This window comes from Pantoea sp. (genome assembly GCF_028283705.1).
Lineage (GTDB): Bacteria > Pseudomonadota > Gammaproteobacteria > Enterobacterales > Enterobacteriaceae > Pantoea.
In genome coordinates this window covers 172,867-230,340 of the sequence record NZ_JAPWKD010000015.1, presented here as the reverse complement: position 1 = coordinate 230,340, position 57,474 = coordinate 172,867, and the positions used below count along the sequence as shown (strand labels likewise).

Genomic DNA, 57,474 nt, shown 5'->3' with positions numbered 1-57,474 from the left:
CTGATCCAGCAGGCACCGGCTCCGAGTCGCACCATATGATGTGGGGTAAACCATAAACGACGGAAGGCTTTCCCCTCCCCATCTTCTGCTTCCCAGTCGATGGTCATTTCACCCTGTAAATGCAGCGCGGTGCCTTGCTGCCAGTCGGGAATCAGCAGCGCACAGCGCGCATCCAGCAACAGATTGCCCAGCGTGTTCATATAACGGTTGCCGGGAAAATCATCAAATGACAACTGCCCGCTCGCGTGCCAGCGCAAAAAGCCTGCCGGACCACCACGATGGGAAATGTCCATACTGCCGCCCGGTTCGCCGCTGGCGATAAAAAAGGTCTGGCTGCGTGCCAGCACACGCTGATCTTCCCCACTCAATTGGGTTATCGGCGTCACCGCAATCTTCCCCGCCATAGGCACTTGCCAGGGATACTGATGGATATATTGCGGGCAGTTACCAAAGCTCTCGAGCACCCGCATCACCAGATGATCCGGACCCAGTGCCGCCACCTCGCCATTCGCGCGATTACGACGACGGGTGGCAAAATCGATGCCAAGGATCGCCAGCGCCTCGCCCTCCTCCGGTAATGACAGCAGCGGCGCATGTTGCAGTGCACTGCGCTGGATTGCCAGGTGGTTTTCATCCAGCGGCTGGACAAAACCCGGTGCCGCCATCAGCAAATGGGCCAGCGGCCAGCCGTGCTGGTCACGCTGCGCCAGCAACAGATAAGGCAACTGAGCATAAAACAGCTGATGCTGCTGCGGCATCTGATCATAGATGGCAGCACGTACCTGGTGAAAACCTGCCAGCTGCTGTGCCTGTTGTTCACCGGGATGAAACATGATCTTCGTCCGCAGGGAGTGGCAGTGACGGCAACGCCTCAAAGCCGGGTAAAGCTTCGACCTGAGCCAGCCACTGGCGAATCGCGGGCCAGGGTTGCAGGGAGATGCCTCCCTCGGGCGCACAGGCGATGTAAGCGTAGCAGGAAAGATCAGCAATCGTCGGCTGATCACCCACCAGCCAGCGCCCATGGCTCAGATGTTGTTCCATTTGCGGCAGAAAACGCGCGGCGACACTGCGGGCCGAGGCGTAATCTTCCGGAGTCTGAAATTGTTTAATCAGCCGCGCCGAACCCACACCGTAACGAATTTCCCCTGCGGCTTTACCTAACCACAACTGCACCTGTGCAGCCGCCAGCGGCTCCTCGGGCAACCAGTGGCTGCCCGGGGCATAACGTCGCACCAGGTACACCAGAATGGCGTTGCTGTCATAGACAACCGCGTCACCATCGATCAGAACCGGGATTTGCTGCCACGGATTGAGCAGGCGAAATTCGTCCTGCTGACGCTGCGCGGCAGCGGCTTCGATGCATTGATAGTCCAGTTGTAACATGTTGAGCAACAGACGGACACGATGGGCATGGCCGGATAACGGGGTGCTGTAAAGTTTCATGGTGGTCTCCTGTTTTGCTTAGCTTACTCTTGTGATTTAAGTAAGGAAGATCGTGTTATAACAAGAGACTGTTACCGAAACAGGAAGAATGATGGACAGATTTGACGAGCTTGAAGTGTTCGTAACCGTCATCCAGCAAGGCAGCCTGGCCGCCGCCGCACGGCGTTTACAGCGTTCCCCGCCGGTGATTACCCGCACGCTGGCGGCGCTGGAGCAACGCTTTGGCACCACGCTGATTGAGCGCACTACGCGCCAGCTGGCCCCTACTGAAGCGGGCTGGCAGTTGTTTGAGCAGGCACGCCAGCTACTGGATAACTATCAGGCAGCGATGGACAGTGCGCACCACAGTGGCTTGCAGGGATTGCTGCGCGTCACCGCGCCGGTTCAATTTGGCCGCCGTCATGTGATGCCGCTGGTGAACGCTTTTCTCGATCAGCATCCGGAAATTCAGCTGGAGCTGGTGTTAAGCGACAGCTATCAGGATTTGATTGATAACTCGCTGGATATCGCCCTGCGTATCGGTGAGTTGCAGGATTCCTCGATGGTGGCGCGCCGTGTCGGTGAGGTGCAGAGTATGCTGATTGCCAGCCCGGAATACCTGCAACGCGCTGGCACGCCGCTGCACCCTTCTGCATTGAACGAACACACCCTGATCGCCGGGATGCGACAGACGAAGGAATGGCGCTTTGCCCGCGATGTGCGCGTGCGCATTACACCGCGTCTGCGGGTGAATGAAGTCGAAAGCCAGCTGCTGGCGTTGCGTAACGGTCAGGGCATTGGTCGTTTGCTCTCCTACCAGGTGCTGGACGATGTGCGCCATGGCACACTGGTCCATTTATTACCCGAGTGGGAACCCGCTGCCTTGCCGGTGCAACTGGTGACGCAACGGGTGAAAAACATGACGCCTAAAGTGCGCCAGTTCTGGGATTTCGCGCTGGCGCAACTGCCGACACTCGCCTGTTTCAATGCAGATAATTATCGCCGCAGCGATGAATCCTGATCGGTATCACTGGCAAAACTTTTATGCCGATTTATGCTGTTACGATCACAACAAAACCTGGAGAAGCCATGATGAAACTCTATTGTAAGCCCGGTGCCTGTTCGCTTTCGCCACACATTGTGATGCGCGAATGCGGGCTGGACTTCACGCAGGTCAATGTCGACCTGCAACAGAAACGTACCGAGCGAGGAGAAGATTACTGGCAGATAAACCCGAAAGGACAAGTTCCCGCCTTGCTGTTTGATGATGGCACGCTGCTGACTGAGGGCACGGCGATTGTGCAATACCTGGCCGAACAAAAACCCGATCGCCATCTGCTGGCCCCGACGGGCAGCCTGACGCGTTATCACACTCTGGAGTGGTTAAGTTTTATCGGCACCGAACTGCATAAAGGCTTCAGCCCGCTGTTCAGAAAAGATACTCCTGCCGAATACAAAACGCTGGTGCGTGAGCAACTGAAGAAAAAATTCGAAATCGTCGATCACGCCTTGCAGGATAAACAATGGCTGATGGGACTGCGTTTTACCGTCGCCGATGCCTATCTGTTCGTGGTGACGCGTTGGGCGCAGGCGGTACAACTGGATTTGAGCGATCTGCCCGCGCTGAACAGCTGGTTTGCACGCGTCGCAGAGCGTCCGGCAGTGCAGGCCGCATTGAAAGCGGAAGGTCTGGTTTGATGTGTAGCGGCGCGATAAATCGCGCCGCTACGAGTTGATCCGTGTGTTTTAGATTTTAACGGCGTCAAAGTGCTGTGTCGGTTGTGCAATCGCATCCTGCGCGGCAACCAGTTGTAACTCGTACTCGCCCATTTCATGGGTTTTCAGCATCACTTCATACACCGCTGCGGTAACGTGTTCCAGCGCATCACGCAGTGACTTGCCATGCAGCAGATCCACCAGCAACAGGCCGCTGGTCAAATCGCCGACGCCGACCGGCTGACGCACACCAAAATCCACCAGCGGACGGTCGATATGCCAGCACTCATCAGCGGTCACCAGCAGCATCTCGAAACGATCGCTGCGGCGTCCGGCGCGTGCCAGATGCTTAACCAGCACTACTCTCGGCCCCTGGGCAATCAAGGCACGGGCAGCAACCACCGCCTGTTCGACATTGGCAATGCTCTGACCACTGAGCATTTCCAGCTCCAGCAGATTGGGCGCGACAATATCACTGGCCGGTAGCGCCATTTTGCAATGAAACTCCGCCACACCGGGCGCAACAATACAGCCTTTCTCCGGATGACCCATCACCGGATCGCAAAAATACCAGGCGTTCGGATTAGCCGCTTTCACCTGGCGCACAATCTCCAGGATCTGCTCACCCTGCTCGGCGGAACCCAGATAACCACTCAGCACCGCATCACAGGTCTTCAAACGGTCAATCGCCGCAATGCCCTGCACAATATCGGTCAGATGGGTGGCAGGCATCACGGTACCGGTCCAGTGCCCATACTGGGTGTGGTTGGAGAATTGCACGGTATTCAGCGGCCAGACATTGGCCCCCATCCGACGCATGGGAAACTCGGCCGCACTGTTTCCGGCGTGGCCATAAACAACATGTGACTGGATTGCGAGAATATTTTTCATTGTTGCCCTGTACTGCCTTGCCATAAAAAAGGGCCGGAGACCGGCCCTGAAGTGCTTACTGCCAGTTAATCAGGCAGTAGTGTTTTTTGCCGCGACGCAACAGCGTGAAGCGCCCGAACAGTTTGTCACTGTCGCTGAAACGATACTCAGCGTCTGATTGTTTTTCACCGTTCAGTGATACCGCGTTCGAACCGATCATGGTGCGTGCCTGGCCGCGTGACGGTACCAGCTCGGCTTTCACCAACGCCTGTTGCAGATCGTCTTCCGTGTTCAGGCTGATGGTCGGCATACCATCCTGCGCCAGCTGTTCAAAATCGGCCTCAGTCATCTCGCTCAAGCTGCCAGAAAACAGGCTTTCGGTGATACGTTTTGCCGCCGCCAGACCGGTTTCACCGTGCACCAGACGGGTCACCTGCTCGGCCAGCACATATTGTGCGCGTGGCGCGGTGCCGCTGTTTTTATCTTCTTCTTCCAGTGCATTGATCTCTTCAATGCTCATAAAGGTGAAGAATTTCAGGAAACGATAGACATCCGCATCGGCGGTGTTGATCCAGAACTGGTAGAACTTATACGGGCTGGTTTTTTTCTCGTCGAGCCATACCGCGCCACCTTCAGTTTTACCGAATTTGGTGCCGTCAGATTTGGTGATCAACGGCACGGTCAGACCCCAGGTCTGCTGCTGATGCAGGCGACGGGTCAGGTCGATACCGGAGGTGATGTTGCCCCACTGATCGGAACCGCCAATCTGCAACACCACGCCGTAGCGTTTGTTCAGCTCGGCAAAGTCATAACCTTGCAACAGGTTGTAAGAGAACTCGGTGTAGGAGATGCCCTGATCTTCACGGTTCAGACGCTGTTTGACCGCTTCTTTGTTGATCATCTGGTTAACAGAGAAATGTTTACCGATATCACGCAGGAAGGTCAGCACGTTCATGCCACCAAACCAGTCATAGTTGTTGGCGGCAATGGCGCTGTTATCACCACAATCGAAACTCAGGAAAGGCGCAACCTGTTTGCGGATTTTCTCCACCCACTCGCCCACGGTTTCGCTGGTGTTCAGTTTACGTTCTGCTGCTTTAAAGCTGGGATCGCCAATCAGACCGGTGGCACCACCCACCAGCGCGACCGGCTTGTGTCCGGCGTCCTGAAAACGTTTCAGGCAGAGCAGCGGCACCAGATGGCCCAAGTGCAAGCTATCAGCGGTGGGATCAAAGCCGCAATAGAGTGCAATTGGCCCCTGCGCCAGTCGCTCTGCTAACGCTTCCTCGTCCGTTACCTGGGCAATCAAGCCCCTCTCTTGCAATTGTTGTATCAGGTTACTGCTGGTCATCACTGACTCCAAATTGATCAGACTGCACCCAGGCTGGTACATAGCTTTCCGCTGATTTGCGGAAGTGAAAAAAATGAGGGCTATAGCATAAAGCGCTGACGCCAAGTGCGCCAGCGTTGAAAGGGGCTAAAACGCAGTTTTACGGGGCAAGACGGTCGATTGACCAGCCATTGTCCTGACGCTGATACAGGAAGCGATCGTGCAGACGATGTTCGCCCCCCTGCCAGAACTCCATGGTGTGAAATTTCACCCGGAATCCGCCCCAGAAACTCGGCAACGGCACCTCGCCCTGCTGGAATTTCTGCTTCAGTTCAAGGAATTTACCTTCCAGCACCCCACGCGCCGAAATCCGGCTCGACTGCTTCGATACCCAGGCACCAATCTGACTGTCACGCGGGCGGCTATGGAAATATTTCAGCACTTCCAGCGCCGAGAGTTTTTCCACTTCCCCCAGCACCATCACCTGACGTTCCAGGTAATGCCACGGGAAATGCAACGAGATACGCGGATTCTCCGCCAGCTGTAACGCTTTGCGGCTGCCAAGGTTGGTGTAAAACACCATCCCTTTCTCATCGTAGTGCTTGAGCAGCACGATACGCTGGTAAGGCTGACCGCTGCTGTCCACCGTCGCCACCGTCATAGCCGTCGGATCGGGCAACTGCGCGGTGCAGGCCTGTTGCAGCCACTGTTCAAACAACGCCAGAGGGTTATCTGGCAAATCTTTACGTCGTAAGCCACCGCGAGTGTATTCACGACGCAGGTGGGCAATAGTTTGCAAACTGTCACTGTCGCTCATGCTATGTACTCTTTCTCAACCGTTCACTGGGCGGAACTGCCCGCATTCTGCAATTCGCAGTCATTAATCACAATCTTATCGTTACGCTCGACAAAAGCACCATTACCTTTCGACCAGAAGACATAAGTCCCGTCACTGTAACGCGTGCCGGAGGCAGAAACTGTCTGTGTCAGCGTCAGGGGTTTGCCATCCAGAATAAAGCTGACCTGCTGCCGCGGGTTATCCAGCGTGACGGTCAATGGCAAGGTTCCGCACTGGTAATGCAGGGTTTGCGGTTGCTCGGCCTGTTTGGGCATTAAACCACAACCACTCAGCAGCAGGACGCCACCGATGATAATCGCTTTTTTCATCCTCACTCCTTAACGTGTCTGCCGGGGATTGGCCGGATAGACGGCACCCAGCACGCTCATCGCGCGCGCGCCAGTCACGGCCGGTAAATTGCCCGGTAATCCCGACAGGGTGCGGAAGGCCAGCCAGGCAAAGGCCAGCGCTTCCATATCATCGCCGCTGATACCGGCCTGATCGGTGGTGTTCACTTCCGTACCCGGCAACAGTGCGGCCAGGCGTGCCATCAGCAGCGGATTGCGACTGCCGCCACCGCATACCAGCAGGCGATCACAGCCATCATTCAGTTGTACCTGTTGCGCAATGGTCTGTGCCGTCAGCTCCGTCAGGGTGGCCTGCACATCCTGCGCTGCCAGCGCCGGGAAACGCTGCAATTGTTGTTCAATCCAGCTCAGGTTGAAATATTCACGCCCGGTGCTTTTCGGTGGCGGTAAGGCAAACCAGGGATCGGCCAGCATTTGATCCAGCAACGCAGGCACTAACTGTCCACTGCGCGCCCAGGCGGCATCTTTGTCGTAACCCTGACCTTTGTTACGCCAGATCCACGCATCAATCAGCATATTGCCTGGTCCGGTGTCAAAACCGCGCACCGGCTGGCCAGGGAGCAGCAGCGAGAGGTTGGCGATGCCACCAATATTCAACACCATGCGCCGTTCTACGCTGTCCATCAATAATGCCTGATGGAAGGCGGGCACCAGCGGCGCGCCCTGCCCCCCGAGTGCCATATCACGGCGGCGAAAATCGCCCACCACCGTGACGCCGGTCGCCGCGACAATCTGGTTATTATCACCAATCTGTAAGGTGTTAGGCGCATCGCTTAAGGGTTCATGCCACACCGTTTGCCCGTGGCAGCCAATCGCCATGATATCGCTGGCCTCCAGCGACTGCTGGCGCATCAGCGTTAATACCGCCTCGGCAAACAACTTGCCAAGACGAGTATCCAGCTGTCCCAGCTGCGAGAGCGTCAGTGATTGCCCCTGACAAATCGCCAGCACCTGCTGACGCAAATCCTGGGGGATCGGATGGCAGTAGCTCGCCTGCTGCGCCACCATATGTTCATCAATCGCCGCCAGTACCACATCGACACCGTCAAGACTGGTACCGGACATCACACCAATATAGCGCCCTGATTTCATATACTTTCCTTACTCGCACGCGGGCAAATGATTCATCTCAGAGTAGCCTGGCAAATTACGGTGGCTAATTCTATGATTAAATTCCGCTTTTTAAGCACAAAGCGATGCGTAATCCAGGGTAAAATATTTTCGTTGTCCAATTGAATTTTTGTTGAGATGCAATGGTCTATGCTTCGCCTCCAACCGCGTATAATTCGGACTAAAGTCAATTGCCTGGTTTGTGTCTTATACTCTGTGCAGGACAGAATGAGATCATGGCGCATTTTTGCAATAAGGAGCTTTCTGATGATTAAGCGTTTCCTGGTCGTCTCACTGACTGGCTTAACGCTGGCAGGTTGTGTCAGCAATGACACCCTCTCCGGCGATGTTTACAGTGCCAATGAAGCCAAACAGGTACAAAGCGTTTCCTACGGCACCCTGGTGTCGGTCCGTCCGGTTAAAATTCAGGGCGGTGATGAGAACAACGTGATTGGCGCCATTGGCGGTGCCGTATTAGGTGGGTTCCTGGGTAATACCATCGGTGGCGGCAGCGGCCGTTCACTGGCAACCGCAGGCGGTGCCGTGCTGGGTGGCGTTGCGGGCCAGGGCGTACAGAGTACTCTGAACAAGAGTGACGGTGTAGAGCTGGAAATCCGTAAGGATGACGGTAACACCATCATGGTAGTGCAGAAGCAGGCAGCAACCCGCTTCTCTGTCGGCCAGCGTGTCGTCATGGCGTCGAACGGCAGCCAGGTTACCGTATCGCCGCGCTAAGCGACCAGAAACAAAAAACCGACGCCTGCGCGTCGGTTTTTTTATTTCTCGCGATTTTGTAATTCGAGAATATTTCTCTCCAGCCGGGCAATCAGCGTCACCATCTGATTCACCTCCTCCAGGCTGATACCGTTGAGAATATCGTCGCGGGTGGCATCAATCACACTTTCGACCTGCTCGATAATTGGCTCGGCCTGCCGGGTCAGTTTGATGCGCTTGGCACGGCGATCGTTCGCGCAGGTCGAGCGGGTAATTAACCCCTTCTCTTCCAGCTGATCGAGCGTGCGCACCAGCGAGGGCTGCTCAATACCAATGGCTTTCGCCAGCTGAATCTGAGACTGCTCTGGCGGGAGTTGATGAATATTGTGTAACGTCACCCAATGCGTTTGCGTTAACTCAAGCGGCTTAAGACGCTGGTCAATCAAGGCACGCCAGATGCGCACCAGGCGAGATAAATCCGTTCCGAGTGTCGTATCCATTTCATCTCCTTATAATTAGCTTGCTAGCTATCAAGCCAGATTTTACACTATTCTGCGAGTTTACAGGACAAAATACAAATCCCAGGCCAGCTGACACACGCACTCATCTACGCTTCATTGAGAATGATTCTGGGTTAACTAAGGAAGATGATACGTGTCTGTTTTCCTCTTTACCGCTAACGCCCCGCTTACCGACCTGGTATTTGGTGCCTCCTTGTTCTTCCCACCGCTGTTTAAAGCGGTGCTGCTGGGTTTCTTTTTCTGGCTACTTATCCATCCGTTGCTGCGGGGCTGGATGTACTCCGGTGATATCTGGCATCCCACATTAATGGATCTTTCCCTGTTTGTGCTGTGCGTCACCGCCGCACTTTGGTTATTGAGCCTCGGATAAATCGCCATGAAATTCAATCCCTTTAAATACTTTTCTACTTTGGTCGTGTTTACCCTGGCACTACTGGCGGGCTGGTGGATGTGGAACTACTACATGCAATCACCGTGGACGCGGGATGGCAAAGTGCGTGCCGAACTGGTGGATATCACCCCGCAGGTCTCTGGCCGCATCATTACGCTGGTGGTACGCGACAATCAGTTTGTGCATAAAGGACAAACCCTGCTGACGATCGATCCGGTGCCGTGGCAAATCGCGCTGGAGAATGCCGAAGCCCAGCTGGCGAAAGCACAGTCGGACCAGGAAAAGGCCCAGCATGAGCTAGCCCGTCGCAGCAACCTGCCGCGTAACGTTATTTCCGCAGAAGATCTCGACGCCGCCCGTCTGACGGCCAACGCCGCCACCGCCACCACCAAAGCCGCCCAGGCTACGCTGGATCAGGCGCGCTGGAATTTGCAGCAAACCGAAATCAGCGCACCGACTGATGGCTGGGTCAGCAATCTCACGCTACGCCCCGGTAACTATGCCACCGCCGGAACACCGTTGTTTGCGCTGGTCGATAGCCACTCTTTTTACGTGATGGGCTATTTCGAAGAAACCAAACTACGCCATATCCAGCCAGGTGCCACCGCGAATATCGTGCTGTACAGCAACGGCCAGCGCTTGCAAGGCAAAGTTGAAAGCATTGGCCGTGCCATTTATGACCAGAGTGTCGATAGCGACAGCGGTCTGGTGCCGGATATCAAACCGAACGTCCCCTGGGTGCGGCTGGCACAGCGTGTTCCGGTGCGTATCCAGCTGGATGCTATCCCGGATAATGTCCCGCTGGTGGCGGGCACCACCTGTACCATTTCGATTGTGCGCTGAGGCTGCGGATGAATTTTCAGTGGCTGGCGTGGCAAAATCTGCCGTGGATTAAAGCCTCAGGCGGCCAATGGCGCTATGCCTTGCGCAACGCCATCGCGATGTGCCTGGCGCTCTCCGTCGCCTATGCACTGCAACTGGACCAACCCTACTGGGCGATGACCTCGGCGGCAGTGGTCAGCTTTCCCACTGTGGGTGGGGCGATCAGCAAAAGCCTGGGCCGCATCGTCGGCAGTTTGCTCGGTGCCACCGCTGCACTGCTGATTGCCGGACATACGCTGAATGAACCCTGGTTATTTGCCTTTTTTATGGCGGGCTGGCTGGCGCTATGCACCTGGATTGCCAATCACTTTCAAAATAATGTGGCTTATGCCTTCTCGCTGGCCGGTTATACAGCCGCGATCATCGCGTTTAGCAGCGTCAATATTACTGATATCAGCGAGTTATGGACCATTACCCAGGCTCGCGTCTGCGAAGTCATTTCCGGGATTTTGTGTGCCGGGCTGATGATGATGGTGCTGCCCAGCACCTCTGATGGTCACGCGTTAATGGGATCGCTGCGGCAAATGCATGCCCGGTTGCTGGACCATGCAGTGCTGCTGTTACAACAAGGCAGTACCGATAATGTCCGCACTGCCCATGAAAATGTCATCAGCCAGATTCTGACCATGAACCTGCTGCGTATTCAGGCATTCTGGAGCCACTATCGTTTTCGTCGGCAAAATAACGTGCTCAACTACGTGCTACATCAGCAGTTGCGTTTAACCAGCGTGCTTTCCAGTCTGCGCCGGATGCTGCTGAACTGGCCAGACGCGCCACCACTATTATTCGACGCCATGCAAAAATTGCTGCACGAACTGGCCCAACCGGAATGTGATAAATACCGGCTGGCGCTGATTCTGCGCAGCATCACCCCCGCCGCTGAGGGCGATTATCGCCAACGTGCCTTTGTACAGCGTCTGCGCTACTTTGCCTGGGTTTACCTTAACGTGCAGCGCTGGATCAGGCTGATTGAACGTGCCGATGCCGATACGCGCTTTCAACCACCGCGTGTTCCCTCACTGGCGCGGGAAAGCGACAACGCGGAAGCGGGCTGGAGTGCGTTACGCACTTTCAGCGTGATTATGCTGGGTTGTGCGTACTGGATCGCGACCCAATGGGATTCCGGCGCAGCAGCGCTAACCCTCACCGCCATCGCCTGCGTGCTGTATTCTTCAGCTCCCTCACCCACCGGCAGCATCTCTCTGTTGCTGAAAACCCTGCTGTGGTTGTCCGTGTTCAGTTTTGTGTTGCAGTTTGGCTTGATGGTGCAGATCAGCGCGCTGTGGCAGTTTTTGCTGGTGCTGTTCCCGCTGTTGCTGACATTGCAGATGTTCAAATTGCAGCAGAAAGCGCGCGCCGGGATGTGGGGGCAATTTATTGTCTTCATGGGGTCGTTTATTGCCGTCAGTAACCCGCCGGATTGGGATTACCAGAGTTTCCTCAACGATAACCTGGCAAAAGTTTGTGGTGTGATGCTGGCCTGGCTGGCGTTTCAGGTGCTGCGCCCCAGCTCGGATGCGCGTCGCAGTCGGCGTCATATTCGCGCGTTGCGCCATGCCTTCCTCGATCAATTGCGTCGCCACCCTCGTTTAAGCGAGAGTCGCTTCGAATCACAGATTTATCATCATATCAGCCAGTTAAGTAATAGCCGCGATGAACAGGCGCGAGTATGGCTGTTGCGCTGGGGCGTGGTACTGCTCAATTGTTCGCATATTGTCTGGCAGTTACGCGAATGGCAGCCCAGCTCTCCCATCCTGGTCCAGATGCGTGACAGCAGTTTGCAGGATTTACAGCGGATTATGAGCCTGCGTGGTGTGCGCCACACCTCTTTGCAGGCAACGCTGGATGAACTGGAGGAAATGATTGCCCATCTCCCGGTCACACAAGACAGCGAAGCCAATACCCTTGCCGGCATTCTCTGGCGTTTACGATGTTCGCTGGCGCAACTGAAACAGGCCGTGCCTACTGACAATATTGTTGCTGCTGCCGGTTAAAATCATCCTGCAACTGTTGCAGGGTTTTTCGCCCCTCAAAGCGGGTTTTATCCTGCTCAGACATCGGTTCCAGCACCAGAGCTTTCTCCTCCGGGGAATAGATAAAACGACGCGGCAGATCGGTGCCGGTAAAACTTTTCCCATCGATAGCACCACACACCACCGTCATGGTGTGACGATAAACTTCGGCATGGATGAAATTGGTCTCAGTCGCACTGCGCAGCACATTCTGACAGCCTTTCGCTTCCAGCTTTTCCAGCGTTCGCTGTGTCAGCCATTCGCGCCCACGGGCAATCTCCTCGCAGCTGGCGCGTAGCGGATTAACATCGATCGTTCTTTGCAGTTGCCGACTGGCGTCCAGTCGTAATTGCGTATCATTCGGTTGATCACATCCTACCAGCAACGCACATAACAACATGATCCCACACGTTTTCATTCCTGCCCCTGAGCGGTTTTGTTCCCTGCCACGTATCATAGGCGGGAAAGATCAGCGGGAACAGTGCAAAAATATCTGAGAAATGTCTGGTTACGCAAATCGGGGCGGCGGCAGGTCGCCGACCCCGGTTAAATCACACCACAGGCAAAGCGGGCACCACCGCCGCCCAGCGGTTGCGGGTGATCAGAATGATTGTCACCGCCCACATGCACCATCAGGGCTTTCCCTTTGATTTCGTTCAGGGATTTGATACGCGGGGCCAGCACCGGGTAATTCGCTTTACCGTCATCGCCGACATATAACGCAGGCAGGTCACCCAGGTGGCCTTCAGCATAGGGTCCCAGATGTTTTCCGGTTTTTCCGGGATCAAAATGCCCCCCTGCCGCACCCGCCGCCACCATTTTCCCGGCCGATTCGCCGGGTTCACAGCTGCCGTTGGCATGGACATGGAAGCCATGGATGCCCGCAGGCAAACCACTCAGCGCGGGGGTAAATTGCAGCCCGTAAGGGGTTTCGGTGATGGTCACCTTGCCAATCGCCGCGCCAATACCTTGTTCCGTCACTTTGTGCAGCTCGACTTCTTCTGAAGCAGCCTGGGCAACGCCGCTACAGAGCAGCGCCAGAACAGCAATCAGGGTTCTGTTCATAACATCTCCTTATGGTGAGTTCCCTGTAAGCCTGGCTGCTTTTTCCCAGTGCTGCTGCATTTTGACGCATTTTTACGCTTCAGGGCACATCGTAGCCCAGTGCAGCCTTACGAATGCGGAACCACTGCTGGCGATCCAGCGTCAACTGACAGGCCGCCACCGCGTCACTGACTCGCGCTGTTTTACCGGAACCGATGATCGGCAAGGGGCGGCTGGGCAGTTTCATCACCCAGGCATACACCACCTGCTCAATATTGCTGGCACCGATTTCCTGTTTCACCTGATGCAGTTCATCACGCAGCGGCTGGTAATGCGGGTCGTTAAATAAACGCCCACCGCCGAGGCAGGACCAGGCCATCGGGCGCATACGCAATTGCTGGCACTGATCCAGCGAGCCATCCAGTAATGTCGATTGTTCCAGCGGAGAAATTTCCAGCTGGTTGGTCGCCAGGGTAAAAGGCAGACGTGATTGCAGCAGGGTGAACTGGGTCGGGGTGAAATTGGAGACACCGAAATGACGTACTTTTCCACTCTGATGCAATGAGAGGAATGCTTCGGCAACTTCATCCGCATCCATCAGTGGATCGGGGCGATGAATCAACAGCAGGTCGAGATAATCGGTAGCAAAATGGCGCAGCGAATTTTCTGCACTCTGCAAAATATGGCGGGTATCGGTGATGTAATGACCGATCTGGTGTTCCGGTTTAGCGCGCGTCGCGATGCCGCATTTGGTGACGATTTGCAGCTTTTCACGCAAACCCGGCGCCAGTTTCAGCGCTGCACCGAATGCGGCCTCACATTGGTAATCACCATAAATATCCGCGTGGTCAACCGTGGTGATGCCCAGCGCAAGATGATGCTCGATAAACTGCACGCACTGCTGTGGCGTCATGCCCCATTCCATCAAACGCCAGTAACCCATGATCAGCGGTGAAAATAGCGGTCCCTGCGGGGCAATTTTTTGCGGCTGTAACATCATAGCTCTCCGTTAAACGCAAATCCGAATGGATGAATCGGCAGTATAACGGAAAGTGACCCACAGCAACGGTCAGAACAGTGAGGGTTGTTGCGGTTCGTCAGGTTCTTCGGGTTTCTGACTGCGTTGCAGGCGTAACCAGCGCTGACGGCATAAACGCAGCACATGGCGTTTTTGCGCATCACTGTATTTCATCCAGTCAAAACGCTCCTCGCGACTGCGCAGGCAGCCACGGCAATAGCCACGAGCATCGCTCTGGCAAATCCCCCGACAGGGGCTAGGGACAGGAAAAAACTCAAGTTGCTCGGCCACATCCACTCCGGTACAGGCAAATTGCAGCATATTGATAACAGCTTAGTGACATTGTGCGCAGAGTAAACGCCAATTGCACGTATTCTGCACAATCAATTTTCCGCCAGCCAGCGGGTTACCGTTACTTACTAATCTGTCCCTGTGAACCCTGGGGGCGTTTAAGTTTGGTTAAGGTTTTCCTCATATTTTGTCTCTACTCTGGCGCGATTCTGTTCCATTGATGAGTTTTCATGAAATTCCCGAATAAGTTACAGTGTCACTCTGGCTGGTTTAATTTCAGCGCCGCGTTTTTCTTTGGTGTTGTGCTAAATGGCCTGTTTTTGCTGCGCGCATGGCAAATTATTCCCTATACACGGCTGCATGATTATCTGTTCGCCGCCAGTATTCCCGTGGTCCTGATCGCCGCGTTCTACTTTATTTTTACCCTGCTCGCCTGGCCGTTTATCCGTAAACCGCTATTGATCCTGCTGGTGCTGACCAGCGCCGCCGCTAACTACTTTATGCACAGCTTCGGTACGGTTATCGATACCAACATGATTGAAAACGTGTTTGAGTCGAATGCCCAGGAAGCCGGTGCGCTGATCAGCCGCACATGGGTCATCTGGATGCTGCTGATGGGGATTCTGCCTGCGGCGTTTATCACCAGCGTCCGTATCCGCTCAGGACAACGCTGGTGGTGGAGCCTGTTGCAGCGCCTGGCCGGTGCCCTCGGGGCATTGTTGATAATCCTGCTGATGGCGGTGCTGTTTTATAAAGATTACGCCTCGCTGATCCGCAACAACAAAGGGCTGGTAAAAATGATCACCCCGGCCAATATCGTCAGCGGTACCGGCCATTATGTCGATCAGCGTTGGTTACAGGGCAGTCAGCAACTGGTGAAGATCGGCGAAGATGCCCATAAAGGCCCATTCATCTCCGCCGAACAGAAAAAAACGCTGGTGGTGTTGGTGGTGGGCGAAACCGGTCGCGCTGAAGACTTTTCCCTCGGCGGCTATGCGCGTGAAACCAATCCGCAGCTGAAACAGCAGCAGGTGATCTATTATCCGCAAACCAGCTCCTGCGGCACCGAAACCGCCGTTTCCGTGCCCTGCATGTTCTCGAATATGCCACGTGAGCAGTACGATGCCAATCTGGCCCACCATCAGGAGGGTCTGCTCGATGTGCTGGCCCATGCCGGGGTGAGCGTACTGTGGCGCGAGAATGACGGTGGCTGCAAAGGTGCCTGCGATCGTGTCCCGCATACTGATATGACCCTGTGGAACCTGCCGCAATATTGTCATGACGGTTTTTGTCTTGATGATGTCCTGTTGCACAATCTGGACAACTACATTGGCAGCCTGCATAACGACGGCATTATCGTGCTGCATCAGATGGGTAGCCACGGCCCGGCTTATTATCAGCGCTATCCGGCTGAATTCCGTCGTTTTACCCCAACCTGTGACAGCAATCAGATCCAGGATTGTGACCACCAGGCGCTGGTGAATACCTATGACAATTCGCTGCTGTACACCGACGATATGCTGAGCCGTACCATTGATAAACTCAAAGGTTTGAGCGATCGCTTCAATGTGGCGATGGTTTATCTTTCTGACCACGGTGAATCGCTGGGTGAACATGGCATGTATCTGCACGGTGCTCCCTATATGTTTGCCCCCTCACAGCAAACTCATATCCCGTTGCTGATGTGGATGTCGCCGGGCTACGCCGCCACATACCATATTAATCAGGGGTGTTTACGTCAGCAGGCCGCCGATCAGCCGGTGTCACAGGACAATCTGTTTCATACTCTGCTCGGTATGTTCAACATCCAGACCCGCGAATATCAGCCGCAACTGGATATGATCAGATCGTGCCAGGCAGCCAGCTAAAGATTGCATTAGACCGATCGGTCTACTACTCTGCTGTCCATGAACAAGACTCTGCAACGCAACGAAACCCGTGAACATCTGCTCGCTACCGGCGAGCAGTTGTGTTTGCAACGCGGTTTTACCGGGATGGGCCTCAGCGAAATGCTGATGCTGGCGGAAGTGCCGAAAGGCTCGTTTTATCACTACTTCCGCTCGAAAGAAGCCTTCGGTGTGGCCCTGCTGGAGCGCTATTTTGTCCATCATTTGCAGATGATTGAGCAGCAACTCAATCAGCCTGGTGCCACAGCACGTGAGCGTTTCCTGCAACACTTTCGTTCGGCGGAACGTTTATTTATCGAACAAGGCCATATCATGGGTTGTCTCGGGGTGAAGCTGTCCGCCGAGGTGTGCGACCTGTCAGAACCGATGCGGGATGCGTTGCAACATGGCGCAACGGCGGTGATTAATGCCTATGCCCGCTGTCTCAATGACGTGGCAACTGAACAGGCGTTGTTGTATGGGCAAACCCCGCAACAGCTGGCACAACGTTGCTATCTTTTGTGGCTGGGCGCGAGCCTGCAAAGCAAGATCTCACGGGAGCCAGGCCCGATTCGTCTGGCGCTCGAAACCATTGAACAGTGGCTGACCAGCCACTGATTTTAAAAACCGCAGTTTCTAGACGACCGGTCTAATACAGGAGTCATCATGGCGAGTAAACAGCTGTTCTCCCCCCTGAAAGTGGGTGCGATTACCGTGCCTAACCGTGTTTTCATGGCCCCTCTGACGCGTCTGCGCAGCATTGAGCCAGGCGATATTCCCACCCCACTGATGGCCGAGTATTATCAGCAACGTGCCAGCGCCGGGTTGATCATCACGGAAGCGACCCAGATTTCTTTCCAGGCGAAAGGTTATGCCGGTGCGCCGGGGCTGCACACCCAGCAGCAAATCGCCGCGTGGAAAGTCATCAACGAGGCCATTCACGGCGCGGGCGGTCACAGCGCGGTGCAACTGTGGCATACCGGGCGTATCTCCCATAATAGCGTGCAGCCGGATGGCCTGCCGCCGGTCGCCCCTTCTGCTTTGGCTGCCGGTACCCGTACCTCACTGCGTCACACCGATGGCACCGTGTACCGTGAAGATACCTCCGTACCGCGTGAACTCAGCGTGGCAGAAATTCAGCAGATCGTGGCGGATTTTGGCCAGGCTGCTGCCAACGCACGCGAAGCAGACTTTGATTTGCTGGAACTGCATTCGGCGCACGGTTATCTGATGCATCAGTTCCTCGCCCCTGACTCCAACCAGCGTACAGACGAGTACGGCGGTTCGATTGCCAAACGTGGTCGTTTCGCGCTCGAAGTGGTGGATGCGGCGATTGCTAACTGGTCTGCCGATCGCATCGGTATCCGCATTTCACCGATTGGTGCTTTCCAGAATCTGGAAAATGGCGCGGATGAAGAAGCCGCCGCACTGTGGTACATCTCGGAATTAGGCAAACGTAAACTGGCTTATCTGCACCTGTCAGAGCCAGACTGGGCGGGTGGTCAGCCTTATAGCGACGCTTTCCGTGAGAAAGTACGCGCGTTGTTCCCTGGGGTGATCATCGGTGCGGGAGCCTACACCGTTGAAAAAGCAGATGACCTGATTCAGCGTGGCCTGATTGATGCCGTGGCGTTTGGTCGTGATTTTATCGCCAACCCGGATCTGGTGGCTCGCCTGCAACAGGATGCGCCGCTGAATCCGCAGCGTCCGGAAACCTTCTACGGTGGTGGTGCCGAAGGTTATACCGATTACCCGACGTTATAAGAAAGTTTGATTGCCGCACCGGATGTGCGGCAATGCTGTTTCTTCAGAGCGTTAACTCGCTATACTTAGCCTTTGTGCTTGTTAAAAGAGGATGTTATGCGTTTACTTCACACCATGTTACGCGTTGGCGATTTGCAGCGTTCCATCGATTTTTACACACGTGTGCTGGGCATGCGCCTGCTGCGTCAGAGCGAAAACACCGAATATAAGTACACCCTGGCTTTTGTTGGCTATACCGAAGAAAGCGAAGGTGCCGTGATTGAGCTGACCTATAACTGGGGCGTCGAGAGCTATGATCTCGGCAACGCCTACGGACACATTGCACTGGGCGTCGATGATGTTGCGGCCACCTGTGACCGCATCCGCAATGTCGGTGGTAAAGTGACCCGTGAAGCTGGCCCGGTTAAAGGCGGCACCACGGTGATTGCGTTTGTCGAAGATCCGGATGGCTACAAAATCGAACTGATCGAAAACAAACACGCCGGACACGGCATCGGCAACTAAGCCTGCCTGCCAGCCTGGGTATTTACGGGCTGGCGCTCCTCTCTCCTGCTGCACCCTCCCGCAATTTTTGCCATAATGCGCGCTGCCCCATTTATTGCTATGAGATCCTGATGTCTGAATCGAACGACTTAAACGCTCTCCATCAACGCTTTCGCGGTTTTTATCCCGTGGTGATCGACGTCGAAACGGCCGGTTTTAATGCCAAAACCGATGCCCTGCTGGAAATTGCCGCCACCACACTCAAAATGGATGAAGACGGCTGGTTGCATCGCGACGAAACGCTGCATTTTCACGTTGAACCCTTTGAAGGTGCGATTCTTAACCCGGATGCACTGGCGTTTACCGGGATTGATCCCAGCAACCCGCTCCGTGGCGCGGTGAGCGAATATGAAGCGCTGCATGCAATTTTTAAGATGGTGCGTAAAGGCACAAAGGACAGTCACTGCAATCGCGCGATTATCGTGGCGCATAACGCAACCTTTGATCATGGCTTTCTTATGGCGGCAGCCGAACGTGCCGGTCTGAAGCGCAACCCATTCCATCCCTTTGCCACTTTTGATACCGCTGCGTTAAGCGGCCTGGTGCTGGGTCAGACGGTGCTGGCAAAAGCCTGTAAAGCGGCAGGTATGGATTTCGATAGTACCCAGGCGCATTCTGCCTTGTATGACACTGAACAAACCGCGACGCTGTTTTGCGAACTGGTCAATCGCTGGAAGCGCCTTGGCGGCTGGCCGGTCGCATTCAGTGACGATGTGTCGGAAGACGACGCAGAATGACCAAAAGAAAGGCCGACGATGCGTCGGCCTTTGCAATTATTCTGCTTCTTTATACTTCTCAGCAGTTTCTTTAATCAGCGGTTGCAGCTCACCACGCTGGAACATCTCAACGATGATGTCGCAACCACCGACCAGCTCGCCATCGACCCACAGCTGCGGGAACGTTGGCCAGTTGGCATATTTCGGCAATTCAGCACGGATATCCGGGTTTTGCAGGATATCAACATACGCGAAGCGCTCACCACAGGCAGACAGAGCCTGCACCGCCTGCGCAGAGAAACCGCAGCTTGGCAGTTTCGGCGAACCTTTCATATACAGCAGGATCGGGTTTTCTGCGATCTGGCGCTGAATTTTTTCAACAGTACTCATTTTTGCCTTCCTTAATTCCTCACTTCGTGTTTGTTTATTGTAGCGACTTCACCCCCGCACTGAAAACGGGATTTTGCTTCTCAGCGACCTTAATCGCCATGTTTGTTAAGTTCCAGCGCCACAAATAACATTTTCATATCATTAGCAAGCATGAACCGATTAATAATTGGCAATAATTATGCTGCGTTAACCGGCTGAAATCGTTCATTTTTGCCACAGATACCATCTGGTAACAGATTAATCGAAAAATGCCTTACCTTTTGGAAAAAAAGTGGATTAGAATCAATTCCGGCGCTGATCATTGATCAGATTTTTCTAACTTGCCGCAGGCTGTTTTATCGCAGACTGCTTAACCTGTAACCGGACTATGCGTTTACTTATTACGCTTTTTATGCTGGCTTTCGCCCAACTGTTTTTTAATGTGGCTTCTGCGTCACCGCATGCGCCCATCAATGCCAGTTTGCATAATGCAGAGAAAAAAAGTGCACGCGAAGATGAGCGCCGTAAACGACGCCCGGTCAAGACCAGCACCAAAAAATCACGCCTTACCAGCAGTGTTCATAAGTTAAGACTGAAGAAATCCACCAAAACCGAAACTGCGCTGCACAAAACCACCCGCAGAAAAACCCTGCAGAAGTCGCCGACCAAAAAATATGGTCATCAGCGCGTGGCGAAAGTCATATCTGAGCAGGATGACGCCAGCGACCTCACCACCATCAGGATGAGCAAATCACACCGTCAGCGCTATCAAAAGGCGCGTGAAACGGCGATGAACAAATTAATGGGTCAGATCGGTAAACCCTACCAGTGGGGCGGTACTTCACCGCATACCGGTTTCGATTGCAGTGGTCTGGTGTGGTATGCCTATAAAGACCTGGTGAAATACAAATTCCCACGCACCGCTAACGAAATGTATCACCTGCGTGATGCGGCGCCGATTAAACGCGATATGCTGGAGAAAGGAGATTTGGTGTTCTTCCGCATTAACCATCGCGGTACCGCTGACCATGTGGGTGTTTACCTTGGCAACGGCAAGTTTATTCAGTCACCGCGTACCGGTAAAGATATTCAGATTAGCGCATTAGGTGAAGATTACTGGCAGAAGCATTATGTCGGTGCACGTCGCATGATGACGCCGAAAACCATTCGCTAAGCGGTCACCGCGCAATAAAAAAGCCGGACACTGAAATTTCAGGTCCGGCTTTTTTATTAATGAAGGATCGCGGTGAAGCTGAACACGATGATCATTAACAGCGCGCCAACGGTAGTACCCAGCGCCAGTTTCAGGTCTGTACTCATCACAACTCCTTAGTCACATTAATTGAAGGGTTAATGTAATTTTCGCACAGCCCCCGGCAAAAATCTCGTGTTATCCGCGTCAGCTTGCTAGAATCGCCGCCTTTCGTTGCGCAACAGATTTTGTGCACGCTGTGTTTGTGGCCTGTTAAAGTGATTTAGGCTCAGCGTTAACGCCTTTTTCTTCGCCATTTGCCCCAAAAATTGGGGCGCAAAACCATTAGCAGACGCAAACGTTTAACAATATACTTATCAGTAAGTTGCGATAAGCCCGGGAGTACCATTTTCATGGCAACAATTAAAGATGTGGCGAAACGCGCCGGTGTCTCCACCACCACGGTTTCGCATGTCATCAACAAGACGCGTTTTGTCGCGGAAGAGACGCGTAACGCCGTATGGGAAGCGATCAAAGAACTGCACTACTCGCCCAGCGCCGTGGCGCGTAGCCTGAAGGTCAACCACACCAAAACACTGGGATTGCTCGCCACCTCCAGCGAAGCCCCCTATTTCGCGGAAATCATCGAAGCGGTGGAAAACCACTGTTTCGACCGCGGCTACACGCTGATTCTCGGCAATGCGCATAACGATCTGCAAAAGCAGCGTGCTTATCTCTCGATGATGGCGCAAAAGCGCGTCGACGGTTTATTGGTGATGTGTTCCGAATATCCCGACGACCTGCTCACCATGCTGGAAGAGAACCGCAATATCCCGATGGTGGTGATGGACTGGGGCGAGTCTCGCGGTGATTTCACCGATACCGTGCAGGATAACGCCTTCCAGGGCGGCTATCTTGCGGGACGTTACCTGATCGAACGTGGACATCGCGACATTGGCGCCATCCCCGGCCAGATGGAGCGCAACACTGGCGGCGGTCGTCATGCTGGTTTTATGCAGGCACTGCATGAAGCCGGTATTACCGTTCGTCCGGAATGGATTGTGCAGGGCGACTTCGAACCAGAATCCGGTTATCAGGCGATGCAGCAGATCCTCAACCAGAAACAACGTCCGACGGCGGTGTTTTGTGGCGGCGATATCATGGCGATGGGCGCGATTTGTGCCGCCGATGAAATGGGGTTGCGTGTGCCACAGGATATTTCGGTGATTGGCTATGACAACGTGCGCAACGCCCGGTATTTCACCCCAGCGCTGACGACCGTTCATCAGCCGAAAGCGCAGCTGGGAGAAAAAGCACTGGAAATGCTGCTCGATCGCATCACCAGTAAACGCGAAGAGCCGCAGACCATCGAAGTGCAGCCAACATTGATTGAACGCCGCTCAGTCGCTGACGGCCCGTTCCGCGATTATCGTCGCTAAGCCATTGTTTCGCTCAACCACTCATGGTTGAGCGTTTCAGCATCGCCCAGATAATCCAGCAACCAGCTTAATGCCGGTGAAGCGCGTTGTTCCGACCAGCTGACGCAGCAGGGACTCTCCGGGAAAGGCGCAGGCAACGTCAGTTCGGTTAACTCGCCACTATCCAGCAGTGGCCGGGCTAAATGGCCCGGCACCATGCCCACGCACAAACCTGCCCGCAGGCAATCCATCCCGGTTTCCCATTCCGGTACCACCAGACGCCGCTGGTTATCCAGCGTCCAGGTCATACGCCGCGGCAGCGCCCGCGACGTATCCTCCAGCACCAGCGAAGGCCACGCCCGTAAGGTCTCTTCATCCAACTGGGTACTTTTTGTCAGGGGATGCCCGGGACTGACCACGCAACGCCAGTTCAGCGCGCCCATATCCTGGAAGGCGAAACGCCCACCGACCGGAATGGCCTGGGTGGCCCCAATCGCCACATCGACCCGTCCATCAGCCAGCGCATCCCAGACCCCGTTGAACACTTCATAGCTGATAATCAACTCCATATCCGGGAAGTGACGGTAGAAATCCTTTACCAGTTGCCGGGTACGCTGCGGTTTAACGATACAGTCAACCGCGATGCTCAACTGACCACGCCAGCCGTTAGCCAGTTGCTGGCACTGGCGTCGGGTTGCCAGCATTTTTTTGATAACACTCCGGCCTTCACGCACGAAATGCTCACCCGCAGCCGTCAATACCACCTCCCGGTGCTGCCTTTCAAACAAAGGCACGGCCAGCCAGGTTTCCAGCTGGCGTACCGTATAGCTGATGGCAGAAGGCACGCGATGTAACTCCTGCGCCGCTGCGCTAAAACTGCCGCTGCGAGCCACCGCATCCACCACTTCAAGCGCGTATTCAGACCACATGATTTTGCCTGCAAAATTTTTGATAGCACCTCGCAAATATTAGCGTTTCACAAAGACTGCCGCACCCTTTTACACTCCCCGGCGTTCAATTTGTCTAATGAGAATCACCATGTTGTCATCAAAAGGATTTTTGCCTTATCTTGCTTTGCTAAGCATGCTGGGCTTTCTTGCTACGGATATGTACCTGCCGGCCTTCGGTGCCATGCAGCAGGATTTTGCCACTGCCCCTGGCACCATCAGCGCTAGCCTGAGCCTGTTCCTCGGTGGTTTTGCCTGTGCGCAGGTCTTCTGGGGTCCGTTGTCTGACCGCTTTGGTCGCAAACCCATTCTGCTGGCCGGATTAGTGATCTTCGCGCTGGGCTGTCTCGGCATGTTGTGGGTAACCGATGTGCGACTGATGCTGGCACTGCGTTTTGTCCAGGCGCTGGGTGTATGCGCGGCGGCTGTCAGCTGGCAGGCGCTGGTGGTTGATCGCTATCCACAGGCGCAGGCGAACAAAGTTTTCGCCACCATTATGCCGCTGGTGGCGTTGTCACCGGCGCTGGCCCCGTTGCTGGGAGCCTGGCTGATGGGTCATTTCCACTGGCGTAGCATTTTCCTGCTGCTGACGCTGGTCACGCTGGTGTTGCTGGTCGGTACCCTGCAACTGGCGAACCCTACCCGCTCTCAGGCGGCACGCGCGCCACAGCCCGGATGGTTGACGTTACTGGCTTCAAAGGTCTACAGCGGCAATGTGCTGATTTATTCTGCCTGCTCCGCCAGCTTTTTCGCCTGGCTGACCGGCTCGCCTTTTATCCTTGCTGATGCAGGACTTTCACCCGCCGATATTGGTCTGAGTTATGTACCGCAGACCATCGCCTTCCTCGTAGGTGGCTTTGGTTGCCGTGCCCTGTTGAATCGGTTCCAGGGCAAACAACTGCTGCCATGGTTGCTGGTGATTTACAGCCTGAGCATCGTCGGCCTGTTTGCTGTTGCCCAGCTTGCAACACCTGCGCTCTGGGCGCTGCTGCTGCCGTTCTGCGGCATGGCACTGGCCAATGGTGCGATCTATCCGATCGTGGTCGCCAGCGCACTGCTGCCCTTCCCTCAGGCCACCGGTAAAGCGGCATCCTTACAAAATCTGCTGCAGCTGGGATTGTGCTTTATCGCCAGCCTGTTGGTTTCCGCTGGCTTACAACAGGCATTGCACAGTACCAGCCTGGTCATGCTCGCTACTGTGGCGCTTGCCTGGGCTGGTTTCGGCTGGCAGCGTGCCGCTGTGGCAAACGCACAAAGTGATGTTGCTCACAACTCCCGTCCCTGCGAAGATAATCGCTAACGCAACGGCCTTAGTTAGCAAACTAACGATAAGTCGTTGAATATTGACCCACGGAAGCATATACTGCGTGGGTCAGCATTTCTGTAACAAATCAATAACATAATTGTATTAATATTTAGCGACTCTGTCGCTGGGATGGTGTCTGCACGATGTTCTCCCCGGTGTTGTGCCAGACATTTCTATTCAGATTCATACCTCTGTAAAACGTCGGATATCTGGCGCACGGATTTTCCGTGAGTTCTCTCACAAGCCTGGAGAAATTGACTATTCTTTTCTCAGGTTGAAATCGGAAAGGTGATGGAGAAGCTATGAGTTCATCGTGTATAGAAGAAGTGAGCCTTGAAGAAAACCACTGGTTTCGTATCGCCCATGAATTACTGGAACGGGCCGATATTGCCATAAATGGTACTCGCCCCTGGGATATTCAGGTTAAGCATCCGGATTTTTTTAAACGGGTCCTGCAAGAAGGATCGCTGGGCCTCGGTGAAAGTTACATGGACGGCTGGTGGGAATGTGAAAACCTCGACATGTTCTTTCATCGCGTACTGAAACACCATCTGGATCAGCAATTACCGCATCATTTTAAAGACACACTGCGAATCGCTGCGGCGCGTTTGACCAATCTGCAATCGAGAAAACGCGCCTGGATTGTGGGTAAAGAACATTACGATCTCGGTAATGACCTGTTTTCACTGATGCTCGATCCTTTTATGCAGTATTCCTGCGGTTACTGGAAGGATGCGGAAACACTGGAACAGGCACAGCAGGCCAAACTCGATATGATTTGCCGCAAACTGCAACTCGAACCCGGCATGTCATTGCTGGATATTGGTTGTGGCTGGGGTGGACTGGCTGAATTTGCCGCCCGCAATTACGGTGTTAAAGTGCATGGCGTGACCATTTCGGCTGAACAGCAGAAAATGGCGCAGGAGCGTTGTGCCGGTCTGGATGTCACCATTCTGTTGCAGGATTATCGCGACCTGAATCTGCAATTTGATCGCATCGTTTCTGTTGGCATGTTCGAGCACGTTGGGCCGAAAAACTACGCAACCTATTTTGAAGTGGCCGACCGTAATCTGAAGCCGGACGGTATTTTCCTGCTACATACCATCGGGTCAGTTAAAACCGATATGAATGTGGATCCCTGGATCGACAAATATATCTTCCCGAATGGCTGTCTGCCTTCCGTACGCCAGATTGCCGATGCCAGTGAGTCCCATTTTGTCATGGAAGACTGGCATAATTTTGGCGCGGATTATGACACCACGCTGATGGCCTGGCATGAACGTTTCCTCGAAGCCTGGCCGCAGCTGGCAGAAAAATATGGCGATCGCTTTAAACGCATGTTCAGTTATTATCTCTGCGCTTGTGCCGGAGCATTCCGGGCGCGTGATATTCAGTTGTGGCAGGTAGTATTTAGCCGTGGCGCTGAAGGCGGTTTGCGTGTCGCACGCTAAGTAACAGAAAGGCGCCAAATGGCGCCTTATTTATTGCGGGCTTATTCGCTTTCGTCAGACGCCAGTGCAGCGGCTTCACGCTGCGCCAGGACGCGCTCGACGGTTTCGACAATCGCCTGGGTATGCGGGTCGATCTCGATATTCACTTTATGTCCCAGTTTTTTCGCCCCGAGCGTGGTGCGCTCCAGCGTTTCCGGGATCAGATGCACGCAGAATTTACTCTTCGTCACATCGCCCACGGTCAGGCTGATGCCGTCAATACCGACAAAACCTTTGTGCAGAATATATTTGATCTGCGACGGGTCCTGTAATTTAAACCACACCTCACGGTTGTTTTCCGACTGAATAATTTTGCTGATCTCTGCGGTGGTCATAATATGGCCGGACATTAAATGACCACCAATTTCATCACTGAATTTCGCCGCACGTTCAATATTGACCAGATCGCCCACCTGCAATTCACCCAGGTTGGTAATACGCAAAGTTTCTTTGATTAAGTCAAAGCTCACCCGGTCGCCGTCAATCTCCGTCACCGTCAGACAGCAACCATTGTTAGCAACCGAAGCCCCCAGTGCCAGCCCCGGCAGTAACTCTTCCGGCAATTTTACGATGTGAGTGCGAAACAGCTCTTTTTCTTCAATAGCAACAATTTCTGCCTTACCCTGCACAATTCCAGTAAACATAATCTCAGCCTCTGCGAAGTTTGCCGTAGTTTATCACAGCTGAACCGCGCGGGTTTAATTTGCCGGTGCGCAAAATTTACACGCTTGTTTTAACAAATTGCGAACAATGTTTGGCGGATACGCAAGCGACCGTTACACTAAGCCGCGTATTCTTTGGGGATGTCTCCCCGCTCTCCTTTTTATTTTAAATGCAGGTGATACGTGCAGAAGTATTTAACAGAAGCGCGTCAATTGCTGGCCCTTGCGATCCCGGTCATCCTTGCTCAGGTTGCCCAGACTTCGATGGGGTTTGTGGATACCATTATGGCCGGTTCGGTAAGCGCCACGGATATGGCTGCCGTTGCGGTCGGCACCTCTATCTGGCTTCCCGCCATTCTGTTTGGTCATGGTTTGCTACTGGCATTGACGCCCACCGTTGCGCAACTCAACGGTTCAGGACGCCGCGAGCGCATTGCTGAACAGGTTCGTCAGGGCTACTGGCTGGCGCTGTTCGTGGCGGTGTTGATTATGCTGGTGCTGTGGAACGCCGGATATCTGATCCGTTCCATGCATAATATCGATCCATTGCTGGCTGCCAAGGCTGAGGGTTATCTCCATGCCCTGCTGTTCGGTGCACCGGGTTATCTGTTCTTCCAGGTGGCGCGTAACCAATGTGAAGGGTTATCAAAAACCAAACCCGGCATGGTGCTGGGCTTCCTCGGTTTGCTGACTAACATTCCGCTGAACTATGTGTTCATCTACGGGCATTTTGGTATGCCTGCGCTGGGTGGTGTCGGCTGCGGTGTGGCAACGGCATCAGTGTATTGGGTGATGTTTCTGGTGATGCGCTTCTGGCTGAAGCGGATGGGCAGTATGCGCGATATTCGCATGGCAACCAGCTGGTCAGCACCCTCGCGGGCGATTCTGTCTCGTCTGTTTACCCTCGGCCTGCCGGTGGCGTTGGCGCTGTTCTTTGAAGTGACCTTGTTTGCCGTGGTGGCGTTGATGGTGTCGCCACTGGGTATCGTTAAAGTGGCCGGGCACCAGATTGCGCTGAACTTCAGTTCACTGATGTTCGTACTGCCGTTGTCACTCGGTGTGGCAACGACGATTCGCGTGGGCTATCGGCTGGGACAGGGTTCGCCAGAACAGGCACGGGTGGCGGCATGGACCGCGCAAGGTGTAGGCATCAGTATGGCCGCCGTCACCGCGCTATTTACCGTGACCTTCCGCCATCATATCGCCGCGTTGTACACCGCCAACCCGGAAGTCATCACGCTGGCGGCGCAACTGATGCTGCTGGCAGCGATTTACCAGTTCTCGGATTCGATTCAGGTAATTGGTAGCGGTATTTTGCGTGGCTACAAAGATACGCGTTCGATCTTCTTTATCACCTTGATTGCTTACTGGGTACTGGGCCTGCCGGTTGGCTATATCCTGGCGCTGACAGATTGGGTCGTGCCCCGACTCGGCCCGGCCGGTTTCTGGTGTGGCTTTATCGTCGGGTTAACCTCGGCGGCGATCATGATGATTTGGCGCATTCGTCGTTTGCAACGTCTGCCTGCCCAGGTAATTCTGACACGCGCCGCCCGCTAAGTGGCTGAGCGGGCCGTAAAAGGCCCGCAACGCCTAAAAAAACGACGCATAGCACAGATGCTGGTCAGTCATGATGAAAAATCACTTTTTCCCCTTGCCAGCTTACCAGCGTGCCGTTAATATTCGTCCCCGCTGTCGCCCTGACAGCGTGTTGCGCTCTTAGCTCAGTTGGTTAGAGCACCACCTTGACATGGTGGGGGTCGATGGTTCGAGTCCATTAGAGCGCACCAAGTGCGTCCGTAGCTCAGTTGGTTAGAGCACCACCTTGACATGGTGGGGGTCGGTGGTTCGAGTCCACTCGGACGCACCATTTCTTTATCCTAAATAATTCGGGTTGCAGGAAGGCAGCAAGCGAATGAATCCGCTGGAGCTTACAACAGTAAGTGACTGGGGTGAATGAGTGCCGCTAACGCAGCTGCAACCTGAAGTATGACGGATAAAATGCGTTCTTAGCTCAGTTGGTTAGAGCACCACCTTGACATGGTGGGGGTCGATGGTTCGAGTCCATTAGAACGCACCACTCTTTTTTACTCTCCCGTTGCGCAACACTCTGTTCCTTGATCTGCATCGTTTTATGTTACCGCTTTCATATTGGTTTTCGCGTACTTAGCGTCTATACTATGCTGCGTTGTCTCACTTGAAAGGTTTCAGCGCTAACGTGTTTATTGCGAGAACTCAAATTATTTGCGCAACACCGCCTGGCCGGTTCTCTCGCGTACCGCACAACTTCCCTGCACGCTTAGCCATCGTCTCCTATTCTTACTCTGTATTACCCTTATCAACACCAAACAAATTTCCACTTCGGTGCCTGCGCATCGAATCCCAACCTTTATCATCCATCACAACTTACAGATAAGCTGACATGAAAAAGACCAAGATCGTTTGTACTATCGGTCCGAAAACCGAATCGGAAGAGATGCTGACTCAATTGCTGGAAGCAGGCATGAATGTCATGCGCCTGAACTTCTCACACGGGGATTACGCCGAGCATGGTCAGCGCATTAAAAACATGCGTGCCGTCATCGAAAAAACCGGTCGTCAGGCGGCGATTTTGCTGGACACCAAAGGCCCGGAAATCCGCACCATGAAACTGGAAGGCGGCAACGATGCGTCTCTGAAAGCCGGACAGACCTTCACCTTCACCACCGATCAGTCAGTTATTGGTAACAGTGACCGCGTCGCGGTGACCTATGCCGGATTTACTGAAGATCTGAAGATTGGCAACACCGTGCTGGTGGATGATGGCCTGATTGGCATGGAAGTGATTGAAGTCACTGAAAACACCGTAGTGTGTAAAGTGCTGAACAACGGTGACCTCGGCGAAAACAAAGGCGTCAACCTGCCAGGTGTCTCCATTCAGCTGCCTGCGCTGGCTGAAAAAGACAAACGCGATCTGATTTTTGGTTGTGAACAGGGTGTCGATTTCGTCGCGGCCTCTTTCATCCGTAAACGTTCTGACGTGCTGGAAATCCGTGAACACCTGAAACAACACGGCGGCGAGCACATCCAGATCATCTCCAAAATCGAGAACCAGGAAGGCCTGAACAACTTCGATGAAATTCTCGAAGCCTCAGACGGCATCATGGTCGCCCGCGGTGACCTGGGTGTGGAAATCCCGGTTGAAGAAGTGATCTTCGCGCAGAAGATGATGATCAAGAAGTGCAACAAAGCACGCAAAGTGGTGATTACCGCGACCCAGATGCTTGATTCTATGATCAAAAACCCACGTCCGACCCGTGCTGAAGCCGGTGACGTGGCAAACGCCATTCTCGATGGTACCGATGCAGTGATGCTGTCTGGCGAAAGCGCCAAAGGTAAGTATCCGCTGGAATCGGTGACTATCATGGCGACCATCTGTGAACGCACTGACCGCGTCATGAAATCACGCATTGATTCGCTGCAGGACTCGCGCAAACTGCGTATCACGGAAGCGGTATGCCGTGGTGCTGTTGAGACAGCCGAGAAGCTGGAAGCCCCGCTGATTGTCGTAGCGACCGAAGGCGGTAAATCAGCCAAAGCCATCAGAAAATACTTCCCGGATGCGACCATCCTGGCATTGACCACCAATGCCACCACCGCACGCCAGCTGATTCTGAGCAAAGGTGTGGAAACCCGTCTGGTTAACGAAATTGCCTCAACTGATGATTTCTACCGCATTGGTAAAGAAATGGCGCTGGAAAGCGGTTATGGGCAAAAAGGCGACGTGGTGGTGATGGTATCCGGTGCACTGGTACCAAGTGGAACCACCAATACATCGTCTGTACACGTACTCTGATTTTTAATTCAATGTTTATTAAAAAGCGCCCTTATCGGGCGCTTTTTTTATTCTGTAGCTAATACAGATACTGGAAATTGCCAATCGATAATAACTATTCAAAAAGCCAGAAAATTAAGGTTAATCCGATTAAATCCCTCTGTTTTAGCTAAATATTTTTATCATCTTCTGCGAAACGATGCTTCTTTGAGCGAACGATCAAGTTTAAGCATGTTCTCATCAAAAATTTATTCTCAACTCAAAAAGCTTTGTGTAATACTTGTAACGCTACATGGAGATTAACTCAATCTAGAGGGTATAAATAATGAATCGTACTAAACTGGTACTGGGCGCGGTAATCCTGGGTTCAACTCTGCTGGCTGGTTGCTCAAGCAACGCTAAAATCGACCAGCTGTCTTCAGACGTTCAGACTCTGAACGCTAAAGTTGACCAGCTGAGCAACGACGTGAACGCAATCCGTTCTGACGTTCAGGCTGCTAAAGATGACGCAGCTCGTGCTAACCAGCGTCTGGACAACCAGGCTCACTCTTACCGTAAGTAAGAGTTCTGGTACTAAAAATGGCGCCATTAAGGCGCCATTTTTTTTGTCCTGATTCAGCCAGAATTCAGGGCTTCGCGACAGGTGTCCCCATCGCTTCACTGATGGTTGCACGCGTGGCCTCACTCCCCTGCTGAGATTGCACCACCTGCGGCATCGCCGTATCTGCTGTAACCGGCTCACCACTGCTCACCAGCACCGGCATTCCCGAACGTCTCTCCAGCGCAGCCTTAATCAGCGCAGTATCGCTTTGCGGGCTATTGAGGAAGTTTTTCATCGCCGCCGTTAACGCAATCGGCATGGTTTGTGGATCATCTTTATCGGTGTGGGATAACGGCTGATGCACTTCGATAAAACGCTTCCCGTCCGGCTCTATCGCATACTTCACCGGCTGATTGATCACCTGCACACGCGTGCCTTTCGGCACACTGGCAAACAACGCTTCGATATCTTCCGGACGCAGGCGAATACAGCCTGAACTGACACGCATACCGATGCCAAAATCGGCGTTGGTACCGTGAATCAGATACTGGCCAGAACCGTGCGCCAGACGCATGGCAAACAGACCCATGGGGTTATCTGGCCCGGCAGGCACCACACCCGGTAGGGTGATGCCCTCTTTCGCGTAGCGCTTGCGGATATTCGGCGTAGGCGTCCAGGTCGGGTTGGTGATTTTCTGGCCGATACTGGTCACCATAATCGGTGTCGCTGCCCCCAGCTGGCCGATGCCGATGGGATAGACAATCACCCGTTCTTCCCCTTTGGGGTAGTAATACAGGCGCAGTTCAGCGAGGTTAATTACGATGCCTTCATGCGGCGTATCCGGCAGCAACATCTGCAACGGCACCGTCAGCTGCGTACCGGCTTTGGGCAGCCAGGGATCTACGCCGGGGTTGGCTTCCAGCATGCCGAGCAAACCTATCTTATAATGCTTTGCAATGCTTTCCAGCGGGCGTTTGTCATCAGGTACAGTCGTAAGGGTGTTTTCGCCAATTAAACGGCTGTTAGCGGCGGGCAGAGGGTATTCCGTGGCAAGCGCAGGTGCAGACAGTCCGCAGCAGGACAACAGCAATGCACCGGCTAAACGTAAAGCTGGTCTCATGCAATTTTCTCTTTGTCGGAAGAAACAGACCCCGGTCAGATTGGCCGGGGTCTGGAGAGTGTATCTTAGCTGAGGGACTGTGCGTTATGACGGATCGCGCGAATCATCGCTTCAAGCCCCTGCGAACGCGAAGGGGTGAGGTGTTGGGTGAGCGCAAGTTGTTCAAACCAGTAGCGCACATCCAGGTCCAGAATTTCCGGCGCTTTCAGCCCCTGATACAGGCTAAATACTACGGCAATCAAACCCTTAACAATAGCAGCATCGCTGTCACCCGCGAAGGCAATAGTCCCATCTGATTGTGGAGTCATGGTGATCCACACCTGGCTCTGACAGCCAGAAATCACGTTTTCCGGCTGATATAAGCTTTCAGACGATTCTGGTAATTTTGCCCCGAGTTCAATGATGTAGAGGTACTTCTCTTCCCAGTTAGCGCAACGGTTAAAGTTGCGCACCAGTTTCTCTTTATCTGGCAAATTTGCCATTGGTGACTCCTGAAATCTGCTCAACCGCCCAGCAGACGATGAATACGCGTCAGACCTGCCGCCAGGCGATCGGCTTCTTCCTCGCTGTTGTAGAGTGCGAAAGAAGCACGACACATAGCGGGTACCGCATAATGACGCATCAGCGGCATAGCGCAATGATGCCCGGTACGGATAGCGATGCCGTACTGGTCGAGGAAGCTACCCACATCAAACGCGTGATGTTTCCCCAGATTGAACGCCACCACACCGCTACGTTCGGTCGGACCATAGATAGTCAGATCCGGCACGGAAGCCAGTTTGTCCAGCGCATAGCGCATCAGCATCGATTCACGCTGATGGATGGTATCCAGCCCAAGTTCGGTGATCCATTTCAGCGCCGCCCCCAAACCAATGATGCCACCGGTATTGGGCGTCCCCGCTTCGAAACGCCACGGCGCGGTATTCCAGGTAGTGCCGGTGGGCAACTGCACCTGATCGATCATCGAACCGCCGCCTTCCCAGGGGGGCATGATATCGAGCAGTGCCTTGCGGCCATACAGCACACCAATGCCGGTCGGGCCGTAGATCTTATGACCAGAGAAAACGTAGAAGTCGCAACCAATGTCCTGCACGTCAACCGCATGATGCATCACCGCCTGCGCGCCATCCACCAGCGTAGTAACGCCAGCGGCTTTCGCCTGGGCCACGATAGCTTTCACCGGGTTGACCGTGCCCAGCACGTTGGAAACGTGGGTCACCGCCAGCAAACGGGTACGGCTATCGATTAATCCACCCAGCTGCTCAAGCGCCAGTTCGCCCTGCTCATTGAGCGGCAGTACACGAATCTCAGCACCGGTACGCGCAGCAACCATCTGCCACGGCACGATGTTGGCGTGGTGCTCCATCTCGGTAATGATAATGTTGTCGCCGGACTGGAGCTGACTGCCGCCCCAGCTGTTTGCCACCAGGTTGATCCCCTCAGTGGTGCCTTTGACGAAAACAATCTCTTCCGGCGAAGAAGCATTGAGAAAGCGCGCCGCCTGGATGCGCACGTTTTCCATATCCGTGGTGGCCTGCGCACTCAGCGAATGAATGCCGCGGTGCACGGCCGCATAGCCGTGCTGATAAAAATAACTTTCCGCATTAATGACGGCCAGCGGACGCTGTGCGCTGGCCGCACTATCCAGATAAGCCAGCGGATGACCGTTGACCTCGCGTTTCAGAATCGGAAACTCCGCTCTGACTCGTTCGAGATCGAAACTCATGACTCAACTCCCGGGATACGCGCAGCAATACGCTGCAACACTGCCTGACGCAGTACCGGATTCTTTAAGGATTCGGTCAGCTCAGCGGCAAAAGCGTGAATGATCATACGCTGTGCAGCAGACTCTTCAATACCGCGCGAACGCAAATAGAACATCTGCTCATCATCGATGCGACCTACGGTAGCACCGTGGCTGCACTTCACGTCATCGGCGTAGATTTCCAGCTGCGGCTTGGTGTCCACTTCCGCCAGACGCCCCATCAACAGGTTATTGTTGGTCATCTGTCCGTCGGTCTTCAGCGCGTGCTGTGCCACTTTGATCATGCCGTTAAACACCGCTCGGCCTTTGTCACGCACGATGGTTTTGTGCATCTGACGGCTCATGCAGTAGCCTTTGTTGTGCTCCAGGTAAGTACGCGTATCGCACACTTCCTGATTCACCGGCAGGGCCAGGCTGTTCATCGCCAGATTGGTGTTCTCACCATTCAGCTGTGCACTGGTGTTATGACGTGACAAACCGGCACCCAGCAGGAAGCTGGTGGTGCTGACCTGCGCATCACGACCAAGAACCACATCGTTATGGGCGAAGTGGTAGCTTTTCTCGCTCTCAAACGACAGTTTGATGTGCGACAGTCGGGCATTGTCGGCCACGTCGAAGGTGAAACGCGCACCGGTAAAGTGAGGTGCATCGTTCAGCGTAACGTAGTGCTCAATCACTTCCGCCTCTGCACTGGCTTCCAGTTGCAAATGGTGACGGTGATGCACGGTATTCATCCCGGCATCCTGGCCGCTGGTGATATGCAGCAGGTACAACGGCAGTGCCGCCGCTTTACCACGCGCCAGACGAATACTGGTGGCTTCTTCTGCCAGACTTTCGGTCAGATGCAGAAACACTTCCGGCTGAATCGCTGCCGGCAGCGGACGGCGTTCTGCCGCCTGCGAATGCTGGATTTCAAACAGGCCGGTATCGCGGCTGCTCAGCGCGGGCTGGAAACGCCCATCGACGAACACCAGGCGCACCGCTTCAATTGGCAGCGCTAACTGCTCAACCTGTTCAGCGGTCACGTCCTGCGGCTGTGGCAGCACAAACTGCTGGCCCAGCAAACCTTCCAGCGGAGTGTATTTCCAGTTCTCGTGCTTGCGGGTTGGCAAGCCGAGACGCATCAGTTGCTGCCAGTGCTGCTGTGCCTGCAATGAACGCACTTCACCGCGCGATTCAAACAGGTGATGCCACTGTTGCAGGGCATTATCACTCTTCGTCGGTAAGCCAGCCATAGCCTTGCTCCTCCAGCTGTTTCACCAGCGTAAAGTCGCCAGATTTCACAATTTTGCCCTGATACAGCACGTGTACATGGTCTGGCTTGATGTAGTCCAGGATGCGCTGGTAGTGGGTAACGATAATGAATGAACGCTTACCGTCACGCAGGCTGTTAACGCCATTGGCCACGATTTTCAGCGCATCGATGTCCAGACCGGAGTCGGTTTCATCAAGAATGCACAGATCCGGCTCCAGTGCCGCCATCTGCAGAATGTCGTTACGCTTTTTCTCACCACCGGAGAAGCCCACGTTCACAGAACGGGTCAGCAAGTCTTCCGGCATTTTCAGCAGATGGATTTTATCTTCGATAAAGTCCTGGAAGTCGAAGCGATCCAGTTCTTCCTGCTCACGGTATTTACGCACCGCATTGACGGACGTCTGGAGGAAAAACTGGTTGCTGACGCCCGGAATTTCCACCGGATACTGGAACGCCATAAAGATGCCTTCGCCCGCACGCTCTTCCGGCTCCAGCTCCAGCAAGTCTTTGCCTTTGAAGGTGACGGAACCGCCTGTGATTTCATAATCTTCACGGCCAGCCAGGGTTGCCGAGACAGGGTACTTTTACCGGAACCGTTGGGTCCCATAATGGCATGCACTTCACCCGGCTTCACTTCAAGGTTCAGGCCGCGCAAAATTTCTTTGTCTTCAACACTAACCTGTAAATCTTTAATGCTTAACATACTCTTTCCTTCACATTGCTTCCGGCAACGGGCCATCAGCCCACGCTGTGCTCAAGGCTGATTGCTAACAATTTTTGCGCTTCCACGGCGAATTCCAGTGGCAGCTCGGAGAAAACATCTTTACAGAAGCCGTTCACGATCATTGAGATCGCATCTTCTTCGCTGATACCGCGTTGCAGACAGTAGAACATCTGATCTTCACCGATACGCGAGGTGGTGGCTTCATGCTCCAGCTGTGCGGTGTTATTACGCGCTTCGACATACGGGAAGGTATGCGCGCCGCAATCCGGGCCAATCAGCATCGAGTCGCACTGGGTAAAGTTACGCGCGTTGGTGGCGGTTGGCATAATTTTCACCAGACCACGATAGGTATTCTGGCTCTTACCGGCCGAGATACCTTTAGAGATAATGGTCGATTTGGTGTTCTTACCAATGTGGATCATCTTGGTGCCGGTATCGGCCTGCTGATGTCCGCTGGTTAGCGCCACGGAATAGAATTCACCGATGGAGTAATCACCGCGCAGAATACAGCTCGGGTATTTCCAGGTGATGGCTGAACCGGTTTCTGACTGCGTCCACGACATTTTGCTGTGGTCGCCTTCACACAGGGCGCGCTTGGTCACGAAGTTGAGGATACCGCCCTCACCTTCACCACCCGGGAACCAGTTCTGCACGGTAGAATATTTAACTTCCGCGTTTTTGTGGATAATCACTTCCACCACTGCCGCGTGCAGCTGATAGGTATCACGCACCGGTGCCGAGCAACCTTCGATGTAGCTGACGTAACTGTCTTCGTCTGCCACCAGAATGGTGCGCTCGAACTGACCGGTTTTGGCCGCGTTGATACGGAAGTAGGTTGACAGTTCCATCGGACAACGCACGCCTTTCGGGATGTACACGAAGGTACCATCCGACGCGACTGCTGAGTTCAGCGCAGCAAAGAAGTTATCGTTGGCCGGCACCACGGTACCCAGATACTTTTTCACCAGCTCAGGGTGTTCCTGAATCGCTTCGCCAAAGGAGCAGAAAATGATGCCCTGCTCCGCCAGCTTGCCGCGATAGGTAGTGGCAACGGAAACGGAGTCGAAAATGGCATCGACCGCCACTTCTTTGCCTTCACGCACCGGCACACCCAGCTGGTTAAAGGCGTTTTCCACTTCCTGCGTCAAATATTCGCTGGACGGGGTTGAACCTGAGGCCTGGGTAGCGCCTGGCTCGGAAGCACAGGTGTCATCGCAGTTGCCGCAGGATGGCGCCGAGTAATAGCTGTAATCCTGGTAGTCGAGTTTCTCATAATGCGCTTTCAGCCAGTGCGGCTCTTCCATTTCCAGCCAGGCACGAAAGGCCTTAAGACGAAACTCCAGCATCCACTCTGGCTCGTTACGCTTAGCCGAAATTGCCCGCACCACATCTTCATTGAGGCCGTGAGCAAATTCTTCGGTTTGCAGTTGGGTAAAGAAGCCCTCTTTATAATTGAGCTTGCCTTCCCACATTTGTACATCGTCAGATGTTTCGCTGTGTCGTGACATAGTTGACTTACTCGACGCCGAAGCTCTCGCCACACCCGCAGGCGTGCTGAGCTTTAGGGTTATTAAATTTAAAGATCTGATTCAGGCCTTCACGGACATAATCCACTTCGGTTCCGTCGACGAACGGCATTGCCTGAAGCGGCACAAACAACGTTGCGCCAAAGAAGGAGAACTGCAGGTCGTCATCGGTAGGCGCTTTCACCAGGTCCATGACATAACCAAAACCGGCACAGCCGGACTGTTTCACCCCCAGACGCAGGCCCTTGACTTCCGGGTCTTCAGCGGCCAGGTTAAGAATCTGTTTTGCTGCCGATTCGGTCAGCGTCAGCCCTTTCCAGACGAAATCTTCGGGTGAGAAAGAAGCTGCATTTACTGATGACATAGTGCTACCTCGTAAGTCTGGGCCTTTTCAGGCTATCCCCCTATGGTAGTGATATCAGGTATCACTTCAACCTCTTGTTTTGCAGGGATAATCATCTCGTGCTATTTTTTACTGTTGCTTTATTAAGCATAGTCGCTTCGCACTGCTTTGCGGGCGGCAAAACGGCTCCGTAGTGATAGCTGTAACCCGTTAAAAACCCGCAAAATTTTGTTTTTACACTTTACGTTTTTCTCATGATTGATAGGTTACGCCTTTCTACAATGTAAAGAAATTGTTATTGCCAATTTTACTAACAGGCAAAGTAAATCAATAAAATTTCTCTAGGGAATTGCATTCCTGATGTGGTTGAATATGATAATGATTATCATTAACCCATTTAAGGTGGCGATATGACGCTTACCGTCTCAGCCTGGTTACAACACAAAATCGATGAATATAAGTTTTCGGTACGTGATATCACCGTCGACTTCTATATGGCTCAGGCAAAGCTCAACCGCACCGACTGTACTATCGAACAGCTGCGTCGCTTTAACGACACCTGTCTCGACATGGCAGAAATCTGCCAGCTGAATGGCGATGACCAAAGCTATCTGCACGCCATGGGCAAGCTCCATCACCGCTTAGTGCAGGAGATGGGCAATGTCGATCGCGACCGTTTGTTCCGTATTCAGGCCTATCAACTGGCGCGCCTGTCGCTGACTCGCTTGTGTCATCAACTGGCGCTGAGCGGCGAGTGGGATCAAGCCACCAGCCTGCAGAGTGATTTCGTCCGCCACGCAGGCTGGATATTCTAATCCAGCTGCGTTGTGACGCCTACAATTTGTTTACAACATTTCCAGCAATGCCTGTAGCGGATGGCGCATGCCATTCCCCTCTGCCCGTTTCACCTGGCTGCGACAGGAGAATCCGGTGGCGAGGCAACGCTGACGCGGCAGCTTTTGCATCTGCGGATGCCAGGAAAGCGCATAAATCCCCAGTGAATTCTCCAGGTTCTGACTTTCGTGGCCGTAGGTGCCTGCCATACCGCAACAGCCGACATTGATGTTTTCCAGTTTTGCGCCAAAGCGAGCAAAGATATCCTGCCACTGATTCGGTGTTGAGGGCAGCGCCGTGACCTCAGTGCAGTGAGCAAACAGATACCAGGCTTCCCCGCTGGTACTCTGCACCGCGCGTTCTGCAACCGCCTGCTGCAACCATTCATGTACCAGCTGCACATTAAACTCACCGCGCTTGTCGCCCAGCACCTGATTGTATTCATCGCGATAACACAACACGGTGGCGGGATCGACCCCTACCATGGGCATGCCAAGGCGCGCCACACGGTTCAGGAACTCAGCGGTGATGGAAGCCGTGCGGGCAAAACGTTGCAGAAAGCCTTTAACATGCTGCGCTTTGCCATTCGGTGAGAACGGCAGCAGCACCGGGCGGTAACCCAGCTTCTCGATCAGTTTGACGAAATCCGTCACCAGCTGTGCTTCGTAGTAACTGGTAAAGGGATCCTGCACCACCAGCACACAGTTTTTCCGCTCAGCGCTGCTGAGGGCTTCGAGCTGCTCCAGCGTCAGGCTCATAGCCGGGTGTCCGCTTAATTGCTGCTTCAGGCTCGGCGAGGAAAGCAGCGGCAGATCGACCATGCCGATATGTTTTTTGCTCAGTTCCCGCACCCACGGCTGTTTCAGGAAGAAGTTAAACATTTTCGGCGCTTTCGCCATCAGCGGCGCGTAACTTTCTACCGTGGCAACCAGATGGTCGCTCATCGGACGCAAATAGCGGGTGTGGTACAACTGCAGGAAGCGTGAACGGAAGTTCGGCACATCAATTTTGATCGGGCATTGGGTGGAGCAGGCTTTACACGCCAGACACCCCGACATTGCCTCTTTGACTTCGTGGGAGAAGTCATACTCGCCCTGCTTCGCATGCCATGAGTTGCGGGTACGCTGGATCAAAGTACGCAGGCTGGAACCTTGCTCCGGCAAGGCTTTCTCCAGCAGCAGCGGGTCAACGCCCTGCTCCGATAACAGGCGTAACCATTCACGCGTCAGGGTTGCGCGTCCTTTTGGCGAATGGATACGGTTGCGGGTGATTTTCATCGACGGGCACATCGGGCTACGCGTATCAAAGTTGAAGCACAGGCCGTTACCGTTACATTCCATCGCCCCGCGCCATTCGTTGCGTACCGTCAGCGGAATCTGGCGATCATAAGTGCCACGCTTCACCGCATCGACCTGCATCATCGGCTCATTGCTGCCAAGCGGCGTACAGATTTTACCGGGGTTCATACGGTTATCCGGGTCGAAGGCGGCTTTAATCCGGCGCAACTCATTGAACAGGGTTTCACCGAAAAACGCCGGGCTGTACTGGGCGCGGAAACCCTTGCCATGCTCACCCCACAGCAACCCACCGTAGCGCGCGGTGAGCGCCACCACTTCATCGGAGATCTGTTTCATTAGCATCTCCTGCTGAGGGTCACACATATCCAGCGCCGGACGCACATGCAGCACCCCGGCATCCACATGGCCGAACATGCCATAACTCAATCCGTGGCTATCAAGCAACGCGCGGAAATCGACGATGTAATCCGCCAGATGCTCCGGCGGTACGGCGGTATCTTCGACAAACGGAATCGGTTTAGCGCGCCCTTTAGCGTTCCCGAGCAAACCCACCGCTTTTTTGCGCATATTATAGATGCGCTCAATGCCGCTTAAGTCATTGCACAATTGATAACCAATTACGCCGCCCTGTTGCTGCGCCATCAATTCATCCAGACGGGCGCACAGCGTCGAGACCTGCTGCTCAATCAGCTCGCCGTCATCACCCGCAAACTCGACGATATTCAGCCCCAGCATCTCTTTATCGGGCACATCGGTGATCAACTCTTTGACTGAATGCCAGACGATATCTTCCCGTGCCAGATTCAGCACTTTGGAATCGACGGTTTCCACTGACAAAGCCTGCGCGTCCACCATAAAGGGGGCGTTGCGCAACGCGGAGTCAAAGGAGTCATATTTTATGTTTACCAGACGACGCACTTTCGGGATCGGGGTAATGTCGAGTCGGGCTTCGGTGATAAATGCCAGCGTTCCCTCAGCGCCACATAGCAGGCGCGTCAGGTCGAAGGTTTGCAAATCATCACTGAACACGTGGCGTAAATCGTAGCCCGTGAGAAAACGGTTCAGTTTGGGGAATTTTTCCAGGATCAGGGCGCGCTGTTCGCGGCAGCGGGACATAACCTGCTGATAGATCCGGCCTTCCGCAGTCGGCGTCTGTGCCAGTTTCTCTGCCAGTGCCGTCGGCATGGCGCGGGTATCCAGGATGTCGCCACCCATCAGCACGGCACGCAGGCCTTCCACATGATCGGAGGTCTTGCCATACACCAGCGAACCCTGCCCAGAGGCATCGGTATTAATCATCCCCCCCAGGGTGGCGCGGTTACTGGTGGATAACTCCGGCGAGAAGAAAAAGCCATATGGCTTCAGCCAGGCATTGAGCTGGTCTTTCACCACCCCGGCTTCAACACGTACCCAGCCCTGCTCGGTATCGATTTCAAGGATGCGGTTCATGTAGCGTGACATGTCGACCACAATCCCCTGGTTAAGCGACTGTCCATTGGTGCCGGTACCACCGCCACGCGGGGTAAACACCAGGCTGGTAAAGCGCTCTTCACCGGCCAGACGGGCAATCAGCGCCACATCGGCTGTAGAACGGGGAAAGAGGGCCGCATCCGGCAACAACTGATAGATACTATTATCGGTTGAAAGGGAGAGACGATCGGCATAGCTGGTGGCGGTGTCGCCAGTGAATCCTTGTTCTTTTAAGGATTGCAGGAATGTCAGCACCAGTTGAACGAGGCCCGGTGCCTGGGAAATCTGTGGGATCATTATTGGGTGACCGAGATGTTGTAAACGTTTGCGTAGTCGATTTTTATGAACCATTCGTTTTATCACATTTTTTTGTCGCCCGCTGTTTTTTCAGGAAACGTAAAAAGCACCCGGCATCCCTCTGTTTAATCGCCAGGAAATAGATCATGATTAATCAGGGCCAGCAAGCCCCTCCGTAAAGGATTCCATTGAGGTCAAGACGCTGTTATGAAAAACCTGCAACGCGGTCTGGATTTACCGCAAATGCTGTTCTCACTGATGTTTATTCTGATCATGATCACCGCCTGTCTTTGGGTGGTTCAGCCGTTCATCCTGGGCTTTGCCTGGGCCAGCATGGTGGTGATCGCCACCTGGCCGTTGATGATCAAATTGCAACATCTGCTGTGGGGACGCCGTTCACTGGCGGTGGTGGCAATGACCATCCTGTTGCTGCTGCTGTTTATTATTCCTATCGCCGTACTGGTCAATAGTCTGATCGATAACAGCGCCCCGGTGATTGCCTGGGCGACCCAGGGCCACCTGGTACTGCCTCAGCTGGACTGGCTGAAAGAAGTCCCAATGGTGGGTGACAAGCTGTTCTCCAGCTATCACCTGCTGGTGGACGGTGGCGGCACCGCCATCATGAATAAGTTACAACCCTACATTGGTCGCACCACCGGCTTCTTCGTGGCGCAGGCGGGTCACTTTGGCCGCTTTATGCTACATCTGGGACTGATGCTGTTGTTTAGCGTGCTGCTGTACTGGCGCGGTGAACAGGTCGGACAGGGTATCCGTCACTTTGCCTGTCGTATGGGGGGACGCCGTGGTGACGCTGCCGTGCTGCTCGCTGGTCAGGCGATTCGTGCCGTGGCGCTCGGCGTGGTGGTCACCGCGCTGGTACAGGGGGTGCTGGGCGGTATCGGGTTAGCCATTTCCGGTATTCCTTACGCCACCTTGTTAACCGTGGTGATGATCCTTTCCTGCCTGGTGCAGCTGGGTCCGCTGATCGTACTGGTACCCGCCATTATCTGGCTTTACTGGAGCGGCGATACCACCTGGGGCACGGTGTTGCTGGTGTGGAGCTGTGTCGTGGGCACGCTGGATAACGTCCTGCGCCCGATGCTGATTCGCATGGGTGCCGATTTGCCGATGATTTTGATCCTCTCCGGCGTGATTGGTGGCCTGGTGGCCTTTGGCATGATTGGCCTGTTTATTGGTCCGGTGGTGCTGGCGGTTTCTTATCGCCTGGTATCAGTATGGATGCACGAAGTGCCGCCCCCGGATGACGATCCTGTTGATGTGGTTGAAGAACTGACCGAACACGACGACCACACTGCCTGATCCCTGCCTGGCGGCGATTAGCCTCAGTTAATCGCCGTCACTGAGTTTCCCGCCGCAAGCAAAATTTTCCATAAGTGAATTTTAAGAAAAACCGCAATTTCACCCTGTTTAAGTCAGTTTTGATTACGGAAAGATTATTTTTCGTACTGAATCGCGGTTTAAACCGGCCAAAAACGTCGATAAAAGATTATCAGCTTTAAACTAATAAGAGGATTCTTAAAGACGCCATCAGCAGCTGTGAATAACATGTTTCCTATGTTTGAGATCAAACCACTGATTTTAAAACAACCTTTTTCCCCTGAGTAAAGTGAAGAATTGCTGTGTGTAGTCTTTGCCCATCCCCTGTGATGGGCTTTTTTTTTGTTTTTTTCTGTCATAAACGCTGGCACTTAGCATGCAAATCGCCTGCTGGCGCAGTTAGCGCCGCCAACAGGCCATAAGGCGTTACTTACTGAACGTCACCACCACCGTCTGATTAGCACGGTCTTTCTTCCACATAAAGTTACGATACTGCGACCACTCCACCACGTTGATGCTGCCATTGTCCTGTTTCTCACCCAGCCGGATTTGCGTCATGGATTTATTGATTTCATGCGCCAGGTAAGCTGGCCAGCCATAACGGCTGAGATACTCGCCATCCTTACCATCCGGAATCAGTACGCTGCGCTGTTCCACTACCGCGCCGCTGCTGTTTTTAACGGCCACGGTAATGGTGGTGCCCGAGGCTAAATCGGTCTGGAATCTGTCACCGAAGATATCCTTTTGTTCAACCCAGGGGTTTTCTGTGATGTTAAGCGTGCTGAATTCCGCCGTCAGATCATTCTTCTTATCCAGCGGGAACCACAGCCGGTTGCGGTAACCGCTGCCGGTAACGGTATTGAAAATGCCGTCTTTAAGTTCACCGGCGATCACATTCGCTGAATTATGACTGTTGATAGTCTGTGCCAGATGATGAGGCCATGATGTCCCGGTAAGACTCTCGCCGTCATTGTTGAAATAATATTTCTCCAGCGCCTGACCTGAAGTTTTATTTTTGATGGTGAGCATGACCGTGCCGTTGGCGGGCACACCGTCGCCGCCGCTGATCGCCATAATATCAGCCCACTTATTACTCCGTACCACGGCATAGGTTTTACGCTGAACATCAACCTTATATGCACCAATTTTGTCCTGATGCAGCCAGATATGGTTTTGATAGCTGGTCCCAACAATGGGCTTCACTATGTTAGTGTCGAGCCCACCCGCCATGATTACATCATTAGGGAAATATTTGTTAACCGCTGCGGAAATATCATACGGCCAATCACGTAAAGCCGGTCTTGTAACGATTTCATCAAGAATGATTTGCTTATGCGTCGCATTTTCAGTCAGACTGATTTCAAAGTATTGATTCTGAGGCAGATCACCATCGTTTAATTGGCGCTGACTTTCCCAGTCCGGATAGTACGCGGCAACATTAAGACGTCTTTCCTTAATAAATCTCACAGCATCATTGCTGGCAACCGTACCACGGGGGATTCCCCCATAATTTTTTCTGGGATCAGCAAAATAATTAATACGGGTACAGGCGGGTGAACACGTTTTTGACATAATAGTGCGGAATTTCCCCGGCACCCCATAGCCATTTGCATAAAGCGGCCAGGTTGCTTCGTCTTCATTATGTTTGAGTCCGAAATTATGTCCAATCTCATGTGCCAAAGCCCAGGTGCTGCCAACGGCACAGAGTGCATTAACCACTGAGTAAGCACTCCAACCCGTCGCTACTCCGCAGTATTCTTTCCTTTCAACGATTAACGTGACAAGATCAGCACGAGTTTCCGCCCTTTTTTGAGCCACAAACTTGCCTAGTGCATTATCTGTCTTTTCCATTTGATCACGCATCGTTGCCATGCTTACTTCATCAATTTTAGTATCTGCAACACCGACGAGTTCAAACTCAGTAGACGTTTCGCTACCGACATAACTTTTATTTAATTCTGTATTGAGCCAGCCAGCAAATCCAGCAGGTTCTGTACCAAATCGGTAGCGCGATTGGTTTGTATAAAGGTAGAGTATTTTTATTTTTGTCTTTTCTTCACTCGCGTCAAAGTTATCCTTACCCTGCAAATTTTCAGTAAATTGTTGTTGTTTCTCCGATGTGGTTTCGTCCCAGAAATCATCATGCTCATGTTCATGCATGTTTGAAGTATCTACTTTTACTAAAGCATATAAATCCTGTTCAATCGGATTTAATTGATAAAATGAACCATTGCTGAGTCGGACGCTCCCATTAACAACACCATTCCTGATAGAAAAGGTCGCTGAGTCTTTCGCATCAGCCGAAACACCATGCCAGATATCATTACCTGTATTGTCCTTCTCCATGGAAGACGATCTAATTTCTACTTCTGGTGATTGATCATCAAACTTAAACAGGAAAGAGGACGAGCGACTGAGCAAAACGTCTTTATTAATTTTGACTAATTTATAATCCTGACGCTCTTGCTGGAAATTTCTTAACAGTGGCGTATCTGATGTATTAGCATCATTCTCAGCCAGACTAAACAGTTGTGGTGCGGCGAAAACCGAGGATGACAGTGCCGAAGCAATGACGGTAAATAAAAGTTTCTGCTGGAAAGTGAGCAAAATGATTAATCCTGAAGTAATAAAATTGAAATGGCTATTTTATTAAAAATCAGTTAATCACCAATGCGGTTGTCCTGCATCAACTTAAGAAGTTGAGGTGGGATTCAGAGAAGTTTCCGACTGACTGCACCAACGGGCAGCCAGCTGGACATTCTTATTTATTTACTGTACGAAACTTCCACTGTCATGTTAGCGCGTTGTTTCTTCCAGATACGGTTACGATATTGCGAGCCAGGAATGATGTCGATATTGCCACTTCCGTCCTTATTTTTTTCCCCGATAATGATTTGGGTAAACTTCTGGTTAAATATTCTTGCCACATAAGCAGGCCATTTGTAACGGTCCCGCTCAGCATCATCGATCCTTACGCTGTGTTGCTCAATCACTACGCCGCTGCTGTTTTTCACCTTCATCGTAACCATGGTGCCCTTTTCTAAGTCAGTTTCGTGCTTATCACCATAGGCACCAACCTCTTCGACCCAAGGATTCTCAGCCTCGCTCAGGAGGATCAATTCCGCACTCAGCGCATTTTTCTTCTCCAGCGGGAACCACAGTCGGTTGCGGAAACTGCTGCCGGTCACGGTGTTGACATTACCGTCCTTCAGTTCACCAGCAATGACGTTGACTGATTGCTGACTGTTGATAATCTGCGCCAGCTGGTGCGGCCATGATGTTTTATCAAGAACCTTATGGCCATTAATCAAATAAAACGTCTCCAGCACCTGGTCTGAGGTTTTATCTTTAATGTTAAGCATCATGGTGGCGTCGGCAGGAAGACCGTCTCCGCCACTGATTGCCATCACATCAGACCATTTGTTATTCCGCACTACGGCATAAGTTTTGCGCTCCACATCTACCTTATATGTTGCCAGTTGATCCTGATGCAGCCAGATATGATTTTCAAAACTGGACCAGTTCTTCGGCACCACTTTTCCACCTTCAGTCAGCTGTCCGGCAGCGACAACATCGTTGGGAAAGAAGTTATTAACGGCAACAGAAAAATCATATGGCCAATTCCCTTTGCCGGGATTGGTGATGATATGATCAAGGATAGAGTTTTTATCAGTCTGCTTTTCTGTCAGGCTAACGGTAAAATACTGGTTTGCCGGAAGCTCCCCCTGATTCATGACATACTGACTTTCCCAGTCCGGATGCATTGCAGCCATAATAAAGCGGCGTTCTTTAATAAAACGTACTGCATCATTACCCGTTGCGGTACCAATTGGCACACCTTTATAACTTTTCAGCGGATCAGAAAAATTATTCACTGCCTCACAGCCGCCACATCGTTTTGACATAATCGTCGAGAAATAACCTGGTACGCGATAACCATGCGCATAACGCGGCCAGGTCAGTTCTTTTTCCCCATGATTAAGTCCGAAATTATGTCCGATTTCATGAGCCAGGGCCCTCACTCCCACAGCACATGTGGTATGCACTACAGTTGCCCATTTATCCTTTTGCGCGGTGCCGCATGCCTGATAGGCTTCGGAAATAATCACTACCAGATCGGCTCGTGTTTCAGCTCTTTTTGCCGCAACCAGTTTTCCTAACGCGGTATCCGTTTTTTGCATCTGAGATAGCATGCTATACATGGTACTTTCATCCATTTTGGTATCCAGAACTCCGGCAACATCGAACTGAACCAGCGTATCGCTATTTGCATACGTGTTATTCAACTCGCTATTCATCTGAGCGGCTTTCAGTGCAGGATCAGGAGAAAACCAATGACGTGACTGGTTGGTATAAACATACAACAATCTCAATCTGACATGTTCGCTACTGGCATTAAGGTTTTCATTTTCACTCAACGCCTGTTTGATTGCCTGTTCACGTGCTGCGGTTGTTTCATCTGCAATCACATCGTTATCGTCAGCCTCCAGCTGCGACGTATCGATTTTGACCAAAATTTGCCGAGCCTGATCGACAGGAAAAACCTCATAATAAGACCCGTCACGCAGTCGAATCGAACCCGTAATCTTGCCATCACTTATCGCAAACGAGGCTGTGTTTTTCTCATCGTCCGAATGACCCTGCCATATTTGTATACCATTGCTATCTTTTTCCAGCGAAGTTCCGTGAATCTCTACAGACGTCATTTTTTCATTATTATTGAATAGAAAAACAGACGCCTCATTTTCCAGTAGCGCCTTATCTACACTGATAAAATTAACACCCTGGTATTGCTGTCTTAAATGTTGCAACCTCGTGGCTTCCTGAACAGTTGTGTCTTTATCAACAACAGTAAAGAGCTGAGGAGCGGCGATCACAGTAGAAGAAAAAGTGGAAGCAATAATAGTGACGAGCCATTTACGTTTAAATTTTAACAAAAGCCGTCTCTCCGGTTAAATAAATTCCAGCATTAATAATGAAAGAATTAAAGAAGAGATAAATAGAGCATACCTGAATCATTCCGGAGTTAACTAATAAAGAAAAATATTTCACTGAAGAAAAGAGGAGTAGATATTAAGAAGGAGATATGAAAGTTTGACAGTAACCGATTTTTTTCATTTCAAACGAAACGTTCCGGACTCGCTCCGGAACGTTTCAGTTTTCATGCCTTATGACTTCCCGGCATTCAGCTCCGCCAGACTCAGCCAGGTTTCCACCACCGTGTCCGGGTTCAGGGACAGACTATCGATCCCCTCCTCCATCAGCCAGGCGGCAAAGTCCTGATGATCAGAAGGCCCCTGACCACAGATACCAACGTATTTACCCTGTTTCTTCGCCGCCTGAATCGCCATCGAAAGCAGCGCTTTCACCGCGTCGTTGCGTTCATCAAACAGCGCCGAAACCACGCCGGAGTCACGATCAAGACCCAGCGCCAGCTGCGTCATATCATTGGAACCAATCGAGAAACCATCAAAATGTTGCAGGAACTGATCGGCCAGCAACGCGTTTGACGGGATCTCACACATCATGATCACCTTCAGACCATCCTCACCCCGTTTCAGTCCCTGTTTCGCCAGCTCCTCAACCACTGCTTCCGCCTGAGCCACGGTGCGAACAAACGGAATCATGATTTCTACGTTAGTCAGCCCCATGTCATTGCGCACGCGTTTCACGGCAGCACACTCAAGGGCAAAACAGTCGCGGAAGCTGTCGGCAACATAACGACCCGCGCCACGGAAGCCCAGCATCGGGTTTTCTTCTTCCGGCTCGTAACGTTCGCCACCCACCAGGTTGGCGTATTCATTCGATTTGAAATCAGACAAACGCACGATGACGCGTTTTGGCGCAAATGCGGCACCCAGTGTGGCGATACCTTCGGTCAGGCGCGCAATATAGAACTCAACCGGATCGTCAAAGCCTTTCATCATTTGACGAATTTCCTGCTGCAGTTCTGGCGTCTGCTGATCAAATTCCAGCAACGCTTTCGGATGCACGCCAATCATGCGGTTAATGATAAATTCCAGACGCGCCAGGCCAACGCCTTCGTTTGGCAAACAGGCAAAGTCAAAAGCGCGGTCCGGGTTACCGACGTTCATCATGATTTTTAACGGCAAGTCCGGTAGGCTATCCACCTGTGAACTGGTCACTTCAAAATCAAGCAAATCGTCATACACGTAACCGGTATCACCTTCCGCACATGAGACAGTGACTTTGTGGCCGTCTTTCAGACGCTCGGTGGCATCACCGCAACCCACGACCGCAGGAATACCCAGCTCACGCGCGATGATCGCGGCGTGGCAGGTACGTCCACCACGGTTGGTGACAATCGCTGAGGCTTTTTTCATGATCGGTTCCCAGTCCGGGTCGGTCATGTCGGTGACCAGCACATCGCCTTTCTCGATACGGTTCATCTGGCTGATGTCCTGAATAACCTTCACTTCACCAGCACCGATACGATGGCCAATGGCGCGTCCTTCCACCACCACTTTGCCTTTACCCTGCAAAGTGTAACGTTCCATCACCTGGCCGTTAGAACGCACCGTCTCCGGGCGCGCCTGGACGATAAACAATTTGCCGGTGTGGCCGTCTTTGGCCCACTCGATATCCATCGGGCGTTTGTAATGCTGCTCGATAAGGACCGCCTGACGCGCCAGCGCCTGCACTTCCTCATCAGTCAGACAGAAATGATCGCGCTCGGCCTCCGCCACGTCTTCAATACGTACCTGCTTGCCGTGCTCATGGGAGTCGGCATAGACCATGCGAACTTTTTTCGAACCCATATTACGTCGCACAATCGCCGGGCGATTCGCTGCCAGCGTTGGTTTGTGCACGTAGAATTCATCGGGGTTAACGGCCCCCTGCACCACCATCTCACCCAGACCCAGTGCCGCAGTGATAAACACCACCTGATCAAAGCCGGATTCGGTATCGATAGTAAACATGACGCCTGATGAGGCGAGATCGGAACGCACCATGCGCTGGATACCCGCCGACAGAGCTACCCCGCGATGGTCGTAGCCCTGATGCACACGATAAGAGATGGCGCGATCGTTAAATAAAGAAGCATAAACGTGCTTCACCGCCACCATCACCGCATCAATGCCCTGCACATTAAGGAAAGTTTCTTGCTGTCCGGCAAAGGAGGCGTCTGGCATATCTTCTGCGGTTGCAGAAGAACGCACCGCAAAGGAGGCGTCTGCATCATCAGAGGATAATTGCTGATAAGCATCATGAATCGCCGTTTCCAGCTCTGGCTGGAATGGGGTATCCACCACCCATTGACGGATCTGCTTACCCGCTTTCGCCAGTTCATCGACATCATCAATATCGGTCTTGTCCAGCAGGTCATAGATACGCTGGTTCAGCCCGCTTTGATCGAGAAACTGATTAAAAGCATAAGATGTGGTCGCATAGCCATTGGGTACAGCCACACCCAGCGACGACAAATTGGTAATCATTTCACCCAGAGAGGCGTTTTTTCCTCCCACCCGATCAACATCATGCATGCCAAGCTGGTTGTACCAGAGCACTAGCGGCTGTTCGCCTTTATTGGACATCGAGATTATCCTTTTAAATGATTGGGGGCACATGGAACATTTTGCTATTCGCAAATACAGCCTGGCACAAGCGTTAAATAAAGACTAAGTGTTGAATCGTTAAAGCAGTGAAAGATATGAAAAATCGGATTAGTACCCGCAATTAGCAGAGTTGCGCAACGCGGCAAAATAACGCTAACAGATTGCTGTAGCGATAAATTTCTCATTTTCAGAGGGTTAGCTGTTGCATTTTGTTGCGCAACAGAAACGGACTTTATTTTGTGCGCGAAGCAAAATAACCGGGAAAAAGGGTGATTTCCAAAACGCCATTTCATCTATATTGGTATTTAGATTAATACGCAGGTCAGCGATGTTGTGGGTCATATGGATATTTCGTTTTATTATCCTGTAAAATGAAATTTCAACAACACTAATGTTACGCAAAAGTTACCATGAGGATATTCCCCATTATGAGTGCTGAACGCAGCGTATTCTATATTTCCGATGGCACCGCCATCACTGCTGAAGTGCTGGGCCATGCTGTGCTATCGCAGTTCCCGGTCAATACCAATAGCGTAACCCTGCCCTTTGTTGAAAATGTGCAGCGTGCACAGGCAGTTAAAGCACAAATTAACGCGCTTTATCAGCAAAGTGGCGTGCGCCCGTTGGTGTTCTTTTCTATCGTGACGCCCGATGTGCGGGAGATTATTCTGGAGAGCGAGGGGTTTTGTCAGGACATCGTGCAGGCGCTGGTTGGTCCGCTGCAAAGTGAGCTGGGAGTGCCTTCCATGCCGGTTGCCCATCGCACCCACGGCCTGACAGCCAGCAATCTCGGCAAATACGATGCACGTATCGCCGCTATCGATTACACCCTGGCCCATGACGATGGGATTTCCCTGCGCGGCCTGGAAGATGCTCAGGTGATCCTGCTCGGGGTGTCACGTTGTGGTAAAACACCCACCAGCCTCTATCTGGCGATGCAATTTGGCGTACGTGCTGCCAACTATCCGTTTATCGCCGATGATATGGATAACCTGAAACTGCCACCCGCACTGCGTGCTCATCAGCATAAATTATTTGGCCTGACCATCGACCCCGAGCGCCTGGCAGCCATCCGCCAGGAGCGCGCCGAAAATACGCGTTATGCCTCAATGCGCCAGTGTCGGCTTGAAGTCGGTGAGGTGGAAGCGTTATTCCGCACCCACCAGATTCGTTACCTCAACAGCACCAATTACTCAGTAGAAGAGATCGCCACCAAAATCCTCGACATTATGGGGCTGACGCGACGTATGTATTAACGTTCTGGACGGTAGCGACAAATGCGTACTGTCAGCACGCTTGTAAAGCGTGGCTGCCGTCTTATTTTATTTCCTTTCGCTTTAGCAGGTTGAAATCGCAGGTTAATGGTTTATTGTGACCACCATCACTTCCCGGTATTTCACCGTTGCGAAGAACAGATTTTCGAGAATCCCAATGAACAAAACTGATGAACTGCGTACCGCGCGCATTGGCAGCCTGATAATGCCAGCCGCTTTAGCGCAACAACACCCCATTTCGGCAGAGATTGCCGCCAGTGTCACCACCGCGCGTCAGCGCATTGCCCGCATCCTCACCGGAGAAGATCCGCGCCTGCTGGTGATTATCGGCCCCTGCTCACTGCACGATCCCAAAGCAGCGCTGGAGTACGCCGCACGCCTCAATGTGCTGCGCGAGCAGTATAAAGATCGACTGGAAATTGTGATGCGCGCCTATTTTGAAAAACCGCGTACCGTGGTGGGCTGGAAAGGTCTGATCTCCGATCCCGACCTGGATGGCAGCTATGATGTCAACCGCGGCATTGCCATTGCGCGTCAGCTGTTGCTGGATATCAATGCCATGGGGATGCCTACCGCCACTGAATTTCTCGATATGGTGATCGGCCAGTTTATTGCTGACCTGATCAGCTGGGGCGCAATTGGTGCCCGCACCACCGAAAGCCAGATCCACCGTGAAATGGCCTCAGCGCTGTCCTGCCCGGTTGGTTTTAAAAATGGCACCGACGGGAATGTGCAAATTGCCGTGGACGCGATTCGCGCCTCCCGCGCCAGCCATATGTTCCTGTCGCCAGATAAAAATGGCCAGATGACCATTTATCAGACCAGCGGCAACCCGCATGGTCATGTGATTCTTCGCGGCGGTCGTCAGCCTAACTATCATGCCGATGATGTGGCAGCAGCGGCAACAAACCTGCGTGATTTCAATCTGCCGGAACAGCTGGTGATTGATTTCAGCCATGCCAACTGTCAGAAGCAACATCGCCGTCAGCGTGATGTGGCCCAGGATGTGGCAGCGCAGATCCGCGCCGGTTCTCGTGCTGTAGCCGGGGTGATGATTGAGAGTTTCATCGAGGAAGGCAACCAGAAGGTGATCAGCGGCGAACCGCTGGTCTACGGCCAATCGATCACCGATCCCTGCCTCGGCTGGGACGATAGCGCCGAAGTGCTGGCGCAACTGGCTGCCGCAGTCGACAGCCGCTTCTAATCACCTGATTTAGCTGGAGCAGCTCACCTCCAGCGTTTTCCCCCACTCAGGTGGCCGTTGGCGCAGTTCCGCGCTGACGGCTTCATCACTGAACGGTTGCTGCAAAGCCAGATGCAGACGCTCAAGCGCAGCAGTTTCACCGCGTTCAACCTCATCAATCACCTGCTGGGCAAGATAATTACGCAACACCAGCGCCGGATTCGCGCCTTTCATCACCTTCTGCCGTTCTTCATCACTGGCTTCATCCAGTAACAGACGCTGACGATAGCCTTCATACCAGCGATCAAACGCATCCCGGTCGATAAATTCATCCCGCAGCGGTGAGCGTGTTTGCTGCTGTTGTGTGTCACTGAGCAGACGGAAGGTCAGCGTATAGTCGCTGCGTTCCTGGGTCATCAGCGCCAGCAATCCGGTGAGAATCACGTTGTCATTGACGTCCTGCGTCAGCAGCCCAAGTTTAGCGCGCATTTTCTCGCCCCACACCCGCATCAGTTCTGGTTCGTAGTGGCTCAGCGCCTGCTTCAGTTGATCAGTGGTCATTAACCCGGACAACGCATGTGCCAGACGGTTGAGATTCCACAATCCCACCGCAGGCTGGTTATCGAAGGCATAACGCCCCTGATAATCGCTGTGATTGCAGATAAAGTTTGGCTGGTAATCGTCGAGAAAACCGTAGGGGCCGTAATCGATGGTCAGCCCCAGCAGCGACATGTTATCGGTGTTCATCACCCCGTGGGCAAAACCGACGCTCTGCCACTGGGCGATCAGGCTGGCGGTGCGTTTCACAATGTCTGTAAACCACAACAGATAACGGTCTGCCTGATCCTGCAATGCCGGCCAGTGATGACGAATGGCATAGTCCGCCAATTGCCTTACCTTTTCCTGCTCACCACCATAGTAGAAATGTTCAAAGTGGCCGAAACGTAAATGACTTTCGGCGATACGCATCAGCATCGCGCCACGTTCCTGGGTTTCCCGCAACACCGGTTCATCACCAATCGACAGGCTGAGGGCGCGCGTGGTGGGGATACCCAGATGATGGAGGGCTTCTGAAGCGAGAAATTCACGCACCGTGGAACGGATGACAGCGCGCCCGTCGCCCATGCGCGAATAAGGTGTCAGCCCGGCACCTTTCAGATGCCAGTCAAGTTTACGTCCATCCGCCAGCAATTGTTCGCCGAGCAGGATACCGCGTCCGTCGCCGAGCTGTCCGGCCCATACACCGAACTGATGTCCGCTGTACACCTGTGCCAGTGGCTCCTGACCAGGCAATAGCGCCTGCCCAACCCACACGCCATGTCCGTCGCCAGTGAATAAGGATGGGTCCAGCGCCATCTCTGCCGCCAGAGGCGCGTTGTGATACAACAGACGTCCGCCCTGTAACGGGGTTGGGACCAGTGCGCTGTAGAATCCCGGCAACTCCCGCCGCCAGCTATTGGTAAACTGCATAGTCACTCCGCGAGGTACTCAGTGTTCAGACACCACGATTGGTTTGAGAATCAATGGCTATTGTAACGCGGGCATTACCGGGGCGACAGACGAAAGGTTTACTGCTGTGACGGAGAGGTCAGGGTAATGTCGGGATATATCAGATCGTTTAAGCGTTCGGCTTTGACCACCGGAAACAGGCTGCCCTGCAGGTGGGCACCACTCAATTCCGTCACTTTCTCCAGCATGGTGGCATCATCAATACCGCAAATAATAATCTGCGATGCATTGCTGCCGAAATTGTCTATAACCGTCTGAATAAAGGGTATAAAAGATGCACGTTTCGCCAGTCCCTGAATAAAGTTCTTATCCAGTTTTAACACGCTAAAAAGATTATCATAAACCGCATTTGCCGGGGTCGCTCCGGCACCGAATTGTGAAAGCGATAAACGAAATTCACTTTTTAGTGCACTCAAAAGCGGATGCGATTTCCCCTGCGATAATTGGGGAAATGTTTCACTGATATCCAAAACAATAAACGCCAATTGTTTGAATTTTCTTAACAGAAATTCACTCGCCAGCAGCGTTTCCGCCATTGAATCATCAATACGAACCAACGCGGTAATTTGATTTAACTCAAAAAAGTCACGATACTTTTCCAGCACTGTCAGCTGGCTTTGCAACAGGCGCAATTGCTGTGCATCGTCTAATTGCGGCAATAGCAAATCCTGCGGCAGCGTGATTGGAGCACTGTCGTGGACAAATTGCGTAACCAGTTCAACCGCAGTTAACTGACCCGCTAATGAATAGGCTGGATAAAACCAGGTTTCCGACTGATAGTCGGCAGATAAATGAACTTTCATTTTTAACAGCCAGAAGCAGTGGCGATTGGCGCATCGTATATCAATGAAAACGCTCAGGCAATAGGAGCAAACGTTAGAAGACAGTTGCTTTTATGCCTGATTGCGTCTTTTTCATGCTGAAATAATCCTTAAGCCAAATAACCAACGAACATTATCCATACCGATTAATTACATTAAGGCATTATAGATAGTATTAAATGCCCCTGGGGTAAAGTGCCATTTTAAAAAAGAGCATTTTTGGGGCTAAGAAATTTAATTTAAGTACAGAAATCAGCAGCAGGATTTTGGCTAAACGAGCGTATAAGGTAAATAGGATCTAAATACGACGAGCCTGCCAGAAGACTTTCCGCCAGTAAACATTATCCAGCGATGACCGAATGACACCCTGACTGGTTGAAGCATGAATGAAGGTGTTATCGGTATCATAAATGCCAACATGTAAGCCATTCTCACCGCTCCCGGTTTTGAAGAAGACTAAATCACCAGGTAAGAGATCATTTTTATCAATTCGGGTGCCGATATCACTTTGCTCATCGGTAGAACGCGGTAATTGCAGATCGAATTTATCGCGGAAGGTGAGATAAACAAAACCAGAGCAATCGACACCGCCCCGGCTGAGTCCACCGTAGCGATAAGGAGTACCGTGCCAGTTGCTAAGCTGGTCGTTAAGTTGAGCGATGACGGTAATGGAATCAGACAAGCGACCATTGGGCGGCGGCGCATGATGGCTACAGCCCACCAGCAGTAATGCCAGTATCAGAATCATCAGCCGCATCAGAAAAATCCTTAAATCCGTTGCCCGAGCAATACTTTAGCGGCAAAAGCCTATCCCGTGCAAGGCATTGCCCTTCAGGACACCAGTAACAGCGCCCCTTGCGGTGTTTCGATGCGTTGGAAATCGATTTGGTAGAGTGGGCCGAGTTGTTCAGCCGTCAGCACGTTGTCAGCCGTACCCTGTGCCACCATCGCTCCCTGATGCATCAGCCACACCCGCCCGGCATGACGCAGGCTATGGTTAAGGTCGTGGCCGCTGGCAACAACGCTAATTCCCGCCTGGCACAGCTGCGCCAGTAAGGTATCGACCGCACGCTGCTGCGCCACATCCAGTGCGCTCATGGGTTCATCCAGAATCAACAACCTGCCACGCGAATTAATCGCCGGATGAATTTGCAGCGCCACTGCCGCCAGCCGCACCCGTTGCCACTCGCCACCAGAAAGTTGCGTCAGGTGGCGCATCAGCTTGTCCTGTAAACCCATCAGTTCAAGGATTAGCACCAACACCCGGTCCGTCTCCGGCGTCACCTGCAATAAATGCATACGCAGATAATGCCACACCGGCATCTGACCGGGCGGTGGTTGCTGCTGCGGCAACCAGGCACGCTGCTGGGCCAGCGCCGCGCCGTTAAACTGCTCTAATGGCTGGCCGGAGAGGCGTATCTCCCCGGCAGCGGGCAATAATCCCGCTAGCACGTTAAGCAGGGTACTCTTCCCTGCCCCATTCGGCCCAACCAGATGGACCAGCTCACCCGTCTGCAGATGAAGGTCAACGGGGGCCAGACGTCCTTTGACGCTGACACCCTGGCACTGCATCAGCATCGATTACGCCAGCGCATGCTTGATGCGGGTAATAATGGTCGCATCATCCGGGGTCATATCCGGGGCAAAACGCGCCACGACATCACCCTGTTTGTTAATCAGGAATTTTTCGAAATTCCACAGGATATCGCCAGGGGTTTTCGGCGCACGGCCTTTGCTCTCCATACGCTCATAAAATCCGCTGCCTTCCGGACGCAACGCTTCCGGTTGTGCGGCCACCAGTTGGCTATACAACGGATGACGTGCCGGACCATTGACATCGGTTTTTTCGAACATGGGGAAAGTCACACCATAGGTGGTGCTGCAAAAGGTTTTGATCTCTTCACTGCTACCCGGTTCCTGCTCCAGAAACTGGTTGCACGGGAAACCGAGCACACTGAAACCTTCTGC

Annotated in this window: 53 protein-coding genes, 3 tRNA genes, 1 other RNA gene and 1 pseudogene (2 of these 58 cut by a window edge); 26 read left to right on the top strand and 32 right to left on the bottom strand. The window is 53.0% G+C overall.

What is annotated here, in order from left to right:
• Both PW844_RS13850 and PW844_RS13845 read right to left on the bottom strand, forming a co-directional pair.
• Positions 1-833: the 5' portion of a pyridoxamine 5'-phosphate oxidase family protein gene (locus PW844_RS13850; RefSeq protein ID WP_299452587.1), read on the bottom strand. 7 nt of this gene lie to the left of the window's left edge; 833 of the gene's 840 nt are visible here — the first part of the coding sequence; its start codon is at positions 831-833; its stop codon lies off the left edge, out of view.
• Positions 817-1,443: a glutathione S-transferase family protein gene (locus PW844_RS13845; protein ID WP_299452585.1), complete on the bottom strand. Its 627-nt coding sequence runs from the start codon at positions 1,441-1,443 to the stop codon at positions 817-819. The genes PW844_RS13850 and PW844_RS13845 overlap by 17 nt, the downstream gene beginning before the upstream one ends.
• Before the next feature lie 91 nt (positions 1,444-1,534).
• On the opposite strand from PW844_RS13845, the gene PW844_RS13840 reads away from it, so the two are divergent.
• Together PW844_RS13840 and gstA are read left to right on the top strand one after the other, a co-directional pair.
• Entirely contained in the window at positions 1,535-2,443 is a 909-nt protein-coding gene (locus PW844_RS13840; protein ID WP_299453180.1) for a LysR family transcriptional regulator, read from the top strand.
• Between the two features lie 71 nt (positions 2,444-2,514).
• Positions 2,515-3,120, top strand: coding sequence for a glutathione transferase GstA (gene gstA, locus PW844_RS13835; protein ID WP_299453177.1), 606 nt, complete (start codon positions 2,515-2,517; stop codon positions 3,118-3,120).
• Between the two features lie 48 nt (positions 3,121-3,168).
• Here the strand turns inward: gstA and pdxY are convergent, their stop codons facing one another.
• From pdxY to anmK, 5 genes are all read right to left on the bottom strand, one after another.
• Entirely contained in the window at positions 3,169-4,029 is an 861-nt protein-coding gene (gene pdxY / locus PW844_RS13830) for a pyridoxal kinase PdxY (protein WP_299452583.1), read from the bottom strand.
• A gap of 55 nt (positions 4,030-4,084) precedes the next feature.
• On the bottom strand, positions 4,085-5,359 hold the full coding sequence (gene tyrS, locus PW844_RS13825; protein ID WP_299452581.1) for a tyrosine--tRNA ligase: 1,275 nt from the start codon (positions 5,357-5,359) through the stop codon (positions 4,085-4,087).
• Positions 5,360-5,498: 139 nt separating this feature from the next.
• Positions 5,499-6,155, bottom strand: coding sequence for a pyridoxamine 5'-phosphate oxidase (pdxH, locus tag PW844_RS13820; RefSeq protein WP_084874349.1), 657 nt, complete (start codon positions 6,153-6,155; stop codon positions 5,499-5,501).
• 23 nt (positions 6,156-6,178) lie between these two features.
• Positions 6,179-6,505 carry an MliC family protein gene (locus PW844_RS13815; protein WP_299452574.1) on the bottom strand — a complete coding sequence of 109 codons (327 nt, stop codon included), beginning with the start codon at positions 6,503-6,505 and terminating at the stop codon, positions 6,179-6,181.
• Positions 6,506-6,514: 9 nt separating this feature from the next.
• Entirely contained in the window at positions 6,515-7,636 is a 1,122-nt protein-coding gene (gene anmK / locus PW844_RS13810; RefSeq protein WP_299452572.1) for an anhydro-N-acetylmuramic acid kinase, read from the bottom strand.
• A gap of 285 nt (positions 7,637-7,921) precedes the next feature.
• Between anmK and slyB the strand changes: the two genes are divergently transcribed.
• Positions 7,922-8,389 (top strand): outer membrane lipoprotein SlyB, encoded by a 468-nt coding sequence (gene slyB, locus PW844_RS13805; protein ID WP_084874340.1) that lies wholly within the window; start codon positions 7,922-7,924, stop codon positions 8,387-8,389.
• A 41-nt stretch (positions 8,390-8,430) separates the two neighbouring features.
• Here slyB and slyA read toward each other — a convergent pair whose 3' ends face one another.
• On the bottom strand, positions 8,431-8,868 hold the full coding sequence (gene slyA / locus PW844_RS13800) for a transcriptional regulator SlyA (protein ID WP_299452566.1): 438 nt from the start codon (positions 8,866-8,868) through the stop codon (positions 8,431-8,433).
• A 154-nt stretch (positions 8,869-9,022) separates the two neighbouring features.
• Here slyA and PW844_RS13795 point away from each other — a divergent pair, with 154 nt between their 5' ends.
• The 3 genes from PW844_RS13795 to PW844_RS13785 are packed head-to-tail and all read left to right on the top strand — an operon-like array spanning position 9,023 to position 12,156.
• Positions 9,023-9,259 (top strand): DUF1656 domain-containing protein, encoded by a 237-nt coding sequence (locus PW844_RS13795; protein WP_208714832.1) that lies wholly within the window; start codon positions 9,023-9,025, stop codon positions 9,257-9,259.
• Between the two features lie 6 nt (positions 9,260-9,265).
• Positions 9,266-10,123, top strand: coding sequence for an HlyD family secretion protein (locus PW844_RS13790; RefSeq protein ID WP_299452562.1), 858 nt, complete (start codon positions 9,266-9,268; stop codon positions 10,121-10,123).
• Between the two features lie 8 nt (positions 10,124-10,131).
• On the top strand, positions 10,132-12,156 hold the full coding sequence (locus tag PW844_RS13785) for an FUSC family protein (RefSeq protein ID WP_299452560.1): 2,025 nt from the start codon (positions 10,132-10,134) through the stop codon (positions 12,154-12,156).
• Here the strand turns inward: PW844_RS13785 and PW844_RS13780 are convergent.
• From PW844_RS13780 to PW844_RS13765, 4 genes are all read right to left on the bottom strand, one after another.
• Positions 12,125-12,592, bottom strand: coding sequence for a hypothetical protein (locus tag PW844_RS13780; protein ID WP_299452559.1), 468 nt, complete (start codon positions 12,590-12,592; stop codon positions 12,125-12,127). The genes PW844_RS13785 and PW844_RS13780 overlap by 32 nt on opposite strands.
• Positions 12,593-12,720: 128 nt before the next feature.
• The gene (gene sodC, locus PW844_RS13775; protein WP_299452557.1) at positions 12,721-13,239 is read right to left on the bottom strand and encodes a superoxide dismutase [Cu-Zn] SodC; all 519 of its coding nucleotides are present in this window, start codon (positions 13,237-13,239) and stop codon (positions 12,721-12,723) included.
• A 79-nt stretch (positions 13,240-13,318) separates the two neighbouring features.
• Positions 13,319-14,215 (bottom strand): aldo/keto reductase family oxidoreductase, encoded by an 897-nt coding sequence (locus tag PW844_RS13770; RefSeq protein ID WP_299453174.1) that lies wholly within the window; start codon positions 14,213-14,215, stop codon positions 13,319-13,321.
• Positions 14,216-14,287: 72 nt separating this feature from the next.
• Positions 14,288-14,527 carry a DUF1289 domain-containing protein gene (locus PW844_RS13765; protein WP_084878433.1) on the bottom strand — a complete coding sequence of 80 codons (240 nt, stop codon included), beginning with the start codon at positions 14,525-14,527 and terminating at the stop codon, positions 14,288-14,290.
• A 230-nt stretch (positions 14,528-14,757) separates the two neighbouring features.
• Between PW844_RS13765 and eptA the strand changes: the two genes are divergently transcribed.
• The 5 genes from eptA to rnt all read left to right on the top strand — a co-directional run bounded on the left by eptA (position 14,758) and on the right by rnt (position 19,457).
• A complete protein-coding gene (gene eptA / locus PW844_RS13760; RefSeq protein ID WP_299452554.1) occupies positions 14,758-16,395 on the top strand; it encodes a phosphoethanolamine transferase EptA in 1,638 nt (545 codons plus the stop codon).
• A 39-nt stretch (positions 16,396-16,434) separates the two neighbouring features.
• Positions 16,435-17,031 carry a TetR/AcrR family transcriptional regulator gene (locus PW844_RS13755; RefSeq protein WP_299452552.1) on the top strand — a complete coding sequence of 199 codons (597 nt, stop codon included), beginning with the start codon at positions 16,435-16,437 and terminating at the stop codon, positions 17,029-17,031.
• A 48-nt stretch (positions 17,032-17,079) separates the two neighbouring features.
• Positions 17,080-18,177, top strand: a complete 1,098-nt coding sequence (locus PW844_RS13750) for an alkene reductase (RefSeq protein WP_299452550.1) — start codon at positions 17,080-17,082, stop codon at positions 18,175-18,177.
• Between the two features lie 96 nt (positions 18,178-18,273).
• Positions 18,274-18,681 carry a lactoylglutathione lyase gene (gloA, locus tag PW844_RS13745; protein ID WP_299452548.1) on the top strand — a complete coding sequence of 136 codons (408 nt, stop codon included), beginning with the start codon at positions 18,274-18,276 and terminating at the stop codon, positions 18,679-18,681.
• A gap of 110 nt (positions 18,682-18,791) precedes the next feature.
• On the top strand, positions 18,792-19,457 hold the full coding sequence (gene rnt, locus PW844_RS13740) for a ribonuclease T (RefSeq protein ID WP_299452546.1): 666 nt from the start codon (positions 18,792-18,794) through the stop codon (positions 19,455-19,457).
• 36 nt (positions 19,458-19,493) lie between these two features.
• Here rnt and PW844_RS13735 read toward each other — a convergent pair whose 3' ends face one another.
• On the bottom strand, positions 19,494-19,826 hold the full coding sequence (locus PW844_RS13735) for a Grx4 family monothiol glutaredoxin (RefSeq protein WP_021185244.1): 333 nt from the start codon (positions 19,824-19,826) through the stop codon (positions 19,494-19,496).
• Positions 19,827-20,193: 367 nt separating this feature from the next.
• On the opposite strand from PW844_RS13735, the gene PW844_RS13730 reads away from it, so the two are divergent.
• Positions 20,194-20,979: a C40 family peptidase gene (locus PW844_RS13730; protein WP_299452542.1), complete on the top strand. Its 786-nt coding sequence runs from the start codon at positions 20,194-20,196 to the stop codon at positions 20,977-20,979.
• A gap of 56 nt (positions 20,980-21,035) precedes the next feature.
• Here PW844_RS13730 and PW844_RS13725 read toward each other — a convergent pair whose 3' ends face one another.
• Positions 21,036-21,125 (bottom strand): YnhF family membrane protein, encoded by a 90-nt coding sequence (locus PW844_RS13725; RefSeq protein WP_139810913.1) that lies wholly within the window; start codon positions 21,123-21,125, stop codon positions 21,036-21,038.
• 285 nt (positions 21,126-21,410) lie between these two features.
• Here PW844_RS13725 and purR point away from each other — a divergent pair, with 285 nt between their 5' ends.
• Positions 21,411-22,436 carry an HTH-type transcriptional repressor PurR gene (gene purR, locus PW844_RS13720; RefSeq protein WP_084874071.1) on the top strand — a complete coding sequence of 342 codons (1,026 nt, stop codon included), beginning with the start codon at positions 21,411-21,413 and terminating at the stop codon, positions 22,434-22,436.
• Here purR and punR read toward each other — a convergent pair.
• Positions 22,433-23,344 carry a DNA-binding transcriptional activator PunR gene (gene punR, locus PW844_RS13715; protein ID WP_299452536.1) on the bottom strand — a complete coding sequence of 304 codons (912 nt, stop codon included), beginning with the start codon at positions 23,342-23,344 and terminating at the stop codon, positions 22,433-22,435. The two genes, purR and punR, sit on opposite strands and share 4 nt — an antisense overlap.
• A gap of 109 nt (positions 23,345-23,453) precedes the next feature.
• On the opposite strand from punR, the gene punC reads away from it, so the two are divergent.
• Together punC and cfa are read left to right on the top strand one after the other, a co-directional pair.
• A complete protein-coding gene (punC, locus tag PW844_RS13710; RefSeq protein ID WP_299452535.1) occupies positions 23,454-24,662 on the top strand; it encodes a purine nucleoside transporter PunC in 1,209 nt (402 codons plus the stop codon).
• 308 nt (positions 24,663-24,970) lie between these two features.
• On the top strand, positions 24,971-26,119 hold the full coding sequence (gene cfa / locus PW844_RS13705; protein WP_299452534.1) for a cyclopropane fatty acyl phospholipid synthase: 1,149 nt from the start codon (positions 24,971-24,973) through the stop codon (positions 26,117-26,119).
• A 41-nt stretch (positions 26,120-26,160) separates the two neighbouring features.
• Here cfa and PW844_RS13700 read toward each other — a convergent pair whose 3' ends face one another.
• Positions 26,161-26,802, bottom strand: a complete 642-nt coding sequence (locus PW844_RS13700) for a riboflavin synthase subunit alpha (RefSeq protein WP_299452532.1) — start codon at positions 26,800-26,802, stop codon at positions 26,161-26,163.
• Between the two features lie 201 nt (positions 26,803-27,003).
• On the opposite strand from PW844_RS13700, the gene PW844_RS13695 reads away from it, so the two are divergent.
• From PW844_RS13695 to PW844_RS13670, 6 genes are all read left to right on the top strand, one after another.
• Complete coding sequence (locus PW844_RS13695; RefSeq protein ID WP_299452530.1) at positions 27,004-28,377, top strand: MATE family efflux transporter; 1,374 nt, start codon at positions 27,004-27,006, stop codon at positions 28,375-28,377.
• Positions 28,378-28,530: 153 nt separating this feature from the next.
• Positions 28,531-28,607, top strand: a tRNA-Val gene (locus PW844_RS13690).
• Between the two features lie 3 nt (positions 28,608-28,610).
• Positions 28,611-28,687, top strand: a tRNA-Val gene (locus tag PW844_RS13685).
• A 133-nt stretch (positions 28,688-28,820) separates the two neighbouring features.
• A tRNA-Val gene (locus PW844_RS13680) sits at positions 28,821-28,897 on the top strand.
• Positions 28,898-29,239: 342 nt separating this feature from the next.
• Entirely contained in the window at positions 29,240-30,652 is a 1,413-nt protein-coding gene (gene pykF, locus PW844_RS13675) for a pyruvate kinase PykF (RefSeq protein WP_084874065.1), read from the top strand.
• Positions 30,653-30,956: 304 nt separating this feature from the next.
• Positions 30,957-31,193, top strand: coding sequence for a major outer membrane lipoprotein (locus PW844_RS13670; protein WP_007374746.1), 237 nt, complete (start codon positions 30,957-30,959; stop codon positions 31,191-31,193).
• Positions 31,194-31,257: 64 nt separating this feature from the next.
• Here PW844_RS13670 and PW844_RS13665 read toward each other — a convergent pair whose 3' ends face one another.
• From PW844_RS13665 to sufA, 7 genes and pseudogenes are all read right to left on the bottom strand, one after another.
• Positions 31,258-32,292: a L,D-transpeptidase family protein gene (locus tag PW844_RS13665; protein ID WP_299452523.1), complete on the bottom strand. Its 1,035-nt coding sequence runs from the start codon at positions 32,290-32,292 to the stop codon at positions 31,258-31,260.
• A 65-nt stretch (positions 32,293-32,357) separates the two neighbouring features.
• Positions 32,358-32,774: a cysteine desulfuration protein SufE gene (sufE, locus tag PW844_RS13660; protein ID WP_299452521.1), complete on the bottom strand. Its 417-nt coding sequence runs from the start codon at positions 32,772-32,774 to the stop codon at positions 32,358-32,360.
• Positions 32,775-32,794: 20 nt separating this feature from the next.
• Positions 32,795-34,018, bottom strand: coding sequence for a cysteine desulfurase SufS (sufS, locus tag PW844_RS13655; RefSeq protein ID WP_299452519.1), 1,224 nt, complete (start codon positions 34,016-34,018; stop codon positions 32,795-32,797).
• Entirely contained in the window at positions 34,015-35,292 is a 1,278-nt protein-coding gene (gene sufD / locus PW844_RS13650) for a Fe-S cluster assembly protein SufD (RefSeq protein WP_299452518.1), read from the bottom strand. The genes sufS and sufD overlap by 4 nt, the downstream gene beginning before the upstream one ends.
• Positions 35,267-36,015 (bottom strand): annotated as a pseudogene (sufC, locus tag PW844_RS13645) (Fe-S cluster assembly ATPase SufC). Before sufC ends, sufD begins: the two are co-directional and overlap by 26 nt.
• Positions 36,016-36,050: 35 nt before the next feature.
• Positions 36,051-37,544 (bottom strand): Fe-S cluster assembly protein SufB, encoded by a 1,494-nt coding sequence (sufB, locus tag PW844_RS13640; protein WP_299452516.1) that lies wholly within the window; start codon positions 37,542-37,544, stop codon positions 36,051-36,053.
• A gap of 7 nt (positions 37,545-37,551) precedes the next feature.
• Entirely contained in the window at positions 37,552-37,926 is a 375-nt protein-coding gene (gene sufA, locus PW844_RS13635) for a Fe-S cluster assembly scaffold SufA (RefSeq protein ID WP_299452514.1), read from the bottom strand.
• Between the two features lie 389 nt (positions 37,927-38,315).
• Between sufA and PW844_RS13630 the strand changes: the two genes are divergently transcribed.
• A complete protein-coding gene (locus tag PW844_RS13630; protein WP_299452512.1) occupies positions 38,316-38,720 on the top strand; it encodes a hypothetical protein in 405 nt (134 codons plus the stop codon).
• Positions 38,721-38,750: 30 nt separating this feature from the next.
• Here the strand turns inward: PW844_RS13630 and PW844_RS13625 are convergent, their stop codons facing one another.
• Complete coding sequence (locus PW844_RS13625) at positions 38,751-41,804, bottom strand: FAD-binding and (Fe-S)-binding domain-containing protein (RefSeq protein WP_299452510.1); 3,054 nt, start codon at positions 41,802-41,804, stop codon at positions 38,751-38,753.
• Between the two features lie 207 nt (positions 41,805-42,011).
• On the opposite strand from PW844_RS13625, the gene ydiK reads away from it, so the two are divergent.
• Positions 42,012-43,124: an AI-2E family transporter YdiK gene (gene ydiK, locus PW844_RS13620; RefSeq protein ID WP_299452508.1), complete on the top strand. Its 1,113-nt coding sequence runs from the start codon at positions 42,012-42,014 to the stop codon at positions 43,122-43,124.
• 255 nt (positions 43,125-43,379) lie between these two features.
• Positions 43,380-43,487, top strand: an RNA gene (rprA, locus tag PW844_RS13615) — antisense sRNA RprA.
• Positions 43,488-43,568: 81 nt separating this feature from the next.
• Here the strand turns inward: rprA and PW844_RS13610 are convergent.
• The 3 genes from PW844_RS13610 to ppsA form a co-directional block, all read right to left on the bottom strand.
• On the bottom strand, positions 43,569-45,749 hold the full coding sequence (locus PW844_RS13610) for a zinc-dependent metalloprotease family protein (protein ID WP_299452505.1): 2,181 nt from the start codon (positions 45,747-45,749) through the stop codon (positions 43,569-43,571).
• A 158-nt stretch (positions 45,750-45,907) separates the two neighbouring features.
• The gene (locus PW844_RS13605; RefSeq protein ID WP_299452502.1) at positions 45,908-48,079 is read right to left on the bottom strand and encodes a zinc-dependent metalloprotease family protein; all 2,172 of its coding nucleotides are present in this window, start codon (positions 48,077-48,079) and stop codon (positions 45,908-45,910) included.
• 231 nt (positions 48,080-48,310) lie between these two features.
• Positions 48,311-50,698 (bottom strand): phosphoenolpyruvate synthase, encoded by a 2,388-nt coding sequence (gene ppsA / locus PW844_RS13600; RefSeq protein ID WP_299452499.1) that lies wholly within the window; start codon positions 50,696-50,698, stop codon positions 48,311-48,313.
• Positions 50,699-51,147: 449 nt separating this feature from the next.
• Here ppsA and PW844_RS13595 point away from each other — a divergent pair, with 449 nt between their 5' ends.
• Both PW844_RS13595 and PW844_RS13590 read left to right on the top strand, forming a co-directional pair.
• Positions 51,148-51,975 (top strand): pyruvate, water dikinase regulatory protein, encoded by an 828-nt coding sequence (locus PW844_RS13595; protein WP_084874050.1) that lies wholly within the window; start codon positions 51,148-51,150, stop codon positions 51,973-51,975.
• A gap of 175 nt (positions 51,976-52,150) precedes the next feature.
• Entirely contained in the window at positions 52,151-53,197 is a 1,047-nt protein-coding gene (locus tag PW844_RS13590) for a 3-deoxy-7-phosphoheptulonate synthase (RefSeq protein ID WP_299452493.1), read from the top strand.
• Positions 53,198-53,206: 9 nt separating this feature from the next.
• On the opposite strand, the gene PW844_RS13585 is transcribed toward PW844_RS13590, so the two are convergent.
• The 5 genes from PW844_RS13585 to PW844_RS13565 form a co-directional block, all read right to left on the bottom strand.
• Positions 53,207-54,646, bottom strand: a complete 1,440-nt coding sequence (locus PW844_RS13585; RefSeq protein ID WP_299452490.1) for a protein adenylyltransferase SelO — start codon at positions 54,644-54,646, stop codon at positions 53,207-53,209.
• Positions 54,647-54,744: 98 nt separating this feature from the next.
• Positions 54,745-55,488 carry an EAL domain-containing protein gene (locus PW844_RS13580; protein WP_299452487.1) on the bottom strand — a complete coding sequence of 248 codons (744 nt, stop codon included), beginning with the start codon at positions 55,486-55,488 and terminating at the stop codon, positions 54,745-54,747.
• A 316-nt stretch (positions 55,489-55,804) separates the two neighbouring features.
• Positions 55,805-56,263 carry an NlpC/P60 family protein gene (locus tag PW844_RS13575; protein ID WP_299452484.1) on the bottom strand — a complete coding sequence of 153 codons (459 nt, stop codon included), beginning with the start codon at positions 56,261-56,263 and terminating at the stop codon, positions 55,805-55,807.
• 74 nt (positions 56,264-56,337) lie between these two features.
• On the bottom strand, positions 56,338-57,084 hold the full coding sequence (btuD, locus tag PW844_RS13570; protein WP_299452481.1) for a vitamin B12 ABC transporter ATP-binding protein BtuD: 747 nt from the start codon (positions 57,082-57,084) through the stop codon (positions 56,338-56,340).
• Positions 57,085-57,087: 3 nt separating this feature from the next.
• Positions 57,088-57,474: the 3' portion of a glutathione peroxidase gene (locus PW844_RS13565; RefSeq protein WP_299452478.1), read on the bottom strand. It continues 156 nt past the right edge of the window; only the last 387 of its 543 coding nucleotides appear in the window; the start codon falls outside the window, past its right edge; its stop codon occupies positions 57,088-57,090.

What these genes read in the sequence shown, in the direction of transcription:
- PW844_RS13845 (WP_299452585.1), bottom strand. Translation starts at nt 1,443, where the DNA reads ATGAAACTTTACAGCACCCCGTTATCCGGCCATGCCCATCGTGTCCGT.
- PW844_RS13840 (WP_299453180.1), top strand. Translation starts at nt 1,535, where the DNA reads ATGGACAGATTTGACGAGCTTGAAGTGTTCGTAACCGTCATCCAGCAA.
- gstA (WP_299453177.1), top strand. Translation starts at nt 2,515, where the DNA reads ATGAAACTCTATTGTAAGCCCGGTGCCTGTTCGCTTTCGCCACACATT.
- pdxY (WP_299452583.1), bottom strand. Translation starts at nt 4,029, where the DNA reads ATGAAAAATATTCTCGCAATCCAGTCACATGTTGTTTATGGCCACGCC.
- tyrS (WP_299452581.1), bottom strand. Translation starts at nt 5,359, where the DNA reads ATGACCAGCAGTAACCTGATACAACAATTGCAAGAGAGGGGCTTGATT.
- pdxH (WP_084874349.1), bottom strand. Translation starts at nt 6,155, where the DNA reads ATGAGCGACAGTGACAGTTTGCAAACTATTGCCCACCTGCGTCGTGAA.
- PW844_RS13815 (WP_299452574.1), bottom strand. Translation starts at nt 6,505, where the DNA reads ATGAAAAAAGCGATTATCATCGGTGGCGTCCTGCTGCTGAGTGGTTGT.
- anmK (WP_299452572.1), bottom strand. Translation starts at nt 7,636, where the DNA reads ATGAAATCAGGGCGCTATATTGGTGTGATGTCCGGTACCAGTCTTGAC.
- slyB (WP_084874340.1), top strand. Translation starts at nt 7,922, where the DNA reads ATGATTAAGCGTTTCCTGGTCGTCTCACTGACTGGCTTAACGCTGGCA.
- slyA (WP_299452566.1), bottom strand. Translation starts at nt 8,868, where the DNA reads ATGGATACGACACTCGGAACGGATTTATCTCGCCTGGTGCGCATCTGG.
- PW844_RS13790 (WP_299452562.1), top strand. Translation starts at nt 9,266, where the DNA reads ATGAAATTCAATCCCTTTAAATACTTTTCTACTTTGGTCGTGTTTACC.
- PW844_RS13785 (WP_299452560.1), top strand. Translation starts at nt 10,132, where the DNA reads ATGAATTTTCAGTGGCTGGCGTGGCAAAATCTGCCGTGGATTAAAGCC.
- PW844_RS13780 (WP_299452559.1), bottom strand. Translation starts at nt 12,592, where the DNA reads ATGAAAACGTGTGGGATCATGTTGTTATGTGCGTTGCTGGTAGGATGT.
- sodC (WP_299452557.1), bottom strand. Translation starts at nt 13,239, where the DNA reads ATGAACAGAACCCTGATTGCTGTTCTGGCGCTGCTCTGTAGCGGCGTT.
- PW844_RS13770 (WP_299453174.1), bottom strand. Translation starts at nt 14,215, where the DNA reads ATGTTACAGCCGCAAAAAATTGCCCCGCAGGGACCGCTATTTTCACCG.
- eptA (WP_299452554.1), top strand. Translation starts at nt 14,758, where the DNA reads ATGAAATTCCCGAATAAGTTACAGTGTCACTCTGGCTGGTTTAATTTC.
- PW844_RS13755 (WP_299452552.1), top strand. Translation starts at nt 16,435, where the DNA reads ATGAACAAGACTCTGCAACGCAACGAAACCCGTGAACATCTGCTCGCT.
- PW844_RS13750 (WP_299452550.1), top strand. Translation starts at nt 17,080, where the DNA reads ATGGCGAGTAAACAGCTGTTCTCCCCCCTGAAAGTGGGTGCGATTACC.
- gloA (WP_299452548.1), top strand. Translation starts at nt 18,274, where the DNA reads ATGCGTTTACTTCACACCATGTTACGCGTTGGCGATTTGCAGCGTTCC.
- rnt (WP_299452546.1), top strand. Translation starts at nt 18,792, where the DNA reads ATGTCTGAATCGAACGACTTAAACGCTCTCCATCAACGCTTTCGCGGT.
- PW844_RS13735 (WP_021185244.1), bottom strand. Translation starts at nt 19,826, where the DNA reads ATGAGTACTGTTGAAAAAATTCAGCGCCAGATCGCAGAAAACCCGATC.
- PW844_RS13730 (WP_299452542.1), top strand. Translation starts at nt 20,194, where the DNA reads ATGCGTTTACTTATTACGCTTTTTATGCTGGCTTTCGCCCAACTGTTT.
- PW844_RS13725 (WP_139810913.1), bottom strand. Translation starts at nt 21,125, where the DNA reads ATGAGTACAGACCTGAAACTGGCGCTGGGTACTACCGTTGGCGCGCTG.
- purR (WP_084874071.1), top strand. Translation starts at nt 21,411, where the DNA reads ATGGCAACAATTAAAGATGTGGCGAAACGCGCCGGTGTCTCCACCACC.
- punR (WP_299452536.1), bottom strand. Translation starts at nt 23,344, where the DNA reads ATGTGGTCTGAATACGCGCTTGAAGTGGTGGATGCGGTGGCTCGCAGC.
- punC (WP_299452535.1), top strand. Translation starts at nt 23,454, where the DNA reads ATGTTGTCATCAAAAGGATTTTTGCCTTATCTTGCTTTGCTAAGCATG.
- cfa (WP_299452534.1), top strand. Translation starts at nt 24,971, where the DNA reads ATGAGTTCATCGTGTATAGAAGAAGTGAGCCTTGAAGAAAACCACTGG.
- PW844_RS13700 (WP_299452532.1), bottom strand. Translation starts at nt 26,802, where the DNA reads ATGTTTACTGGAATTGTGCAGGGTAAGGCAGAAATTGTTGCTATTGAA.
- pykF (WP_084874065.1), top strand. Translation starts at nt 29,240, where the DNA reads ATGAAAAAGACCAAGATCGTTTGTACTATCGGTCCGAAAACCGAATCG.
- PW844_RS13670 (WP_007374746.1), top strand. Translation starts at nt 30,957, where the DNA reads ATGAATCGTACTAAACTGGTACTGGGCGCGGTAATCCTGGGTTCAACT.
- PW844_RS13665 (WP_299452523.1), bottom strand. Translation starts at nt 32,292, where the DNA reads ATGAGACCAGCTTTACGTTTAGCCGGTGCATTGCTGTTGTCCTGCTGC.
- sufE (WP_299452521.1), bottom strand. Translation starts at nt 32,774, where the DNA reads ATGGCAAATTTGCCAGATAAAGAGAAACTGGTGCGCAACTTTAACCGT.
- sufS (WP_299452519.1), bottom strand. Translation starts at nt 34,018, where the DNA reads ATGAGTTTCGATCTCGAACGAGTCAGAGCGGAGTTTCCGATTCTGAAA.
- sufD (WP_299452518.1), bottom strand. Translation starts at nt 35,292, where the DNA reads ATGGCTGGCTTACCGACGAAGAGTGATAATGCCCTGCAACAGTGGCAT.
- sufB (WP_299452516.1), bottom strand. Translation starts at nt 37,544, where the DNA reads ATGTCACGACACAGCGAAACATCTGACGATGTACAAATGTGGGAAGGC.
- sufA (WP_299452514.1), bottom strand. Translation starts at nt 37,926, where the DNA reads ATGTCATCAGTAAATGCAGCTTCTTTCTCACCCGAAGATTTCGTCTGG.
- PW844_RS13630 (WP_299452512.1), top strand. Translation starts at nt 38,316, where the DNA reads ATGACGCTTACCGTCTCAGCCTGGTTACAACACAAAATCGATGAATAT.
- PW844_RS13625 (WP_299452510.1), bottom strand. Translation starts at nt 41,804, where the DNA reads ATGATCCCACAGATTTCCCAGGCACCGGGCCTCGTTCAACTGGTGCTG.
- ydiK (WP_299452508.1), top strand. Translation starts at nt 42,012, where the DNA reads ATGAAAAACCTGCAACGCGGTCTGGATTTACCGCAAATGCTGTTCTCA.
- ppsA (WP_299452499.1), bottom strand. Translation starts at nt 50,698, where the DNA reads ATGTCCAATAAAGGCGAACAGCCGCTAGTGCTCTGGTACAACCAGCTT.
- PW844_RS13595 (WP_084874050.1), top strand. Translation starts at nt 51,148, where the DNA reads ATGAGTGCTGAACGCAGCGTATTCTATATTTCCGATGGCACCGCCATC.
- PW844_RS13590 (WP_299452493.1), top strand. Translation starts at nt 52,151, where the DNA reads ATGAACAAAACTGATGAACTGCGTACCGCGCGCATTGGCAGCCTGATA.
- PW844_RS13585 (WP_299452490.1), bottom strand. Translation starts at nt 54,646, where the DNA reads ATGCAGTTTACCAATAGCTGGCGGCGGGAGTTGCCGGGATTCTACAGC.
- PW844_RS13580 (WP_299452487.1), bottom strand. Translation starts at nt 55,488, where the DNA reads ATGAAAGTTCATTTATCTGCCGACTATCAGTCGGAAACCTGGTTTTAT.
- PW844_RS13575 (WP_299452484.1), bottom strand. Translation starts at nt 56,263, where the DNA reads ATGCGGCTGATGATTCTGATACTGGCATTACTGCTGGTGGGCTGTAGC.
- btuD (WP_299452481.1), bottom strand. Translation starts at nt 57,084, where the DNA reads ATGCTGATGCAGTGCCAGGGTGTCAGCGTCAAAGGACGTCTGGCCCCC.